The organism is Mycobacterium sp. 155, from assembly GCF_000373905.1.
GTDB lineage: Bacteria > Actinomycetota > Actinomycetes > Mycobacteriales > Mycobacteriaceae > Mycobacterium.
Map to the genome: position 1 here is coordinate 1 of NZ_KB892705.1, position 57,671 is coordinate 57,671.

The window sequence follows — 57,671 nt, forward strand, 5'->3', positions numbered from 1 at the left end:
GTTGGCGGCGGCTGTGTGCGGCATTCTTATTTCAACGCCGGAACACACCGGATGAAATTCCGAAAAGCCTTACTTGACAAAGGAGTCGACATGACCATCGCCCGCCGCATCACCGCCGGTTTCGTCCTCGCTGCCGCCCCGGCCGTCATCTTCCTCGGTGCCGCCTCGGCCCACGCCGAGACCTCGGTGGCCAACCACGGCCCGTCGGTCAGCCATCACGAGGCCTTCCCGCACCAGCACAACGTGCCCCAGCCCGGAACCTCGGTGCATCACCACCACCAGCGCAACCACGCCAAGTAACCCTTCTGGTCGGAGCCCGGACGCCACGCGCGTCCGGGCTCACTTGTGGGTGGTCGGTGCCGACGTGTCCTGACACGAGTCAGGCGTTGAGCCTGCTGCGCCTGCCGATGGTGTCGCTGAGGAGATCGAGTTCGGCCAGCACGTCACTGGCGGCCCAGATCCGGTTACGGGTACCGGATGAGAGGACCCCCAGAATGCCCGCATCGGTCAGGCGGCGTAGGTACTGGCATCGGTTGTGCCTGTGAGTAATTGGGCGGTATGGGCGTTGAATACCGGGACGCCCAGCAGGTTGTCGAGAAGCGTTTCTTCGGCGGAGCTGGCGCGTGGGTGGAACTATCGGCAGATCACGCGGATTGGCTGGGCGCCAGAGAATCCGGAATCGGTGCTCCCACTCTCACTATAGGGCCGGGGGTGGGGCTTGTGGCAAGGCCCCATGTGTGCTGCACAATCGTCCGGCCCTGAGTAACTGCTGATGGGGGATATTGTGACGAGTACGCCGAGACCGTTTGAAGTGCATCCGTCCGGTGCGTACCTGCACGGCACCAAGGCCGATCTTGCGGTGGGGGATCGGTTGATGCCCGGACGCGAGTCGAATTACGAAGCCGGACGGATCATGAACCACGTCTATGTCACCCGAACATTGGATGCCGCGGTGTGGGGTGCCGAGCTTGCGGTCGGCAAGGGCCGGGGCCGTATCTACATCGTGGAACCCGAAGGAGCGCTGGAGGACGATCCGAACGTGACTGACAAGAAGCTGCCCGGAAACCCGACCCACTCCTACCGGACACGTGAGCCCGTGAAGGTCGTCGGTGAGATCACGGATTGGGTCGGGCATTCGCCGGAGCAGCTGCAAGCCATGCGGGACGGGTTGGCCGATCTTCGGCGGCGGGGGCTTGACGTCATTTACGACTAGATGCGGGCGCGCGCCGGGTTCCCCCGATCGGGGGATAGGCAATTCGTCTGGTGCGTGGTCCGGTTGGTCGATGGTTGGCGGCGGCTGTGTGCGGCATTCTTATTTCAACGCCGGAACACACCGGATGAAATTCCGAAAAGCCTTACTTGACAAAGGAGTCGACATGACCATCGCCCGCCGCATCGCCGCCGGTTTCGTTCTCGCTGCCGCCCCGGCCGTCATCTTCCTCGGTGCCGCCTCGGCCCACGCCGAGACCTCGGTGGCCAACCACGGCCCGTCGGTCAGCCACCACGAGGCCTTCCCGCATCAGCACAACACCCCGCAGCCCGGAACCTCGGTGCATCACCACCACCAGCGCAACCACGCCAAGTAACCCTTCTGGTCGGAGCCCGGACGCCACGCGCGTCCGGGCTCTTGCCGGTCGCTGGAGTCACATGCGCCCAGGAGCCCCGGCGCGGGTGTGGGTGTCGTGGTGCCCGGCTGTTAGCGACAATCACCTCATCAGTAACCGCGGAAGTGAGCGGTCCCGCGATGTCCGACGCGCAGCGAGGTGCGTCGTTGTGGGATGCAACTATCGACAACTGGCATCTGCGGAAGCCGCGACTAGCGTTCTCGAAGGATGTCGTGCTGAGCCGCGGATTCTGGGCATGGAAACGCAGCTTTCCTTGTCCCTGAGCGGAGTTCGGTGATGCGGACGATGACTTGCTCATAGCTGAGTCCGGTCTCTGCGAGCAGGCATCCGATCACCGTGCTGGTGCGGCCTTTACCGCCCCGGCAGTGCACGTACACCGTTCGGCCCGCGTCCAGCTCGGTGTGGATGCGTTCGAGGATGGCGTCGTAGCCGGCGCGGTCGAGTACGCCGTAGTCGGGGATGGGGTGCGTGAACCGGCGTACTGTGCGGCCCGCATGTTGGGCCGCTGCCTGCAATTGGTCGTCGTACGGGGTCAGGCCGTCGTGTTCGGCGGTCAGGTCAATGATGGTGCTGACGCCGGCCTCGGTCAGGAGGCGCAGCTTGGTTGCGACCTTCTCACGTGTTGTGGCGCCTGGGTATTCGCCGGCCAAGAGATTGGGTGCGACCCAGAATGCGTGGAGGACGTCGTCATGTGGCCATAGCGGTGGTCTGTCGTACGGCGGAGCGCTGTCTTTCATCGGGTGCGCCTTCCATGTCCGGTTCATCGAGCAATATCACGGCCTCACCTCCTTCACCTCGTCACGCCCCGAGATCTTCTGCGTCCGTTTGTATATCCACAAGACGACGGCCATGAATGCCACGATGCCGATGATCTCGGCGAGGTTGCCGGTGTTGCCGGAGAAAATCGAGAACGGGTCGTCGCTGCCGGTGCCGGCGACGAACCCGGCGAAGACGACGCCGTAAAGGCTTTCGCCGACAATCATGCCGGTGGCCAGCAGTACCCCGAGGCGCTTCTTGCGTTCGATATTTCCGCCGGTGCGGTCGGCCCAGCGGTTGTAGAACAATCCCAGCACGGCACCGAGCGGGATGATCAGCGTCAGGCTCATCGGCAGATACATGCCCATCCCGACGGCAAGCGGTGGCAGGGCGAATCGTGTTGTGCGGTTGAGGATTTCGTCGACGATGATCACGCCGACCCCGATGGCCGCGCCGAGTCCGATCAACGACCAGTTCAGGTTCCCGCCGAACACCCCTTTGGTGAGCGATGAGATCAGCGCTGCTTGTGGCGCGGCCAGGGCGTTGTCGCCGGCGCCGGGCGCACCGAGAAAGCCGAACGCGCGCTGCATCAGGTCGAGCACCGGCGGGATGATCGCGGAACCGAACAGCACCCCGATCACCAGTGCCACCTGCTGTTTCCACGGGGTGGCGCCGACCAGTTGGCCGGTCTTGAGGTCCTGCAGATTGTCGTTGGAGATGGTGGCCACACCAAAGGTGACTGCCGTGACGAACAGCGTGAAGGCCACCAGCGCGGTGGACTGGCTGTCGCTGGTATGACCGAAGACCAGCTTGATCACCAGCGCGGCGATGAGCACCGTCAGGATGCCCACCCCGGAGATGGGGCTGTTCGAAGAGCCGATCAGGCCGGCCATGTAGCCGCACACCGCGGCGATCACCAGACCGATGAGGAAGACGAACACCAGGCTCGCCACGATGATCCCGGCGGCACTGCCTTCCAGCGCGGTGCCGCGGGTGAATTCCCACAGCAGTAGGGCGATTGGGACCAGCATCACCACCACGGTGCCCACCACGATGGGGAACGGAATGTCGCGTTCGGTGATGTCGACGAGCTGGCCCTGACGCCGGTTGCGTGAGGAGGCCAGCGCGTCGGTGATGCCCCTGATGATGGGGCGCAGGATCTTCAGCAGCGTCCACACCGCGGCCACCGCGATCGCTCCGGCCCCGATGAATCGCACGTCGTGCACGAACGCCCCATCGATGACGTCGGCCAGCGGTTCACCCGTCCCGAACCCTCCGCTGGTGCGGATCGGCAGCATGATTCCGAACGAGATGACCAGCCCGACGAGCATCGCCACCCCGACGGTCATCCCGACCAGATGTCCCACACCGATCAGCGCCAGCGACAGGCTGGCGCCGAACATCGAGCCGCCCGAGCCGACGCGGAAGTAGACGGCCACCGAATTGGACAGCACCTTGAGGTTGGCCAGCAGCCCGAACACGGCCGAGGCCACTGCGCCGAGCATGATGACCCGGATACCCATACGGTTGTCTTCGGCGCCGCCGCTGCTGTCACCGACCTTGAGCACTTCGGCGGCGGCAAGCCCTTCGGGATAGGGCAGATCCGAGCCGGTCACCAGGGCGCGGCGCAGTGGGATGGAATACATCACGCCGAGGATGCCGCCGACCGCGCACACGGCCACGGTGATCCAGTAGGGGAATCCGGTCCACCAGCCGATCATGATGAGCCCGGGCAGCACGAAGATGATCGCCGAGAGCGTGCCCGCCGCCGACGCGACGGTCTGCACGATGTTGTTCTCCACGATGGAGTGATTGGCGAAATTGCGCAGGATCGCCATCGAGATCACCGCGGCCGGGATGGCGGTGGCGAATGTCAGGCCGACCTTGAGGCCGAGGTAGACGTTGGCGGCCGTGAATACGAGGGTGATCGCTCCGCCGAGCAGAATCCCGCGGACAGTCAGTTCACGCAATGTCGGTGTGGTGGGGGTGACCGGGCTTGCGGTGGACAACTCGGCATCCTTTCGGTTGCAGCGCACAGGACGACACGGCTCGCACGGCGACCCGCTGATACACGTTAGGCGCTATGTAGCGGTGGCGCGGCGTGATCGGGACACGGGCATGACACGATCAGGCATCGTCCGTCCTCGGCCACGCACCGTGAGGAAGTGGGGGTGCGGTCTGCCAGGTTGCGAATGTCTGGATCTCGGAGAGGGCCTAAGCGTCTGCGCCTGGCCCGGTTCATCGCTAACTCTCTGCCCGAGAGGGTGTTTCGATAATCGACGTTTCTTCGATGCCCATGCGGGGGCAGCGCGCAGAACTTGGTCAAGGACTTCGTCACCGGCGTGTTCATGCTGCTGGAGGATCAGTACGGCGTAGGCGACACCGTCGACCTCGGCGACGCGACCGGGGAGGTGCAGAGCGTCGGACTCCGGATCACCACTGTGCGCGATATTGACGGCACCCTCTGGTACGTCCGCAACGGCGGAATCTCGCGGGTGGGAAACATGAGTCAGTATTTTGCCGTGGCGCGGGTCGAGGTGCCGGTGGCGTTGACCGCTGATGTGGATCGCGTCGAGCAGGTGGCGCTCGATGCCGCGCATGAAGTGATCGCTGATCCGACGATCGGCCACATGGTCAAGACGAAGCCGAACGCGCAATGGTCGGTGCAACGCAGGCTGCGGCGGGCGGTTCTGCGGGCTTACGACGAACACGGGGTTGACCGCAGGGACGCATCCACGCCGTGGTCGGTGGGAAAGAAGCCGAGTAACGCCGGTTGTCGGAGGTGCCTTGATGGTATCCGGTGCGCTGACAGGTGAGAGTGCAGCGTCTTGGGCAATGCGTGGTGAGAAGCAACGTCAAAACTTTTGGCTCTTGTGACGTATCTGTGGGTCATTGACGGCCGGGTAGGGCTGTCGGTGTCCTCCGAGGGTGAGCATGGCTAGGGCGATCAGGGGTTCGGGGGTGGCGAAGCCGAAGGCTATGCGGGTGAGGAGTCGGATCTTGGTGTTGGCCGATTCGATGAGCCCGTTGGATAGTCCGTGTTCGATGGAGGCCAGGATCTGCCTGCGGTGGCGGGTGATGCGTTGTTGCAGCAAGACGAATGCTTCGATGCGGCAGCGCCGCGCCCAGGAGACCCATTTGTCGAGTGCTTCGGCGGCCTCGTCCACGGACAGTTTGAAGATCGTGCGTAGGGCTTCTTTGAGCAGGTAGGCACGGTAGAGCCGAGGGTCGGTCTTGGCGATCCATTCCAGTTTCGCCTGTTGCCGCTCGCTCAGGTTCTCCGGGTTCTTCCACAGCGCAAACCTGGTGCGCTTCAAGGCTTTCGCTTCTCCGGTGGCCACGGTGACACGCCGGCCAGCGACCCACCCGTGGCGCTGGGTGTGACCTGCTCGTCGGGCAGCGTTCCACGCCTGGCGACGCACCTCATCGAGTGCCTCGTTGGCCCAGCCGACAACATGAAACGGGTCAGCGCAGCGGATCGCGCCGGGGCAGCGATCGGCGACCACGTCGGCGATCCATTCGGCCCCGTCGGCGCTGACATGGGTGATCCGAGCGCACCGACCTGCACCGGAGGCTTCCAGGGAATCGAAGAAGGCGCGCACGGTCGCCCGATCGCGGCCGGTGTTGGCCCACACCAGCCGGCCGCTGTCATGGTCGACCACGATGGTCAGGTACTTGTGGTGGCGTTTGTAGGAGATCTCATCGATCCCGATCCGGGTCAGGTCGGCGAATGCGTCGATCCCGGCGGCGGTATCGGCCCACACCCGCGCGATGATCGATCCGACGGTGCGCCAAGCGATCCGCATCAGCTCGGTGATCGCTCGTTTGGAGCAGTGGGTAGCCAACCAGGCCACCTGCTGATCGAATGCGCGGGTGTGCCCGGCGCCGTGCCGAGCCCACGGGACCTGACACACCGTCGGCCCGTGGGTAGCACAGTCGACTCGCGGAATATCGGCTTCCAGGAACACCTCGATGGTGCCCATGTCCAGGGCGCGCCAGCGCCGCCGGCCCTGACCGCGGTCGTACCAGCGGGCCCGCGCACCGCAGGTTCCGCACCGCCCCCGGGCTGCTCGACGGGGCCGCACATGGGCCACAACCACCTGCGCTGCCTCATCGAACTCGACGTCGTCGATCACCGTGTTCTGGACGCACAACACCGCACGCCATAAGCTGGCATTCCGCACGCCGTTCTCCGTTCTATGAGTTTTTGACCTTCGACAAGCCAAAAACCTAGACCGAGAACGGCGTCCGGCCATTCAGGCGCAATCAACCACCCACAGATACGTCACAAGAGCCAAACTTTTGACGGCTTCAAGGCGGTTGTGTGGCAGGTGGGAGAATCCCACGTGATGCACGCTCAAGTTCTGTAAGCCGACGACTGGCCGCTCTGGCGTCACCTCCGCCTGCAGGCGCTGGCGGAGTCACCCGATATGTACGGGTCGACGTTGGCCGAGTGGACGGGCGTAGGAGACACGGAAGAGCGCTGGCGCCAACGATTTTCCACAGTTCCGCTCAATGTCGTCGTTCATTGTGATGGAGAACCCGCCGGGATCGTCGGTGCCTACGAGCAGGCTGGCGGGGCGGTGGAATTGATCTCCATGTGGGTCGCACCGGCTGTTCGCGGACGCGGTGTCGGCGACGCCGCTGTGCAGGCTGTGCGCAACGGATTCGTCGATGCCGGGCCGTCGCCCGATGATGCCGATGAGCGGTTGATGCGTCGCGAAGGTACGGCGTTGGTGTGAGGCTTGGCGGCTTGCTACCCCTCAGCCGCCACCAATGACCCGAGCTTGATGGTGGGATTGTCCCGCTGAAAGCCCTCAAGCCGCCACGGCGTCGAGAAGAGCACGAGCATCACTCCGTCGGTGCGCGTCAGAACCTCTGCTGACACTTGACGATTCACGAAGTCAGCATCTTCCGGGGAGACGACGCGGGCCACCTGATAGGGCAGGGATTCCAGGGAAATCGGTGCGCTGAGTTCGGTGGCCATCCGATGCGCGGCCACCTCGAACTGCATGGGACCGACCGCGGCGAACACGGGGGCCTGCTCGCCGCGCTTGTCGGAGCGCAGCACCTGGACGACGCCTTCCTGCTCCAATTGTTCGATGCCGCGGCGGAACTGCTTGTGCTTGCTGGGGTCGGTGCCGCGGGCCACCGCGAAATGCTCGGGGGAGAAGCTGGGGATCGGCGGATACTGCACGGGTACATCGCGATACAGCGTGTCACCGGGGCGCAGGGCTGCGGCGTTGGCGAGCCCGATGACGTCACCGGGCCAGGCGTCGTCGAGCGTCGAGCGCTGCTGGCCGAACACCGATTGCGCGTACTTGGTGACGAACGGCTTGCCGGTCGCGGCGTGGGTCAGCACGTCGCCGCGTTCGAACGTTCCCGAAACCACGCGCGCGTAGGCGATGCGGTCGCGGTGCGCCGAGTCCATGCCGGCCTGCACCTTGAACACGAAGGCACTGAACGGACTGTTCGGAACCCTCCGCACGCCATCGACATCGAGGGCGCCGGAGGGTGCGGGTGCGAGTTCGACGAGAACATCGAGCAACTGGTTCACGCCGAAGTTCAGCGCGGCCGAGGTGAACAGGACCGGGGAAGCTTCGCCGCTGAGGAACGCCTCGCGGTCGTAATCAGATCCGTCTGCCGACAGCAGCTCGGACTCCTCGACCGCGGTGTCCCAGTCGATGCCTGCGGCGTCGTGGGCATCATCGGCGGAGATGTGCTCCTCGGGAGCGATGGTGGCCCCGCCCGCGGTGCGGGTGAAGCGGATGAAGTGGCCCTTGCGGCGGTCCATCACACCCTGGAAATCCCCGGCGATGCCGACCGGCCACGTCAGGGGAGTCGTGCGCAGGCCGATCCGTTCGTGGATCTCGTCCATCAGTTCCAGGGCGTGCCGCCCCGGCCGGTCCCACTTGTTGATCACGGTGATGATCGGAATGCCCCGGTGCTTACACACCTGGAAGAGTTTGAGGGTCTGCGGTTCGAGGCCCTTCGCCGCGTCGATGAGCATCACCGCACAGTCCACGGCCGTCAGCACCCGGTAGGTGTCCTCGGAGAAGTCGGCGTGGCCGGGAGTGTCCAACAGGTTGATGACGCAGTCGCGGTAGGGGAACTGCAGCGCGGTCGACGTGATCGAGATGCCGCGTGCTTTCTCCATCTCCATCCAGTCCGACACTGTGGAGCGTCGGCCCGCCTTGCCGTGGATCGCGCCGGCCTCGGTGATGGCCCGGGCATGCAGCGCCAGCGCCTCGGTCAGCGTGGACTTGCCGGCGTCAGGGTGGCTGATGACGGCGAAGGTTCTGCGGCGCGCCGCTTCCGCGGAGACACGGTCGCCTTTCGGCGTATCGGTGACGGTCGGGGTGTCGAGGGCGTTGTCGGTCATCTCGCCAGCGATGGTATGGCCGACCTGCGGTAAATCAGTAATCGAGTCGGGCCGGTCACTGAGCCCACCACTTCCGCAGACACCACCACGGCGCACCGAAGCTCGGCCACACAACGACGGCGTCACGACTCGCCTACAGGCCGCGCCTGTCGCGCCACACAGGACTCTCCCCGGTTAGGATTAGCGCACCCGATCGGCGCTCGATCGATACGGCTCTCGCCGGAAACACATTGGAGTGACGTTGACGTCTGTTCGCCGTGCCAGCCTCGCGGTCATGTTTGCCGTGCTCGCCGTGCTCGGCGGCGTGGTCGTCACCGCCCTGCCGGACTGCGGTGAGAACTGCCAGACGCTGGCCGCCGCGCCCCCTGGCGTCCCGCAGGCGTCGCCGACCGAGCCGGCCAAACTCACGATCACCCCGAAGCCCAAAGCCGAGGACGTCGACCCGCTGGCGCGCGTCCTGGTGACCGCCCAGACCGGCACGCTAGACACCGTCACGATGGTCAACGACGGCGGCAAGCAGATCCCGGGCATCCTCACCCCCGATGCCAAGACCTGGAAGCCGACGACGACGCTCGGATTCGGCCGCACCTACACCATGACGATCGCAGCCACGGGTCCCGGCGGCATGCCGACCCGACAGGTCACCACCTTCAGCACGTTGACCCCGAGCAACCAGGCGCAGGTGTATCTCGACGGCACGTCGGGTGCAATGCTGCAGGACGGCGGGAAGTACGGCGTCGGCATGGTGATCGTCGCGCGCTTCGACGAACCCATCACCGACAAGGCCAACGCCGAACGGCGCCTCAAGGTGACCACCAACCCGCCGGTCATCGGCGCCTGGAACTGGATCGACGATCAGACCGCGCATTGGCGGCCGGAAAAGTACTACGCGCCGGGCACGCAGGTGACCGTCAACGCCGACATCTACGGCGCGAAACTCGGCGACGGCCTCTACGGCGCCGAAGACGAGAAGGTGTCGTTCACCATCGGTGACTCGCACGTCTCGATCGCCGATGACAAGACCAAACAGGTCAGCGTCTTCGAGAACGGCAAGCTGGTCCGCACCATGCCCACCTCCATGGGCATGGGGGGCACCGAGACCATCGGCGGCACCACACTCAGCTTCTGGACCCCGCGCGGCATCTACACCGTGATGGACAAGGCCAACCCGGTGATCATGGATTCCTCTACGTTCGGCCTGCCCGTCAACAGCCGCCTGGGCTACAAGGAAACCATCCCGTACGCCACCCGGATCAGCACCGACGGCATCTACCTGCACCAGCTCAACGCGACGGTGTGGGCCCAGGGCAACACCAACACCAGCCACGGCTGTCTGAACCTCAACAGCGACAACGCCAAGTGGTTCTTCGACTTCTCCGTGCCCGGTGACATCGTCGACGTGCGCAACACCGGCGGCGAACCGCTGACCCTGCAACACAACGGCGACTGGAGCGTGCCGTGGGGCCAGTGGATCCAGGGCAGCGCGCTGCGCTGATCTCACTTAGCCGGTCGTCAAGCACCCGAGTCCGTCGAACGACGACGCAATGACGGTCGCCAGGCTATCCGCAGGCGAGTCGGCAGCTGGCCCGCCGTGCCGGTAGCCTCAGGTGCGATTGACGAACGATCGGAGGTCATCAATGGACCTCGTACTGGGTCTCTCGATGACATCGAGCGTCGTCCGGTGGGTGCTGGTCGACGGGAACACGGGCGAGGGTGCACCTGTCGACCGCGGGGCACTGGACATATCCGACGTCGGGACGTTCGACGCCGAGGCGCTGCTGGAGAACGTACTCGTCGGCGGTGAACTGCATGTTGTTGGCCTGACCTGGTCGCCCGGCGCCGACGCGGTGGCCGCCAAGGTGCGCGCGGCTCTCGACGCGCTGGGCGGCGGGGCCCGCGTGGTCGAGGTTTCTGACGTCGAGGCCGCCGAGGCACTGGCCGGCGGCATCGCCGAGATCTCCGGCTACAACTTCCTCGTCATGTGCATTGCCGAACCTGGGACTGCGCTCGTCGCGACGGTCAACGACCAGCGGGTGCACGCCGAACGCATCGACTCCGCGCTGCTGGAGCGTGCCAGCGCCGCGGTTCGCGGCGCGCGCCCGAGCCCCGACGCGGTCTTTGTCCTCGGATCCGACGTCGAGGCCGCCGACACTCTCGTGGCCGTGTTGCGCGACGAGACGGCGCGTCCCGTCTTCACCGCCGACGAGGCCGACCTCGCCCTCACCCGGGGTGTCGCACTGGCTGCCGCCCGCGGCGCGAACACCGCACCGGTGACCGCGGCGAAACCGCTGTTCTCCCGTGTCGCCGTGCTGTCTTCGATGCTGGCCGCCGCAGTCGTGGTGTTCGTTGTCTCGTTGTCGCTCGCACTCGGGCTGCGACTGACCCCGGAGTCGGCGGAGATGCACAACATCAGTGCCGTCGAGCCCTCCGTGCGGCCGGCTGCCCCGCCGTTGATCGCGAAAGTCACCGCTGTTCCTGCGCCTCACCCGGTTGCCCCGCCGCCGGTCCAGGAGACGGTTGGAGCGCACGTACCGGCGGCTCCAGCTCCCGTCGAACCAGCCGCGGTGCCCGAGCCGGCCTACGTCCCACCCGCACCGGAACCCGCGTATGTGCCGCCGGCCCCGCCGGTCTACGCACCGCCGCCCGCCCCGCCGCCCCCGCCACGGCTGCGCGACCGGATCATCGAAAAGATCCCGCTGATCAACCGTTTTCACTGACGCCGCCGAGCTGAAGTGGCGGGTGTGACGAGCGAGCTACTCCCTATGCTCCCTCCACGCCCGTTCGAACGGCAGGCGCCAGGCGTTCGGCGCGATGAGCTGATGGATGGCGTTGGGACCCCAGGTGCCCTGCGGGTACATCTTGACTACCGGTGGGTCTTGCAGCAGCGGTTCGGAGCGCTCCCACAGCGACTCGATGCCTTCGGCGGTGGTGAACAGCGTGTGATCGCCCCGCATGGCATCGAGGATCAGCCGCTCGTAGGCCTCCAGGACGTCGGCGATCTCCGCGGTCTCCTGCGTGGAGAACTGCATCGAGAGCTTCTCCAGCCGCATGCCCGGCCCGGGGCGCTTGCCGTAGAAGGACAACGACACCTTCGATGCGTCGGCCAGATCGAAGGTCAGATGATCCGGTCCTTGCGCGCCCACCCCGGAGCCTGCCGGAAACATGGTGCGCGGTGCTTCTTTGAACGCGATCGAGATGATCCGCTGACCCTCGGCCAGCCGCTTGCCGGTGCGTAGGTAGATCGGCACCCCGGCCCAGCGCCAGTTGTCGATCCCGACCTTGAGTGCGATGAACGTCTCTGTTTCCGAATCCGGCGCCACACCCTTCTCTTCGCGGTAGCCCTGGTACTGCCCGCGCACCACATCGGCGGTATCGATCGGCAGCATCGACCGGAACACCTTGTTCTTCTCTTCGCTGATGGCCCGAGGTTCCAGCGCCGTCGGTGGCTCCATCACCACGAACGCCATCACCTGGAGCAGGTGGGTGACCACCATGTCCTTGAAGGCGCCGGTGCTCTCATAGAAGTTGGCCCGTTGATCCAGGCCGAGCGTCTCAGGGATGTCGATCTGGATGTGGTCGATGAAGTTGCGGTTCCAGATCGGCTCGAACAGGCCGTTGGCGAACCGGAACGCCAGGATGTTCTGCGCGGCCTCTTTGCCCAGAAAGTGGTCGATGCGGAAGATCTGGGTTTCCTTGAACGTCCTGTGCACGAACGCATTCAGCGCAACCGCGCTCGCCAGGTCGGTGCCGAACGGCTTTTCCATGACCACCTTGGACCGCTTCACCAGGTCGGCGTCCTTGAGCATCGTGATGACGGACTCGGCGGCCTTGGGCGGCACCGACAGATAGTGCAGCCGACGGGCCTCGGGGCCCAGGTCGGCCTCGGCGGCGTCGACGGCGGCGGCCAGTGCTTCAGGGCCGGCGCTCTGCGGCACGTAATGCACCTTGCTCGCGAAGTTCTTCCACTGCTCGTCGGTGGGGTGGCGACTGCCGAACTCATCGATGGCCTTCTTGGCGTGGTCGAGGAATTCTTCGTCGGTGTAGTCCTCCAAAGAGGTCGCGACGACCCGGATATCGGGGCTGAACGATGACTGTTCCAGATAGGCCAGACCCGGAAGCAGCTTCCGTTTCGCCAGATCGCCGGTCGCGCCGAACAGCACGATCACGTGCGGCGGCAACACTTCGCTGTTGGGACGCGTCGGGCGGGAACCTAGTCCGGGGTAGGCGACAGTCTGCGCATTTTCAGGAGCCACGTTTTGCATACTGACAGGTCGGCGTGCACTGATGGCGTCGGTTGGGTTAACTCGCGTGTGTCGGATTCGATCCAGACGCCGTGGATCGCCGTCGATTCTGAATGGATTCACCAAGCTCTGCTATACGAATCCCCGCAAAACTGTTAACCAAATCGACGCGCCACCGCGATGTGGTCTACCTCACTACGGAGATACAGTGTGATTATTATCACAGAAGGGGCGGTCATGGTCGGAGCATTCATTGGCGGTCTGCTGCTGGTGCTGGGCCTCGTCGCAATCGCAGCCGTTGTCGTAGCGGTCGTGATGGGTTTGCCCACATTGGCCATCACCATCGGTCTCATTTCCGGCGCATTTTTCGCCGGGCGGGCCGTTTAGGTTCTGAGTCGCTTCCGCAGGCCGGTCGCGCGCACCGCTTGCCGGGTGATAGCTGCGCGTACTTCCGCTTCGGAGCCGACGACGCGGACACGCGTCTTGGCTCGGGTGACCGCGGTGTAGAAGAGCTCCCGCGTCAGCAGCCGTGACTCGATGTCCGGCAACAGGACGGTCACCTCGTCGGCTTGACTGCCTTGGGCTTTGTGGATCGTCATGGCGTGCATGGTCTCCACCTCGGTGAGCCGACCGGTCGCGAACGATCCGTTGCCGCCCACCGCGACCCGCAAGCCGTCGGGCGTGGCGACCGTGACGCCGGTGTCGCCGTTGTACAGCTTGAGGCCATAATCGTTGGCCGTCACCAAGATTGGCCGCCCGACGTACCACGAGGTCCACAATGGCTCGCCAGTCGAGTCGGTCAACCACCGCTGCACCTGGCGGTTCCAATGCATGACGCCGGCCGGCCCCCGCCGATGCGCGCACAGCAGGCGATGCTCATCGAGAGTTTTCAGAGCTGCCTTGGCATCACCCAGGATCGCCGCCTGCCGCAGCTGAAGTGCATGCGGCACAACCACATCCCGCAACCGCTCGGTGATGTCGGTGGTCACCCATTCGATGTTTTCGCCTCCGGCGGCCAGCACCTGCAGCGCCGCGTCGGCGTCACCGACCCGGATGGCGGTGGCCAGCGCACCGATCGACTTGCCGAACCGGTGCGACGTCCGCAATGCCGCCACTCCCCGTGACCCCAACCCGTCGACCAGATCGGCGAGCACTGCACCGGCCTCGACCGAGGCCAGCTGGTCGGGATCGCCGACCAACAGCAGCCGGGTCTGCGGTCGCACCGCCTCCAGCAGCCGGGCCATCATGGTCAGCGACACCATCGACGTCTCGTCGACCACGATCACGTCGTGCGGCAACCGGTTTCCCCGATGGTGGCGGAACCGCGACGAGGTGTCCGGCCGCGCGCCGAGCAGCCGGTGCAGGGTGGTGGCCTGCAACCCGGTCAGTCGCCTCTGGTCGACCACGTCGAGCTGGTCAACCTCCAATTGCACTGCTTCCTGCAACCGCGCCGCAGCCTTGCCCGTCGGCGCGGCCAGCGCGATGCGCAATGACCGACCGCCCGTCAAAGCCGCCTGTTCGGCCAACAGAGCCAGCAGCCGTGCCACCGTGGTGGTCTTGCCGGTGCCCGGGCCGCCGGTCAACACCGTCAGCCCGTGCGACAGCGCGACTTCCGCCGCGGCCTGCTGCTCGGCGAACCCGGTGGGGAACAACCGCGATACGTCAGGGGCTGCCCCCAATGGCCGGGTGCCGACGAGCGTCAGCACGTCGTCGCGCACCTGTTGCTCTTCGCGCCAGTACCTGTCGAGATACAGCTGGTCGTCGAACAACCGCAGCACCGGCCCGGCACCGAGCAGGGGACTGGCGCCCACCGCAGCCAGCCAGGCATCCGGTTCTGGCCACGGCAGATCCGGCCGATCGACCTGAGTGGCGACCGACCGCAGATCCACGCACACCGACCCGGCGCGCAGCGCCCGCACCGCCAGTGCCACGGCAAGCGTCACCGATCCGTCGGTTTCACCTCCCAGCGCGGTGAGTCGTCGAGCCACCTGCACATCCGCAGGTTCGAGAATCTCGGCGAAATGATCAAGCATCGAGCAGCTCCGACACGGCGACCACCAGCTCGGCGGGCGGCTCCCAGCTGAACACACCGGCGGGATGACCGTCGACGACGGGCGTAGCTGCCCCGCACATGCCGCGGACGAATAGGTACAGCACCCCGCCTAGGTGTGTCGCCGGATCGTAGCCGGGTAGTCGCCAGCTCAGGAACCTGTGCAGCACAACGCTGTACAGCAGGGCCTGCAGTGGATAGTCGGAATGCAGCATGGCCTCGGCCATCCGGTCGCGGGTGTAGTCGGCGGCGGTCAGCTCGGCATCGCCGGTGCCCAGCCAGTTGGTCTTGTAATCGACCACCACGAAACGGGATCCGATGCGCAGCACCGCATCGATCGAGCCGGACAGGTATCCGCGCAGTGGCTGGTTACCAAGTGCTCCGCTCGACAACCGCTCGGAGTAGCGCGCCATAGGATCGTCGGCCGGCAGATGCGTGCTCAGCAGCGCGCCGACGTCGGCGAGCCGGGCGAACTCGCCGGACCGCAGATCGCCACCGGCCATAGGAAATTCGAAATCCAACTCCCGCAACCGGTCTCGCAGTCCGATCTGGCGTAGCGTCACCCCGGGGGCGAGTGGGCCAAGGGGAGTGTCGTGCATAGGTACCAGTGCGGTTGCCAAGTCGTCGACCGTGACCTCGACGGGCCAGCGCGCCGCATGTGCGCGGATCTGGGCGGCCAATTCGGCACCGAGATCGGCGGCGAATGGATCGGCGGTCTCCAGCACTGCGTGCACCAGTGACCCGAACGCCGCACCGGTGGGCAGCTGCGCCATGGGTGACGGGACATCGCTGCCCGTGGTGGCGGGAACCACCGGGACTTCGTCGACGACGTCGACCTCGTCGTCGAGTTCGGTGACCTCGGGCTCGCTCGTGACGCCCGAATCATCGGCTGCGCGAAGCAAACCCGAATACGACGTGCGGCGCCACGAGGTGTCGATGGCGCGGTGGAAGTGCCGGGTGGCCAGATGGTCGGGCGGCGCAAGCGCAAGAACGGGTGTGAACCCCTCGATGACGGACTCCTCGATCACCGGGCCACCAGCGTCTGCCCAGGCTCGCAGTCGGTCCATCGCTTCGGCGTCGCCGATCTTGGCGGGCACGCACTTGTCCGGCACCGTGGACTCACCCGGCCTGCGGCCCCGCAGCAGTCGTGACAATCCGCCGTTGGGTTCGTCGCGCGACGGCGCCCACCAGGCCACCACCTGGGACTGGGCCCGCGTCATCGCCACGTAGGTCAGCCGGCTGTCGTCGGCGGCGGCCTCGGCGCGGCCGGCCCGAGCCACGGCCGGATCGCCCGCACGCGAGGAGGACAAATCATCCCCCCCGATGTGCAGGCACCGCACGCCGTCGTCATGGAAGAGAATCAGATCCGGTTCGGGTACATAGCGATTGAACGTGAACGGCAGATACACGATCGGATACTGCAGGCCCTTGCTGACCCACACCGTCATGATCTGCACGGCCGCGGCGTCGCTGTCCAGGCGGCGGTTGCGTTCGGTCTCTCCGCCGGCCTCGGAGCGTTGAGTGCGCAGCCAGTCCCGCAGCGCGGACAGCCCGAACCCTTCCCGGTGAGCGGTGTCGGCCAGCAGCTGGGTCATGTGGGCCAGATCGGTCATCAACCGCTCGCCGCCTTCCCAGGACAGCACGCGCCGGCCCATCCCCGCGAGCTGGGCGGCCTCGAAGATCGCCGCGACACCGCGCTCACGCGCGTGCCCGGTCCAGGTGCGCAGGGTGTCGGCGACCCGGTCGGTCAGCGCATCCCCGCCCGCGGCAAGGGATTCCGCGGTCTCACCGAAGAACACGGTGGCAGCCGCAGCGCGCACCAAACCGGTGCGGTGCGGCTGGTCGAACGCCTCCAGCAGGTACAGCCAGTCCTCGGCGGCCTCCGAGCTGAACACGTCGGAATCCCCGGTGTAGACCGCGGGGATGCCTGCCGCAAGCAGCGCACTGTGGCAGGCCCTGGCATCCTTGTGGGTCTCGGTGATCACCGCGATGTCGCGGGCCTGGACCGGCCGGCCGTTGAAGCTCGCACCGCCGGCCAGCAGGGAGCCGATGTCAGCGGCCAGATCCCGGCCGATGTGGGTGCGCAGCCGATCGATCGGAATAGTCTTGGAGTCATTGCCTTTTCGGGTCACCACCCGAAGCCGGAACGGATCGTTGTGCGGCGCGCCGGTCAGCCGGTGGCCCTGGTGGTGAGCCTGCACATCGTGCACGACGATGTCGGACCCGCCGAGCTGAGCGCCGCGCAGCACCACCTGCAGCCGGTCCACCAGGGCGCTGTCGCTGCGCCAGTTCGTGCCCAGCGTCTGCTTGTCCCCGGCGGTCGCGGCGGCCCGCAGATACGTGTCGATGTCTCCGCCGCGGAACGCGTAGATGGCCTGCTTCGGGTCGCCGATCAGGATCAGCGTGGAGTGCCCGGAGAAGGCTCGCTCGATCACCTGCCACTGGACCGGGTCGGTGTCCTGGAATTCGTCGACCATCACGACCGGCCAGCGCTGATGCATGCGCATGCGGGCGGGTGAGTCGTCTGGTTCGCCCCGCACGCGAGGAGGACGAGGAGTCAGCGCGTCCGCCAGCCGGGTCAGCAGATCGTCGTAGCCCAGCACACCACGGCGCCGCTTACGGATCTCCAACTCGGCCAGCACATCCCGGGCGAAGCTCAGCCGCACCGCGGCGGGCGAATCGGGGTCGGGATCGGCAGGCCGCAGCTCGGTGGCGGGATTGGCCACCACGGTGCGGGCGAGCCGCAGTGCTGCGGCGTAGTCGAGCACCGGATGGTCGCGTTGCGTGCCGAACCGGGACAGGTACAAGTCGTCGACGATCTCGGTGACCAGGTTGTCAAGACTCTCGACCAGAGTCACTCCGGAATCGCTGTCTCCGGCCACACCAAGGGATTTCAACACGATCTGGCAGAACTGGTGGGTGGTGGCGATGGTCGCGCCGTCGAATCCGGCGAGTGCGTCGCGCAACCGCTGTCGGCGGGCGTCTTGATCCTCGGCGATCAGGTAGGTCTCCAGATCGTTGCGGGCCAGAGCCGGGTCGTCGAATGCGGCCAGGGCGCACACCATCTGATCGCGGACCCGCTCCCGAAGCTCCTGGCTGGCGGCCCGACCGAATGTGATGAGCAGCATCTGGTCCAGCGTCGCGGCGCCCTCGGCGACGAACCGGGTGACCAGACCGGCCAGCGCGAACGTCTTACCGGTCCCGGCACTGGCCTCCAGCACCGTGGTGGTGTTGCGGCTCGGCAGCGGCCCGAGCAGGTCGAAAACCTTCACCGTGTTGACCTTTCGGCCCGCAGCATGGGTAACCACAGTCGGGCGGCGTAGGCGCCGAGCCGGTGGCTTTCGCCTGCGACCTCCTCGCCGGGACGCAGCGGTTGCATCAGATCCCGCAACCAGGCGTCGCGACCCCAGGCCTGTACGTGCGCGGGCTGCTGGTCCTCGCCGGGATAATTGCCGCTGCGCCAACGGTATCCGGCGGCCCGTTCCGGATCGTCGCCGGTGTGCCGCGCCACGGCCCAGGCATAGGACGTCTTCACCGGCAGCGGCAGCGGTTCCCGGCGGCCCGCGTCGTAGATCCGCACCAGGTCGACCAGCAGCTCGACCGGGTTGACGGGAGTGCCAAGCCCCTCGGCGCGGGGTGTGGTGCCGCGTTTCGGACGGCCGATGCACACCGCCGAGAAATCCCGGGCGGGGTACTGAGCGGCCAACGCCAGCAACGGAATCCACGACTGCAGCAGGTGCTTGCCGTCGAGCTTCGAGTAGGTCACCGAGACCAAACGGTCGCCGAACACCGGAGACACGGTGCCGGTGAGCCGCCGCCCGCCGCCCAGATCGATGTCCACGTCGTAGGCCTGGGATTCCACGCCGCGGTGATGCTGCGCTTCGGCGGCCAGCGCGGTGCACTGCTCGCGGATCGCACCGGCCGTGCGCCAGCCGAGCTGCCCGGGCGGCAGGGTGCCGCGCCGCCACTCGGCCTGTTGGGCATCGGCCGGTTCCATGCCGCGCAGCATGTCGTGCAACATGCGGTCGCCGACTGTCCACTCCTCCAACGCGCCGATGTCGACGGGCATGACGTCCGACACACCGTCGACCTCCCACGGCAGGGTGTAGTCCAGGGCCCGGAAGAATCCCTTGACCGGATCGTTGAAGAAGCCGACCAGATCGGCCAGCACCACATCGTCGGGCGGTGGCGGCGGCAACGGTTCGGCGAAGAACGGCGGACGCTCGGCGTGCTGACCGCTGTTGGCCTGCGCGGCTGTGAGCGCCGTCGGGTCGAACGTGAACGGTTCGCCGGGCACCAAAGCCCCCGGGATGACGTTGCGAATATCGAACGGCTGCAACGGATGATGGGTCACAACCCGCACTGGCTGCTCGGCGGTGATGTCGAGGGTGTCGAGCAACTCGGCCAGTGGCACCGCCGGTGGGCGGGGTTGCCCGGAGTACTCGTTGGCGCCGGTGTAGGTGACGACGAGCGTTTCGGTGGCCGCGCCGATCGCGTCGAGCAGCAACTGGCGGTCCTCCGAACGGATGTCGCGCTCGCCGGTCACCGGGTCGCGGGCCAGCGCATCGTCGCCATCGATCGCGCCCAGCCGCGGGAACACCCCGTCGTCCAAACCGACCAGGCACACCACCCGATGCGGCACCGAGCGCATCGGCACCATGGTGCACACCGTCAGCGTGCCGGTACGGAAGTTGGCGCGCGTGGGCCGCCCGGCCAGATGCCGTTGCAGCAGCGCGCGAATATCCGGCAGGCGCAACATCGTTGCGGTCTCGGCGGTCGCGAGGATGTCGTCGAACTCGCGCTGCACCTGCGCACGGGGCCAGTCCTCGTCGTCCAATGCGAGCGCGTCGATATCGGCGCCCAGTTCGGCCAGCCACTCTGCCAGCGTCTTGGTGCCGCTGAGCCCGCGCACCGCATTGTGCAGCTTCTCGACGAAGTCGGCGAAGCGGCCCGCGAGCTCCACCCGGTTGCTGCTGACGTCGTCGAGCGGCAGCGTCGTGCCCAGCCACGCATGGGAATCGTCGGACATCGCCACGCCGGCCAACACCCGGTCGATACCGAACCGCCAGGTGTTGTGCAGGAAGTCGACGCCATAGGGCCGACGGTGCTCCTGATCGAAGCCCCAGCGGATGTTGGCTTCCCGCACCCACGCCGTGATCGCGTCCAGATCGTCGTCGGTGAAACAGAACCGGGCCCGCACCGGAGCCGACTCGGCCAGGTTGAGCACCTCGCTCGCACCGGCCCGGCCACCGGCCAGCGTCAGCAGTCGCGCCGCCACCGACAACAGCGGATTCGTCTGCACCAAAGCACGGTCGGCGAGCCGGACCCGCAGCCGGTGCGCGGGGTGGGCGCCGTGCACCACGTCGCCGAGCCCGAACCCCGCGCTGATCAACGGCGCGTACGTCTCGATGTCGGGGCACATCACGAGGATGTCGCGCGGCTCGAGCGTCGGATCGTCGGCCAGCAGACCCAGTAGCACCTCACGCAGCACGTCGATCTGCCGGGCTGGACCGTGGCAGCTGTGCACCTGCACCGACCGGTCCTCGCGACGGTGCACCCGGCCCTGCGGGCGCACGGCATCAGCGGAGATGTCGGACTGCAGCCAGCCCAGTAGTGTGTTGGGATAGCCTGGCGCGCCGAGGTATTCATCGGTCGCGGGGGCCGGAAGTAAACGCTGCAGCTCACGCAGATCGCGGCCCAGTGTGGCCGACAACGGGTGCGCGACCGCACGGTGGCTGGTGTCCGTGCGCCGCGGCACGGCGCCCTTGTCGGCGGCCAGCGCCTGCCACAGCCGGTCACTGGGATGCGGCAGCCACAGGTGCAGGTCGTGGTGGGTGGCCAACGCGGCGAGCAACTCGATCTCGGTCACCGGCAGCCGGGTGTGGCCGAACAGGGACAGCCGATCGGGCAGCTCGCTGGGGGATTCTCGAAGCCGGGCAAGGGTTTTCGCATGCCGGATATGGGGTAGGTCGGCATCGACGCGGTTGGTGAGTGCCTCCCACAGCGGCCGCTGCCAGGAGAGGTCGTCCGGGATACCCGCCCAGTCGACCAGCAGTTGCGGGCGTTGCCGAGCGTACGACGCGAAGATCCCGGCGAGCCGTCGGGCCACCGCATAGCGACGGCCCTGCCGCAGCTCGCGTTCCTCGCCGTCCTCGAACCGGCCCAGGTGGGTAGCCAGCGTCGTGCACCACGGAGCTTCCAGGTTGTCATCGATGACGGCCAGCAATGGCCACACCATCGCCTCAGGCGACCACGGATCGTCATCCTGTGTCCCGGTGACCTCGGCGATCAGCGACCGTGGATTACGGAACTGCACGGCGGCGCAGACACCGAGCCGGTTGGACAACCGCTGGCTGAGCCACCGCTCCACGCCCTTGGCCGGGACCAGCACCAGTTCTTCGGCGAACGGATCGGGCAGAGGATCAGCCAACAGGGCACCCAGCCCGTCGGCGAGCAGATCCGTGCGCTCAGCCCGGTGCAGGTGCAGTGCCATCGCCCCCTACCTTATGGCGCGCCACCGACAGTCCTGCGCAGGGATGATGAGCCGAGCATCTACCCCGCGAATTCCGTTGGCAACCCGTCGATTCCCGAGCGGATCGCGAGAATCGCGGCGGCGCGGGCCTTGAGCTTGCTGCCCACGTGTGCGCCGGCGTTCAGGGTGACTGCCGCTTCGGCGGCCACCTGCTGGGCACGGGCCAGCACCGCATCGGATTCAACGATCTCATCGAGCCAGCCGGCCGCGATTGCGGTGTCGCCGGCGAACGTCGCAGCCATCGAGATGGCGCGCTGGAACGCCGCATGCGTCAAACGCATCCGCATGATCTCGATCGCAGCGATCGGCAGCGTCATACCGATCGCCACCTCGTTGGCCTGACAGCGCGATCTCGGCGAGCCCACCCGGTGATCGGCGGACAGCAAAAGGAAAGAACCCATCGCGATGGCTGGTCCGGTCGCGGCCATGATGACCGGGACCGGGAAGGTCAGGCAGCGCAGGGCCAGCTCGAAACCGCCGGCCAGCATGGCCAGAGTCGCCTGAGCGTCGCCCGATGCGAACACACTTAGGTCGAAGCCGCCGCTGAACACCTTCGCGTTGCCGGCCAGCACGACGGCCTTGGCACCGTCCTCCACGGTGCGGTCGAGTGCCGCGTTGATCTCGTCCTGCATGGCCGGCGAGAGCGCATTGACCTTGCCGTCGTCCAGCGTCACGGTCGCGATGGACTCATCGAGCTGGTAGCTCACCAGGCTGCTCATCGCACCGATCGTACGGGCGGCCTTGATGAGGCTTTGTGCCGCCCGAGCGGGCCAAATGTCAGGATGCGGCCGCGGCGAGTACTTCGGGCACCACCGGCTCGGCCTGGGCGGGTGCGGACATCAGCCGTTCGCCACGGGCCAGCCAATCGGAATCGGCCCATTCGATGCGGGCAGGCAGGCGCCGCCAGTAATGCGGGTGGGCGCGCAGATAAAGCTCGACACTGGCGTGCACTGGTGCGTCCAACTGCGGGTGCACGATGCCGAATGCCGGAGCGGTACCGGCGAGCGCGTCCAGTTCGTTGGGGCTGGAGAGCCGTTCGGATACTCGTAGCCCGGCTTCGGCAGCGCCGGAGAGTATCCAGTCCATCGCAATCTCGGCCAGCGCCCAGCACGCGCCGGTGCCGCCGGCGATGTCGCAGTGCCCGCCCCGAAACCACACCTCGTCCATCGCGCCGTGGTCACCGGCGGCCGCCGGTCGTAGTGCGTCGATAGCCATGGCGTGCCTACCGGTTTTGACGTTGGTCAGCGGCCCGGTCCGGTGCCTCGCCCCAGGTGTGCGGACGGCATCCCACAGTCCCAAAAACCGTACGGGGACCGTGCTTTCGGAGTCCCCGATCAGTTCGGCGGCCAGCCGGTTGACGTGCTCCCAATCCTGCCGGGTGCGCGCCGTGCGAGGCAGCGCGTAAGTGGCCAGCGCATAGGTGACCAGATCGTCGGAACGCTCGGGCAGCAAGCCGACGGACCCCAGTAAGGCCGCCAATTCACGCGCCCGGTCGCCGCCGTCGGCTCCGCCGAACAGATAGATGGCGTCGCCGGGTTCCCAGCAGTCGCCGAGGAATCGGTAGGCCTCCAGAAGCGCGTCACGGGCGTCGGCCACCGCCGCGCCGCGGCGGCGCCGGGGGAACCTCGTTGCGCGCACCGACGTCGCACCCGAGTGGTACCAGCCGAGCTGGTCGTGGTCGATGTCCAGCAACCTGAACAACGCCTCGGTATTGGTCGCGTCGCGTGGACCGGGACGCTGATCTGTGTGGTCGAAGCACAGCACTATGTTCTTCACGACGACCCCCGACTGGACGGACGAGGAAAACTCCTCACCCAGTTTGCCGGGATTGCAAAACCCTGTCCTGAGTATCGCGCTACTCTAATTGCCCGTTCATACGGTTTCTTGACTGTGCAACTGGATGGTCAAGGAAGTCCGTCGCGGATACCCTGACATGCAGGGGGATTCGTTCGTCTCCAGTCGTGCGGCCGGTCAGATCGGTGTCGTGGAGGATATCGGCGCGGCTGTCAGCCACCCATCGACATCCGCCACTGCTGCAGGTCGGAAGCCCGGTATACGTAGTTGCTGCGCTTGACATCGGCGAGCGGCGCGCTGGGTTCGGCCGAGTACCAGTGGCCGGGGAACACCGTCGGGTCGCCGGGCAGCTGCGCGAGCGCCTGCAGGCTACGAAACATGTCGTCGACGTTGCCGCCAGGAAAGTCGGTACGGCCACAGCCCTCCAGGAACAGCGTGTCGCCGGCCACCAGCCGATCGTCGAGCAGGAAGCACTGGCTACCGGGTGTGTGACCGGGCGTGTGGAGCAACTCGATGTCGATGGCGCCGACGTTGACCTTGTCGCCATGCCGGTGCCGGGTCAGGCTGCTGAGCGGGATCCCGGTGACGCGCGAAACCCATTCGGCCTCATGGGTGTTGACGTGTACGGGGACCTCGGTCTGGTCCAGCAGCTCGGCCAACCCCTTGAGTTCGAAGCCCATCATCGAACCGCCGACGTGATCGGGATGATGGTGGGTAACCAGCACGCCTGACAATCGCATGCCGTCCGCCTCCAACGCGTCGACCAGGTCACCCGCGGCATACGCCGGATCGACCACCACGGCCTCGCCGGTCTCGCGGTCACCGATCAGATAGGCGAAGTTGCGCATCTGCTGAGCGATCATGTCGTCCGCGGCGAAGTCGCGGCCGGACAGCAGTTGCTTGAAATAAAGGCGGTCCTGGGGCGTCGAGTTGGCCATCAGCCCATCATTGCAGGTCAAAAAACCGCACTTCACGCCGTGTTTAACGGCACAGCGCCAAAATTCGCATCCCGAATGCCGAATTTATAGCGTGCAGGCATGCACCTGACCCGGTTCACCGACCTAGGCCTGCGTGCGTTGATGCTGCTGGCGTCGGCTGAGTCGACCGGCCACCGGGTCACCACGCGCACCATCGCGGTGAGTGTCAACGCCTCCGAACACCACGTCGCCAAAGCCGTATCGCGGCTGGCCGAGCTCGGCATGGTCCACGCCCGACGTGGACGAGTCGGGGGACTGGTCCTCACTGACGCCGGGCGAACCGCGTCGATCGGCGCTCTGGTGCGCGAACTCGAAGACGACCGCGAGGTCATCGAATGCCGAGGCGACAACCCGTGCCCATTGATCGCGGCATGCCGGCTGCGCCGCGCGTTGGCCGACGCCAAAGAGGCGTTCTACCGCGAACTTGACCGCCATACGGTCACCGATCTGTCGGGAGGCATCGACCTTCCGATTGTTCTGCAACTCACCGGAGAAAGGACCCAATGATGACCGTCACCACGCCCGAGCCCTCGGCCGTACGCGTCGAGCTCGAGCCGCACCACGCCGACATCGTCAAGGCAACGCTGCCCTTGATCGGTGCAAACATCGACGAGATCACCAAGGAGTTCTACCGTCGGCTCTTCGGCAACCACCCGGCGTTGTTGCGCAACCTGTTCAACCGCGGCAATCAGGCGCAGGGATCCCAGCAGCGCGCGCTGGCGGCATCGATCGCGACCTTCGCCGCCCATCTGGTCGACCCGGCGCTGCCGCATCCGGCGGACCTGCTGTCGCGAATCGGGCACAAGCACGCCTCGCTGGGCGTCACCCCCGAGCAGTATCCGATCGTTCACGAGAACCTGTTCGCGGCCATCGTGGAGGTGCTGGGCGCCGATACTGTGACACCCGAGGTGGCGGCGGCCTGGGACCGCGTCTATTGGATCATGGCCGACACCCTGATCGAGTTGGAGCGCGGGCTGTACGCCGACGCCGGTGTCGAGGTCGGTGAGGTGTTCCGCCGGATGCCGGTGATCTCCCGCATCGACGACCCGTCAGGTGCCGTGCTCGTCACCGTCCGCTCCGCCGAATCGATGAACTTCATGCCCGGACAATATGTTTCGGTGGGTGTCACCCTGCCCGACGGGGCACGCCAGTTGCGTCAGTACAGCCTCGTCAACGACGCCGGGACGACCGATCTGACATTTGCCGTCAAGCCTGTGGACGCGATCTCCACCCAGCCCGCAGGCGAGGTGTCGAACTGGATCCGCGCCAACCTGTGCGTCGGCGACCTGCTCGATGTCACCGTGCCGTTCGGCGACCTACATGCGTCCGGAAGCGAGGGCAAGGCGCTGGTCCTGGTGTCGGCGGGCATCGGCATCACGCCGATGATCGGCATCCTGGAGCACCTCGTCGCCTCGCGGCCGGACAAGCACGTGCGGGTGCTGCATGCCGACCGCAGTGACACCAGCCATCCCCTGCGGGAACGCCAGCACGAACTCGTCGCCGCACTGCCGAACTCCACCCTCGACGTCTGGTACGAGGACGGCGTCACGGCGGGCACGCCGGGCGTGCATCCCGGCCTGCTGAGCCTGGCGGGCATCGAGCTGCCGGTCGACGCGGAGATCTACCTGTGTGGTGGCACGGGCTTCGTCGCGGCCGTACGTGCCCAACTGGGTGACCGCGGAATCCCGCTGGAACGGGTGCACTGCGAGCTGTTCGCGCCCAACGATTGGCTGCTGGACTGAACCGGAATGGCAAAATGCCTCCCGGCAGCCGCTCTGACCTGCGGTTTGGTGCGGTTGCCGGGTAGGCTGTACCCTCTTTAAGGCCCACGGCTTACCGCCGCGGGCCGCAGCAGATAGGCCCCCTTAGCTCAGTCGGTAGAGCGTTTCCATGGTAAGGAAAAGGTCAACGGTTCGATTCCGTTAGGGGGCTCGGTGGTCGCGGAGCGATGCCCGTGCCTATCGGGGCGGTGTAGCTCAGCTGGTTAGAGCGCACGACTCATAATCGTGAGGTCGGGGGATCGAGCCCCCCCACCGCTACAGGGACAAGTTAGACGTGAAAGAGGGCAGCTGACGTGGCGTCGAGTACGGACGTTCGGCCGAAGATCACTTTGGCCTGCGAGGTGTGCAAGCACCGCAACTACATCACCAAGAAGAACCGCCGCAACGATCCCGATCGTCTCGAGGTCAAGAAGTTCTGCCCGAACTGCGGACACCACCAGCCGCACAAAGAGTCGCGGTAAACCAAGGCAAGGCCCGTGGCTCTGTCGTCGAAGCTCGTTGGGAAGCACTTTCGCTATCCCGAGCACTACGAGGTCGGGCGCGAGAAGATTCGTGAGCACGCTCTCGCCGTCAAGAACGACGATGCCTTTTACCGCGACGAGAACGTCGCGGCCGAACTTGGTCACAGCGCGCTACCTGCGGCCCTGACCTTCATCTGCATTTTCGGCTACCAGGCGCAGTTGGCGTTCTTGCACGACGCCAACATCGGTGTCGAGGACGCTCAGATCGTCCAGGTCGACCAGGCCCTGAAGTTCGTCAAGCCGATTTTCGCGGGCGACAAGCTGTACGCGGACGTGTACGTGGATTCTGTTCGCCAGGCACACGGCACCGATCTCATCGTGTTCAAGACCATCATCACCGACGATGCCGGTGACGTTGTGCAGGAGACTTACACGGCCCTTGCGGGTCGTACGGGCGAAGATGGAGAGGGCTTTTCTGATGGCGCTGCGTGAGTTCAGTTCGGTCAAGGTGGGGGACACGCTTCCGGAGAAGATCATTCCCTTGACCCGTGGCGACCTGGTCAACTACGCGGGTGTTTCCGGTGACCTGAATCCGATCCACTGGGACGACGAGATCGCCAAGCAGGTCGGCCTCGACACCGCGATCGCACACGGCATGCTCACCATGGGCCTCGGCGGCGGCTACGTCACCTCCTGGGTCGGCGATCCGGCCGCGGTGAAGGAGTACAACGTGCGGTTCACCGCGGTGGTGCCGGTGCCCAATGACGGCGTGGGTGCGGAGATTGTCTTCAACGGCCGGATCAAGTCCGTCGATCCCGAGGAAAAGCTCGTCACCATCGCCATCTCGGCCACCGCGGGCGGAAAGAAGATCTTCGGCCGGGCTGTCGCAACGGCACAACTGGCTTAGGGGATTCCGAGGCATGGCTCTCAAGACAGATATCCGCGGCATGGTCTGGAAGTACCCGGACCCATTCCTGATCGGCCGTGAGCAGATCCGCCAGTACGCCAAGGCGGTCAAGGCGTTCGACCCGGCGAGTCATGACGAGGCGGCGGCCACCGAGCTCGGCCACGATGCTCTGATTGCCCCGCTGACCTTCGCCTCCACCCTGGCCTTGTTGGTCCAGCAGCATTTCTTCAAGCATGTCGATGTCGGTATGCAGACCATGCAGATCGTCCAGGTGGACCAGAAGTTCGTCTACCGCAGGCCGCTCAAAGCCGGCGACCAACTGCACGCCGTCATGGAGATCACTTCGGTCGAGGAGCGGTTCGGCGCCGACATCGTCGTCACCCACAACGTCTGCACCGACGACGATGGGGAGGTCGTGCTGGAGGCCTACACCACGATGATGGGCCACGAGGGCGACCACTCCATCCAGGTCAAGTGGGATCCGGAATCCGGCCAGGTCATCCGCAAGGCGGCCGGGGAGTAGGTGGGCCGCCGGCGCGATTAGTCGTTGATACCCACACCGGGGTACACTCGGCTCTCGGGGTTTTTCCCATTTCAGCGCGCTGTCCGTCGGCTTTATCGAGCGAACGGGGAGCGCGCGAATTGTGTAAGCCCCGGACAGAGGACGTGATGGCGGGGTCAAATCTTGTCATCGCCGAAGGGGCGTAGCTCAACTGGCAGAGCAGCGGTCTCCAAAACCGCAGGTTGCAGGTTCAAGTCCTGTCGCCCCTGCTCAATTGAATATTCGACAAGGTGTGGACACTGGAAGGTGACCACACAACCTGGATGAAAGGCATGCGGTGAGCGACGAGCGCGAAGGTGTCGGCTCCGCAGACGACACTGAGACCGACGCCGATGGCTCCGGCAACCACAGTCGGACCGCGGTCGTGACCCGGCCGCTGCGCCCGACCGGTAAGCGGTCCCGCCGTGGAGTGCCCAGCGAGGCCGAGGACGACGAGACCGACAGCGGTGAAGACACCGCCGAGTCGAAGGATGCCGCCAAGAACGGCTCCGGCAAGACCAAGAAGGCCAAGAAGGCTGCCGGCGGGCCGTCACGCAATCCGATCATGTTCGTCGTCAACTACCTCAAGCAGGTTGTTGCCGAACTTCGGAAGGTGATCTGGCCCAACCGCAAGCAGATGGTCAGCTACACGTCCGTGGTGCTGGTCTTCCTGGTGTTCATGGTCGCGCTGATTTCAGGTGTGGACCTGGGCCTGGCGCGGCTGGTGTCGCTGGTTTTCGGCACCTGACCTGAGTTTTGAGAGAGGACTGACAACGTGACCACGTTCGACGGCGATGAGCAGACACTCGCCGACGAGACCGTCAGTGTCGAAGACGGCGGAGAAGCTGTCGTGGCGGAGACCGTCGACGAAGCGGTCGAAGTCGACGAAGCGGTCGAAGAGGAAGAGACCGCCGGTGAGGACACTGCCGGCGACGAGGACGACACTGAGGCGCCTGTTGACGACACTGAGGCGCCTGTTGACGACGCTGAGGCGCCTGTTGACGACGCTGAGGCGCCCGCTGCCGAGGCCGCGGAAGCTCCTGCCGACGGAGAAGACGTTGACCCGGCCGTCGCGCTCAAGAAGGAGCTGCGGCTGAAGCCCGGCGACTGGTATGTGATCCACTCTTACGCCGGTTACGAGAACAAGGTGAAGGCCAACCTCGAAACCCGCGTGCAGAACCTCGATGTCGGCGACTACATCTTCCAGGTCGAGGTGCCCATCGAAGAGGTCACCGAGATCAAGAACGGCCAGCGTAAGCAGGTCAACCGCAAGGTGCTGCCCGGTTACATCCTGGTGCGCATGGAGCTCAACGACGAGTCGTGGGGCGCAGTGCGCAACACCCCGGGTGTGACGGGCTTCGTCGGCGCCACCTCTCGGCCGTCGCCGCTGGCGCTCGATGACGTGGTGAAGTTCCTGCTGCCGCAGGGCGCAGCCAAGAAGGCCGCCGCGGGCAAGGCGCCCGCCGCTGCTGCGGCTGCCTCGACCGAGGCCACGCTGGAGCGTCCGGAAATCCTGGTCGATTTCGAGGTCGGCGAGTCCGTCACCGTCATGGACGGTCCGTTCGCGACGTTGCCCGCCTCGATCAGCGAGGTCAACGCCGAACAGCAGAAGCTCAAGGTGTTGGTGTCCATCTTCGGCCGCGAAACACCTGTCGAACTGACCTTCACCCAGGTCGCCAAGATTTAGTCGGTAACGGCTAGAACAGCGGGCGCGGTACGCGCCCTCGGATAAGCGAGTAAGGAACACCACAGCATGGCCCCGAAGAAGAAGGTCGCCGGGCTCATCAAGCTGCAGATCCAGGCCGGGCAGGCCAACCCTGCCCCGCCGGTTGGTCCTGCGCTTGGCCAGCACGGCGTCAACATCATGGAGTTCTGCAAGGCGTACAACGCCGCGACTGAGTCGCAGCGCGGCAACGTCATCCCCGTGGAGATCACTGTCTACGAGGACCGCAGCTTCACGTTCGCCCTCAAGACCCCGCCCGCCGCCAGGCTGCTGCTCAAGGCCGCCGGTGTGCCCAAGGGTTCGGGTGAGCCGCACAAGACCAAGGTCGCCAAGGTGAGTTGGGATCAGGTGCGCGAGATCGCCGAGACCAAGAAGGCCGACCTCAACGCCAACGACATCGACGCCGCGGCGAAGATCATCGCCGGTACCGCCCGGTCGATGGGTATCACCGTCGAGTAGCACAGCGGATCGACGCGACAACAAAAGTCGAGTATCCGTATCAAAAGCAATACGTGGAAGGGCCCGCTTCGGCCCGCCAACCACGAACTCTGAACTGGAGATTCAATGAGCAAGAACAGCAAGGCATATCGCGAGGCGGCCGAGAAGGTCGACAAGGACAAGCTCTACACGCCGCTGGAGGCCGCGAAGCTGGCCAAGGAGACGTCGTCCAAGAAGCAGGACGCCACCGTAGAGGTGGCCATCCGCCTGGGCGTCGACCCCCGCAAGGCGGACCAGATGGTCCGCGGCACCGTCAACCTGCCACACGGCACGGGTAAGACCGCGCGCGTTGCGGTGTTCGCCGTGGGCGAGAAGGCCGAGCAGGCCATCGCCGCCGGTGCTGACGTGGTCGGCAGCGACGACCTGATCGAGAAGATCCAGGGCGGCTTCCTCGACTTCGACGCCGCGATTGCCACCCCGGACCAGATGGCCAAGGTCGGCCGGATCGCTCGCGTGCTGGGCCCGCGCGGGCTGATGCCGAACCCCAAGACCGGCACCGTCACTCCGGACGTCACCAAGGCCGTCCAGGACATCAAGGGCGGCAAGATCAACTTCCGTGTCGACAAGCAGGCCAACCTGCACTTCATCATCGGCAAGGCATCCTTCGACGAGGCCAAGCTGGCCGAGAACTACGGTGCCGCGCTCGACGAGGTGCTGCGGGCCAAGCCGTCGTCCTCGAAGGGTCGTTACCTCAAGAAGGTGACCGTCTCGACCACCACGGGCCCGGGCATCCCGGTTGACCCCGCGGTGACCCGGAACTTCACCGAGGCTTAGTTTTTCCTGCGCGAGCAGACACGAAAGTCCCCGCACACCCGGTGTGTCGGGGACTTTCGTGTCTGCTCGGCGGTCAGGTGAGTTCGGTGATGCGGCGACGCAGCAGATCCGCCCGGATGGAGGCGACGACGTTGGAGCGTGCCAGCCGCGGATCGTCGGCCACCTCGTCGAGCGCTGCCAGTCCGGTGTCGAATCCATCGCGAAAAGCGAGCGCCACAGCACGATTGGCGAGCACCACCGGTGAATCGCCGAAGTCCAGCAGCCGGTCGTACGCCTGGCAGATGACCGTCCAGTCAGTGAGTTGCCAGCTTGATGCGGTGGCGTGCACCGCCGCGATCACCGCCTGCGGCAGGTACGGGCCGGCCGCACCCTCGGCCAACCGCAACTGTTCCAGGCCTCGGGCGATGCGGCCACGGTCCCAACGCTTTCGGTCTTGTTCGTCCAGCGGTACCAGTGCACCGCTGTCGTCCACGCGGGTGTGCCGACGTGAATCATGCAGCAGCACAAGGGCTGCCAGTGCGTGCGCATCCAGATTGTCGGGGAGCAACGCGCACAGCTCGCCGGCCAGGCGAACGCCCTCGTCACACAACTCGTCGCGGATGGCCGACGGCCCGGCGGTGGACCAGTAGCCCTCGGTGAACACCGAATAGATGCAGCCGAGTACGTGTGGTGTGCGTTCGGGCAGGAGTTCGGTCGGCGGTACCCGTAGTGGGATGTTCGCGTTGCGAATCTTGTTCTTGGCCCGCGTGATTCGCTGGCCGATCGCGGCCTCGGACTGCAGCAGCGCCCGGGCGATCTCGGCTACGGTGAGCCCGGAGATCAGCCGCAGGGTCAGGGCCAGCTGCGAGCTGCCATCGAGGGCCGGATGCGCGCACGTGAACATCATCCGCAGCTGGTCGTCGTGGACGGGGTGCACTTCCTCGGTGACGTTCACGCGCGCCGTCACCTCCTCGTACACCGCGGCGAGTTCCTTTCCGGGACGCTCGGATTCGCGCCGGAAGCGGTCGAGGGCACGATTGCGGGCCACTGCTGTCAGCCAGGCGCCCGGATTGGCGGGAAGGCCGTCGGAGGGCCAGGTGCGCAGCGCCTGGGCGCAGGCCTCCTGGACAGCGTCCTCGGCGACGGTGAGATCACCGGACCATCGTGCGAGCGCTGCAACGGCAGGGCCCCACTCACGCCGGAAGACGCCGTCCAGCTCGGACATCCGCCTAGAGGCCGGCGATGCCGGACAACTGGCGCACCTCGATCGCTGAGGCCGGAATCATCGAGGCCAGCTTGACCGCCTCATCGCGGTCGGCCGCGCGCAGCACATAGAAGCCGTTGGCCACCTCGGCGCCCTCGGCGTACGGACCATCGGTGAGGGTCACCTTGCCGTCTCGGACCTGCACCGTGGTGGCAGTGGACGGAGGATGCAGCGGTGCGCCGGCCAGGGTTTTGTCACCGATGGTCTTGGCGAGTTCGACGTGCAGGGCCGCCTGCTTGTTCCACTCGTCGGTTCCAGGCGTGTGGACGTTCTCCGGCGGCTCCAGCAACAGGGCCAGCCAATCGTTGCCCAGCGGCTGCTCGGGTGCCTGCCAGTGGACCATCGGCCACAACTCGACCGCGCCGTGCTTCGCGACGGGTATGTCGCGGGCCAGTGCGATGGCCTCGTCGAGATTGTCCGCTTCGAACACGTAGTAGCCTCCGGCCACCTCAGCGCCTTCTGCGAACGGGCCATCGGTGATTGCCGTCGGCGGTGCCGACAATTGGACTGCAGGACCGCCCGGACCGCCGGAGATGCGGACAGCAGCTGCGGCCGGGGCCAGCGCATCGCCTGCACGAATCGACGCTGCCGCTTTGGCGTGGAAGTCCAGATACGCCGACATCTCGGCAGCACCCTGCTCAGGGGTGAGTGCCTTCTCCCGATTGATCAGTAGAGCGAAGTAGTGCATCGTCGTCTCCCGGTGTCAGCGAGTGAGAACCTGCTGTTCCACTCTCTACCTATCCGACGAACGACGACGTCGCGATCCGACAGCTTGCGCGAAATTACTTTTGCAGCGTGAACTGGTGCACGCTGATGTGGCCCGAGGCGAAGTACTTCTGGCAGCCGTTGAGGTACTTGTCGTAGCGGTCGTAGACCTCTTGGCCCTGGACCGCGATGGCCTCGTCCTTGTGGGCCTCGAGCGCGTCGGCCCAGATCTTGAGCGTCCGGACGTAGTGCGGCCCGATCTCCTGCAGCTGGGTGAGCTTGAACCCGGCCTCGGTGGCTTTCTCTTCCTCCATCGACACCGAGGGCAGCCGGCCACCGGGGAAGATCTCGGTCATGATGAACCGGGCGAACCGGGCGTCTTCGAACGTCATGTGCAGGCCGAGTTTCTGGCCTTCACGAAGATCGAATCCCGTGATGTTGTGCAGGAGCATCCGGCCGTCGTCGGGCAGCGCGTCGTAGGCCATCTTGAAGAACGCCGGATAGCGGTCGAACCCGAAGTGCTCGAATGCGCCGATCGAGACGATGCGGTCGACCTTCTCGTCGAACTCTTCCCAGCCCTGGAGGCGAACCTCGACGTTGCGCTCGGTGGGAATCTTGGAGAGCTTGTCGATGGCGTACTCGCGCTGCTCGCCGGACAGGGTCAGGCCGATGACGTTGACGTCGTACTTTTCGATGGCCCGCGCCATGCCGCCGCCCCAGCCGCAGCCGATGTCGAGCAACGTCATGCCGGGTTCCAGGCCGAGTTTGCCCAGTGACAGGTCGAACTTGGCGAGCTGGGCCTCGTCGCCGGTCATGTCCTCGCGTTCGAAGTACCCACAGGTGTAACCCATTGTCGGGCCGAGGAACAGTTCGTAGAATTCGTTCGAAATGTCGTAGATCGACTGCAGTTCTTCATATTTCGGTGTCAATTTAGACATATTCGAAAATGCTCCAAGCTTATAGTTTTCTGCTTGCGGGAAGTCAGCCTACAGCAGGTCAAGGCCGGTTAGCTTTGACTGCTGTCAACGTATCTGTCTGGCAAACGCGTGGTCGGCGCCGCTGTGCCAATTGACTCGCCAGTGCCAGCGGAAATCTAATTGCACCTGGGCTGGCAGCGAAGTTGATGCGACACGCCTGGCACTGCAAAGAGAACGGGTCTACGTCGATGTTGCCCCCGGCCGTGCGGAGTGTTCCTCGACCATCTGCACTGTTCGGCAGACGCTCGCCCGGGAAAATTTCGGCCTTCTTGCGGGCTCACGCACTAGCCGACGTAGGCGAAATTCGTCTTGAGCTCGCCGACGATCTCGTCCCACACCGGTTCAGGTAGCTCGTGGCCCATGCCGTCGATCAACACCAGCCGGGCGCCCGCGATCGCCTTGGCCACCGCACGTCCCCCGAACGGCCGCATCAACCGGTCCGCGAGACCGTGGATCACCACTGTCGGTGCGGTGATCCGCCGATCGTGGTGAACCAGGCTGCCGCTACCGAGGATCGCGGCGAAGTGTCGCGCGATACCGGCGGGGTAGTACGCGCGGTCGTAGAGTTCGGCCGCCTCGGCGCGCATCTTGTCGTCCGGTGTGGGATAGGCGGGGCTGCCGTTGATCTTGCCGAGCCGAACGGCGTTGTCGATGATGGCATCTCGTGTCGAGTTCGCCGGCGGACCGGTGATTACCGACAGCAGTTGCTTGATACCCGGTGGCGGCAAGAGCGCCTTGTTGTTGCTGGAGAAGATCACCGCGAGGGTTTTGGTCCGGTCCCGGTACCGCGACGCGAAGACCTGAGCGACCATCCCGCCCATCGATCCGCCGACGATGTGGGCGGCGTCGATGTCGAGGTAATCGAGCAGGGCCGCGGCGTCGTCGGCAATGTCCTCCAGCGTGTATACCGACGGGCTGCGCAGCCCCAGGAACGAGCGGGCCATGCGCAACGCCAGCGGGGTGCCGACCCGTTGGCCAGACAACTTGCTCGACAACCCGACGTCTCGGTTGTCGTAGCGGATGACGCGCAACCCCTGGTCGACGAGCTTCTCGCAGAAACCGGTGCGCCACAACAACAATTGCGCACCCAGGCCCATGATCAGCAAGACCACGGGGTCGTTCGGGTCGCCCATGTCCTCGTAGTAGAGGTCGATATCGCCGGCTTTGGCGTATCCGCTGCGAATTTCCATCTAGGTCTCGACCTCATCGTCGCTTTGTTCATCGACGGACTGGTGCTCGCGGCCGATATCCACCATGACGTTGGCGAAATAACCGGTGAGCTGCGGATCGTTCATCATCTGCCAATTTGGTGCCAGCAGTTTCATGTACCGCTCCACGTAGAGGAACTGTTTGCCGATCAGCACGAGCTCGCGGGGCAGCTTGACGTCATACGCATCGGCCAGCGCCGAGAGCTGCTTGCCGATTTCCGCGTAGGACATATCGCCCAGCGACTTCATGGTCAGCGGGGTCGCGAACGCCTCCAGATCCCTGGCGGCCTCGCCCTCGGGCTTGACCGTGCCCACCGCGCCCATCAACACCACGATCTTGCCCGCGGCGGCATGGTCTTTCTTGACCAGCAGGGCGTAGACGAGCTCGCGCAGCAGCCAGCGGGTGCGCGGATCGATGCGGCCCATGATGCCGAAGTCGAAGAACACGATCTTGCCGTCGTGATCCACATGCAGATTGCCGGCGTGCAGGTCGCCGTGGAACAGGCCATGTTTGAGGCCGCCCTCGAAAACACTGAACAGCAGCGCCTTCACCAGCTCCGTGCCGTCGAAACCGGCCTCGCGGATGGCGGCCACGTCGTCGATACGGATGCCGGCAACGCGCTCCATCGTCAGCACCCGCGCACTCGTCAGGTCCCAATACACCTGCGGGACCCGGATGTTCTCGCCGAGCGGCGAGGCGTGCATGTGTGACACCCACGCGTCCATCGACTGGGCCTCGAGTCGGAAGTCGAGCTCCTCGGCCAGGTTGTCGGCGAAATCGGCGACCACATCCTGCGCGGACAGTCGCCGGCCCAGCTTGGCGAGTTCGATGACCTGGGCGCTGCGCTTGAGGATCTGTAGATCCGCCGCGACACGACGACGGATACCAGGCCGCTGGATCTTGACGACCACCTCTTCACCGGAGTGCAGCGTCGCGTAATGAACCTGGGCGATCGAGGCAGAGGCGAACGGCTTCTCGTCGAACGACTTGAACAGGTTCTGTGGGTCGTCGCCGAGTTCCTCTTTGAGGAGTTTGTGTACCGCTGCGGTATCCGCTGGCGGCACCCGGTCCAGCAGGCTGCGGAACTCCCGGCTCAACGGTTCACCGAAGGCGCCGGGGCTGGAGGCGATGATCTGGCCGAACTTGACATACGTCGGACCGAGATCAGAGAACGTCTGCGGGACCTGCTTGATGACCTTCTCCTGCAGAGATCCCTTGCCGAGGAGGCTTGTAACGACGCGAGCGCCCGTGCGGGTGATCTGCCAGCCGGTCGCGCCGACGCGTGCGGCCTCGACCGGCAGGGGCACGCGGTCCAGCTTGGCTCCCTCGCGCTGTTTGGATTTCGGCGGAGTGCTCACTACCGCAGTGTCTCAAAACCGCCGGTACCGCCAAAAATGGGTGTGTCGCACATCACAGGATGGTGGCGCGCGTGCAATGCGCACAACCTCGAAATCGCTGCTTAGACCCGCTTGTGTGCACAACCGCGCCACCCGCCGGCCACTGTTCGTAGCTTCGGACGAAACGACCCGCTGAGGAGCGAACATGGCCACGATCCTGCACGAATCCCGCGCTACGCCCATGAAACGCGTCGCATTGGCCAGCTTCGTCGGGTCGGCGATCGAGTACTACGACTTCTACATCTACGGCACTGCCGCCGCGCTGGTGTTCCCGAAAGTGTTCTTCCCGCATCTGGGCACCACGATGGCGACCGTCGCTTCGATGGCGACGTTCGCTGCAGCGTTTCTGTCGCGGTCGGTGGGTGCCGCGTTCTTCGGGCATTTCGGCGACCGGCTGGGTCGCAAATCGACGCTGATCGCGACTCTGCTGACCATGGGTCTGTCCACGCTGGCCGTCGGCACGGTGCCCAGTACGACGGCGATCGGCGTGGCCGCACCGCTGATCCTGCTGACGTTGCGGCTCATTCAAGGGTTCGCGGTCGGCGGTGAATGGGCAGGTGCTGCGCTGCTGTCGGCCGAGTATTCACCGCCGGCCACCCGCGGTCGCTACGGCATGTTCACCCAGATGGGCGTGGGTAGTGGGCTTGTGATGAGCAGCCTGTTGTTCCTCGCGGTGAACAAGACGATCGGCGAGTCCAGCCACGCCTTCATCGACTGGGGGTGGCGGATCCCGTTCCTGTTCAGTGCGGTATTGATCGTCATCGCGCTGTACGTCCGGCTGAACGTTGCGGAGACACCGGTGTTCGTCGAACAGAAGACACGTGGCACATCTCGAGTGACTCCGCTGACCGCACTGTTCCGCAATCAGCGGCGAGAAGTGGTCCTCGCTGCGGGCAGCATGATCGGGTTCTTCGCGCTGGGATACCTGGCCAACGCCTATTTGATGAGTTACGCCCATACGCACGTGGGCTTTTCACCCGAGCTGATATTGCAGGTCGGTCTGCTGGGCGGAGTCGTCGTGGTGGTGTTCAACGCCCTGAGCGCCGCGTTGAGCGATACGTTCGGTCGCCGCCGCGTCATCATGGCGGCGTTGGCTTTCGGGGTCCCGTGGACGTTCGTCGTGCTCCCGTTGATAGACACGGGCAATGCCGCATTGTTCGCACTGGCAATGGTGGGGACGTATGCGGTTGCCGCCAGCTCGTACGGACCGATGGCGGCCTTCATTCCCGAGATCTTCGGCACCCGGTTCCGCTACAGCGGTGCCGGATTGTCGCTGAACCTGGCGGGATTGGTTGGCGGTGCGGTGCCGACGATCATCGCTGCGCCGCTTCTGGCCACGTGGGGCGCGCCTGCGATCGGTGCCATGATGGCCGCGGTCGTACTTGTCAGCCTGGTGTGTACGGCAGCGTTGCCGGAAACGAAAGGAACTGTTCTGCACCCTTGATAAGTGTCATTATCTCGATGTATCCCTTCCCGATCGAATCAGGAAGGGATACATCGATTTTAGACGGAATGTCAATGGTGAGAAGAATGCGCGAATCTCCAGAAATCGTATCGAACGCGAGGTGTGCGCACAACCGAGACACCGCGAGGGTGGGCCCGTAGTTTCGTTGGTGTGACAACGTCACGAACTTCCAAATATCTACTCATACAGGAGAACTCAGATGGTCGCCACCAATAACAAGTCCCGTGTCGTCGCCCGCTTCGTGGTGGCTCCGGTCGCCGCCGCGAGCATCCTGGGCGGTGCCGCACTGGGATTGGCTGCAGGTGCCAACGCGGATACCGGCTCGTCGGATCAGTCGCACGGCAGCTACTCGATGGACTACCGGCACGATTCGGACGACTATCGCGGGCACCGCGACTGGGGCTTCCGTGGCTTCTGGCCGTGGCATCATTGGGACAACTCGTTCCGCGGTGATTACCGCAGCTGACCTGTGCCGCCCCGACACCGAGCCCCTGGCGATCAGCCGGGGGCTCAGTGTATTTCGCCATGTCGGGCGAAGCTGTGCTCGACCTTGGTGGTGGGTAGGTCGGGCCGCCACCGCTTGATCCACTCGGTCTCAGGCCATTCCTCTGCGGCGGCCATCAACTCGTACATCGTTGCTCCGTCGATGGATTCGCGGATGATGTCGGCGTGTCCGGCATGCCGGGAGAGCTCCTCCAGCAGATGCATGGCCACCCAGCGCGGCGACCAGTGTTCGATGTCCTTGGGGAACCACGGTACGTCCTGAGGAATCGGGACGGGTGTGTTCAGGTCGGCCTCGGCGAAGGCTTGCAGGGTGGCGGCGTTTTCCGCCGTCAGCGCGGAGACCAGACCATCGAGGGTTTCGTCCTCGCGCATCACATGCTGGTCGGCGTATTCGGCCATGATCTCGGCGGTCGGCCGTGGGTCCGGCGCGGGGAAATCCGGTGCTGACCTGACGCGATCCGACCAACTGCGTTGCACCGCGGTGACATGCTTGATCAGGCCGCCCACCGACAGCGCGCTCACCGATGGAGTGCAGCGGGCCTGCTCGTCGGTGAGTCCGTGGCACACCGCCACGAATGCGTTCTGGTTGTGCCGCAGGAACTCGATCAGGCTCTGACGCTCGTCGGCGGCGACTGCGGGCAATCCGGGCATGGTCAGTTCTCCTGGCTGCGGTGTGAATGTACGTAAAGGTCTCGGATGCAGGCGATTTCAGCGCCGTGATGGATGGCCTCCCGGTTGATGTGCAGAATCAGCTCGGTCATCGAATAGTCGGCCCATTGCCCTTCGGCCGGTCCGACCGGCTTATTCAGGTCGTCCTGGCTCAGCGATCGCACGCCGTCGATCCAGACTCGATATGCAGCGTCGAGTTGGGTCAGCGCGGTGGCCGCGTCGGTGGCGTACGGCCAGGACTGGTAGTCGGCGGCCGGGCCGCCGAAGTGCGAGTAGTTACGCATGGCGAACACGCCGACGATGACGTGCGCCAGCCGCCACGCAATGGTTGTGAACGGTTCGGGCCGAGGCGGGGGATAGCTGAAGTCGATGGCGCCGTCGGGATGGACCGTCCAGCAGTCGGGGACCGGCTGCCAGAAGTACTCGTCATCGGTTAGACCGTCCAACCGGGGGCGTAGTTGGTGGATCCAGTGGTAGTCCAACTGATCGGCCAGCGGGTTTCTCTGCATAAAGCAACCTTCGCACCTATCGACGACAGTTTCTGTCCCAAGAGCGCGGCAGGCTCTCTCCATGCCGTCTGCTTGCGCCTGGCCGCCGGCGGCAGCGTCGCCGGCGCGGCCGCGTTCACAGCTGGCGGTCGTGCGGGCAATGGCCGAACGCCTGTCCCGGAGCACTGTACGAACGTAAGGTCGCTGCATGCGCGTCATCGCCGCGGAGTCCACGGAATTGTTCGTCAGTTCTTCGGATCTACCGGTGCAGCTGGCCCGAGTGACCTACACGGGATGCACCGCTCCGACGACCATCCGAGTGGTCGGAGACGGCCTGTCTGGGCACGCCGTCGCGGGCCCGGGTGACGGTGTGGTCGAGGTGCCGGTGACCGTGCGCGACCCGATCCCCGGGGAGACTCGAGCCGCCGTGGTCGACGGACTGGTGTTCGAGTTCACCGTTGCCGAACCGGGCTGGACGATGTACATGATCAGCCACTTTCACTACGACCCGGTGTGGTGGAACACCCAGGCCGCCTACACCAGCGTGTGGACCGAAGAACCACCCGGCCAGTGTCGCCAGACCAACGGCTTCGGCCTGGTTCACGCGCATCTGGAAATGGCCCGCCGCGAACCGGAATACAAGTTCGTGCTGGCCGAGGTGGACTATCTCAAGCCCTACTGGGATGCCCACCCCGAAGACCGGGCCGATCTGCGCCGGTTCATCGCCGAGGGGCGCGTCGAAATCATGGGCGGCACCTACAACGAACCGAACACCAACCTCACCAGTCCGGAGACCGCCATCCGGAACTTCGTGGCGGGTATGGGCTTTCAGCGTGACGTGCTCGGCGCCAACCCCGCGACGGCATGGCAGCTCGACGTGTTCGGACACGATCCGCAGTTTCCCGGCATGGCAGCCGACGCGGGCCTGACATCCAGTTCGTGGGCCCGTGGACCGCATCACCAGTGGGGTCCGATGCAAAACGACGGCGACCCAGAACGCATGCAGTTCGCCAGCGAATTCGAGTGGATCGCCCCGTCGGGTCGCGGGCTGCTGACCCACTACATGCCGGCGCACTATTCGGCTGGCTGGTGGATGGATTCCGCGGCCACGCTGGCCGCCGCCGAAGAGTCCACCTACCGGCTGTTCACCAAACTCAAGCGCGTCGCCCTGACCCGCAACGTGCTGCTGCCGGTCGGCACCGACTACACCCCGCCCAACAAATGGGTCACCCAGATCCACCGCGACTGGAACGCCCGCTACGTCTGGCCGAAGTTCGTGTGCGCACTGCCCAGCGAGTTCTTCGCCGCGGTACGAGCCGAACTCGACTCCCGAGGCGTCGAACCCTCCCCGCAGACCCGGGACATGAACCCGATCTACACCGGCAAGGACGTCTCCTACATCGACACCAAACAGGCCAACCGGGCCGCCGAGGACGCCGTGCTCGATGCCGAACGTTTCGCGGTGTTCGCGAGCCTGCTCGGGGGCGCGGACTACCCGCAGGCGGCGCTTGCCAAAGCGTGGGTGCAACTGGCTTACGGCGCGCACCACGACGCCATCACCGGATCGGAGTCCGATCAGGTCTACCTCGATCTGCTGACCGGATGGCGTGACGCGTGGGAGCTGGGGCGCGTCGCCCGAGACAATGCGCTGGCGCTGCTCTCCGAGGCAGTGTACGGATCCCTGGTGGTGTGGAACCCGTTGGCGCACAAGCGTACAGATCTGGTCACCGTGCATCTCGACGTGCCGTTGGGTGGTGTGCTGCTCGACACCGACGGCTCCGAGGTACCCGTTCTGGTCGAACACGGCGGCAGGACCGTGAGCTTTTTGGCCCGCGATGTGCCTTCGCTGGGCTGGCGCGCCTACCGGTTCGCCGACGGCTCGGTGCAGGGGTGGGAACCGGTGGTGGGGAACATCATCGAGAACGATCGCTATCGACTGACGGTCGACCCGACTCGAGGCGGCGGGGTGGTTTCACTGATCCGGGCCGGCCGCGAACTGCTCGCCGAAGGAGCGGTGGGCAACGAACTGGCGGTGTATGACGAATACCCGGCCCACCCGCAAGCCGGCGAGGGGCCGTGGCACCTGCTGCCCAAGGGACCCGTTGTTTGCTCGTCCAGCGGTGCGGCCGACGAAGTCCTCTGCCACCGAAGCGCATTGGGGCAGCGGCTGACCGTGCGCGGCCGTATTGACGGGTTGCTCCGGTATACCCAGACGATCACCCTGTGGCGCGGCCTGGATCGAGTCGACTGCCGCACCACGATCGATGACTTCGCCGGAGCCGACAAACTGTTGCGACTGCGTTGGCCGTGCCCGGTGCCCGGTGCGCTGCCGGTCAGTGAAGTCGGCGACGCGGTCATCGGGCGCGGCTTCGGTCTGCTGCACTATCACGAACAGACCGCAGTCGACACAGCACAGTATCCGTGGACCCTGGACAACCCTGCCTACGGCTGGTTCGGCTTGTCCTCGGCGGTGCGTATCAAGGTCGGGGACGCGGTGCGTGCGGTGTCGGTGGCCGAAGTGGTCGCGCCAGACCTCATCGCTTCCTCGGACGCACCCGATTCGCGAGAGTTGATGGTCGCACTCGTCCGCGCCGGGGTGACCGCCACCTGCAGCAGCGCCGACAAACCTCGCTACGGCAACCTGGCCGTGGATTCCAACCTGCCCGATACCCGGCTCGCTCTTGGTGGACCCAGTGAAAACTCCTTCACCGCAGCGGTTCTCGCCGAAACCGATGTCGCCTATAGTGACGAACTCAAACGTCAGCTCGACGCCACCGGATCGGCCAGGGTGTGGGTGCCCGCGACGGCGCCACTGGTCGACCAGTGGGTTCCCGACGCCGACCTGCGCGCGCCGCGGGCCTTGCCGGTGCTGATCCTGGCTGGCGACCTCACGGCGGTGGTCGACGACCTCGCCGACGCCGAGATCGTCGTGGACCAGCATGTGCCGACCGAAGCCGAAGCGTTCGAGCAGCGCACTGTGGCAGTGCTCAACCGAGGTGTGCCAGGGTTCGCCGTCGAGCCGGATGGCACCCTGCACACCTCGCTCATGCGGTCCTGCACCGGCTGGCCCTCGGGCACGTGGATCGATCCGCCGCGCAGGACTGCACCCGACGGTTCCAATTTCCAATTACAGCACTGGACACATACTTTCGACTACGCCCTGGTCGCCGGCGACGGTGACTGGCGTGAGGCCGGCGTCGCCGCGCGCGGGGCGGAATTCAACCGGCCGTTGCGGGCGGTACCGGCTGGGCGCAGCCCGGCCGGTGGCCTGCCGTCGTGGGGTTCTCTGTTGGAGATCGAGCCGGCCGGACAGGTGCAACTCGGTGCGCTCAAGGCCGCCGGCAATCCGTTGGCCTCCGGCAGTGTGCGGCCCGCGGACCCGTCCGGCGGCATCACGGCTCGCCTGGTCGAAATCTGGGGTAAGGCAACCGATGTGTCGATCCGATCCGGGTTGCGCTCTGTAGCTCTGACGCGCCTCAATCTGCTCGAGGCATCCCGCGTGCAGCAGGATCCGCGAGACCGGCTGGAGCTGAGTGGTTTTGAGATCGCGACGGTGTCAACCCGGCTGAACCTACCCCGGGTGCTGCGTGCGGAGCATCGCGCATTGGCGCCGGAGGCCGAAGCGGTTCAACCGCTCTACGCTCGGTACTGGCTGCACAATCGAGGCCCGGCACCGCTGGGTGGCCTACCCGCCGTGGCGCATCTGCACCCGGGAAGCCTTACCGTGACATCGGATTCACCGGTGATGCTACGCCTGACGGCGGCCAGTGACTGCACCGATGCGCCGCTGCACGGCCGGGTCCGGGTGATCGTTCCGCCGGGGTGGACAGCGGATCCGGCCGAACTCCCGTTCGTGCTCCCGCCCGGCGAACATCTGGAAACGGAGGTGGCACTGGGCATGCCGGCCGGCGTCGTACCGGGGCTGTATCCGATCCGCGCGGAACTCGTGGTCACCGGAGCCGACTCGGCCGCGCTGCCGCCGTCCTGGCGCCAGGTGGTCGAGGACGTCTGCGTCGTGACTGTCGGTGAACCGGGCGGGCAGGTGCTCAAACTGTGCTCCGAACTACAGCCGATAGAGGTCAAAGCCGGTGACAGCAACCAGCTTTTGGTTGAGCTGGGTACCGATGCCCGGGCCGGCTTGAGTGCCGAGGCGCACTTGATCAGCCCGTGGGGCACCTGGGACTGGATGGGCCCGGCGGCCGTCGGGTTTGAACTCCCGGCCGGTGGGACGGCGCAGATCGGTTTCGACGTGGCGCCGCCCGAATGGATCGACCCAGGGGAATGGTGGGTGCTGATCAGGGTCGGCTGTGCCGGGCGGCTGTTGTACACCCCGGCCGTTCGGGTGGTGGTGCGATGAGCGCTTGCGCGAAGAGTCAAGCGGTGCCAATGAGTTTGGCTGCGGTGGTCGCTGGAAAGCCGGTGCTGGTCAGCGAGATCGACGAACGGGAGGCGATGGTGCGGGCAGGGAACTTCGCATCGGCGCTGCCGCGTCCCGGCACCAGCGAGGGCAGGCAGCTGCGCCGCTGGCTGACGCAGCTGGTGGTGGCGGAACGGGTGCTGGCGGTCGAGGCTGCTGCCCGCCACCCGGACCTCGCCGGGGCTGACACAGAGGACGAGCTGCTGCCGGATACGGCCGCGCGCCTGGAGATTGGCAGTGTGGCGGCCGCGGTGCTGGCCACGCCACTGGCACGGGCGATGTTCACCGAGGTCACCTGGGCCGTGGAGGTGGGCGACGAGGATATCGCCGCATACTACGCCCGCAACCCGTTGCGCTTCACGGCGAAACCTGAAGTCCAGCAACAGGGCTGGCGTGCCAAGCCGGTGCCGCCGGCGTTCGAGCAGGTGCGCGACCGGATCGCCGAGCACCTGCTGGCCGCAGCCCGCCGACGTGCTTTCCGGTTGTGGCTCGACGTGCGGTATGCCGAACTGGTCGAGCTTGCGCCCGGGTATGAGCATCCGGGGGATCCGCGGCAGCCAGACAATACCCACCAGCATTAGCGATGGGCGCCCTCACCGTTGCCCTGGACATCGGCGGAACCAAGGTCGCCGCAGGTCTCGTCGACTCCGATGGCGTCCTGGTGCACCACGCCACCGCGCCGACCCCGGACGGGAACGCCGAGACGATCTGGGGCGTCGTCGAGACTTTGCTTGTTGACACGCTGCGCCTGGCCGACGGGGCAGTGCGTGGTGTCGGCATCGGATCGGCCGGGCCGGTGGACCTGCCGAGCGGAACCGTCAGCCCCATCAATATCACGCAGTGGCATCGTTTTCCGATCGTCGAACGCGTCGAGTCGGTGTCGCGGTTGCCGGTGCGACTCGGCGGCGACGGGTTGTGCCTGGCGTTGGGGGAGCATTGGCGAGGTGCCGGCCGGGGCGCCCGGTTCATGCTCGGCATGGTGGTGTCGACCGGGGTCGGCGGCGGGCTGGTATTCGACGGCGCGCCGTATGCCGGCCGCACCGGAAATGCCGGGCACGTCGGGCATGTCATCGTCGCGCCGGACGGCGGGGCGCTGTGTGCGTGCGGTGGGCATGGGTGTGTGGAGACGATCGCCTCCGGTCCGCACCTGGTGCAGTGGGCGCGCGACCAGGGCTGGGCTGCGCCGGAGGGGGCCGACGCCGGGGCTCTGGCTGCCGCGGCGTCCGCGGGGGAGCCGCTTGCGCTCAAGGCTTTTCGGCGTGGTGCCACTGCGATTGCGGCGATGATCGCGTCGGTGGGCGCGGTGTGCGACCTCGACTTGGTCGTGATCGGCGGCGGGGTAGCCAAGTCCGGGGACCTGCTGTTCGCACCGATCCGCGACGCGCTTGCGTGCTATGCCGGGCTGGCGTTTCTGCGTACGTTGCGCGTCGTACCCGCCGAACTGGGCGGCGACGCCGGGCTGGTTGGTGCAGCCGCCCTCCTGCGGGCCTGAGGCTTCTGCATCTGAAGTTGCATGTGGGTGCGTCCCCAGTCGCACAGGACCTGCAGCACCGGCGCCAGCGTCATGCCGTACTCGGAGATCGAATAGTGCACGCACGGCGGCACGGTGCCCGCGTCGTGGCGATCGATGATCCCGGCCTCGACGAGGTCATGCAGGTGCCGGATCAGCATGCGCTCGGTGATTTCGGGGATGCTGCGCCGAAGTTCGGCGGTGCGCATCGGCCCGTCGAACAAGCGCCACAGAATGGTGCCTTTCCAGCGGCCGTCGACGATGGAGAGTGTGGTGTCGATCGGGCACTCGCCGATCTCCTTCTTCGAGACCGCCACGGCTCGTCTCCTTGTGGATTTGTACTGACTAATTTGTCAGTACCTTGTTTTTTGTCAGCTTAATGACGAGGGTAGATGTCATGGAACAGATCGTGCAAATCCTCGCTGTGCTCGGTATTGGAACTCTCGTCGGCGTCGAGTTCGGGGTCGCCGTGTTCACCAATCCCATCGTGGAGCGGTTGCCTGACGACGCGTATCGACAGGCCCGTGCCACCGGCGGTCGGATCCTCGGCACCGTCATGCCGTTCTGGTACTTCGCCGCGGCGGCCCTGCTGGTCGGTGTCGCGTGGCTCGGGCGGTCCCCGCTGGCGATTGCCGCGGTCGCGGTGATGGGTGTGACCATGGTCTTGTCGCTGACCACACTGGTGCCCATCAACAATCGCGTCGCGGCGTCGATGGGAGCCGGTCTCGAGGAGACGCCGGTTCGGGAACTGGCGCATCGGTGGGACCGGCTGCATTGGCTGCGGGTGGCCCTGTTGGCTGTTGCGTTCGTGTTGCTGGCGGTCGCGGGTACACGCTGAGCGGTGACGAACGTGCGCATAGTGGCGGCCGGGGGCGGCGTGGCGGGCAGCAGACCCGCACGCTCGCGGTGCAGGGGACGAGGAATGAGGAATTAGGACGTCAGGCGGGTGCTCGGCTACTCTGGTCGGGTTCCACCGAAGACCGTCGGTCACCGATGAGCGCTTGCACGAAGAGCAAGTGGCTCGGCAATCGGTTGAAGGCCTGGGGGAGACCCCAGCGGCCCACGCAGGAGGACGAGGCTAGTTACGACCTTCGGATTAAAAGTCCGTAGATTTTCACGCCCCGACCTGTCTGCGTCGGGGCGTTCGTCATTTCATGGCCTTTGACGCCGGCTGTCCAGGTGGATCGACCGATACCCACCACAAGGAGGCATGCATGGCCAAGGCTGATAAGGCCACGGCGGTTGCCGACATTGCCGAGCAGTTCAAGGGGGCGACGGCCACCGTCGTCACCGAGTACCGCGGGCTCACCGTGGCAAACCTGGCCGAACTCCGTCGTTCCCTCGGCGACTCGACCACGTACACCGTCGCCAAGAACACCCTGGTGAAGCGGGCCGCCTCGGAAGCCGGCATTGAAGGCCTCGATGATCTGTTCGCCGGTCCGACGGCGATCGCGTTCGTCCAGGGCGAGCCGGTCGACGCCGCCAAGGCGATCAAGAAGTTCGCCAAGGACCACAAGGCGCTCGTCATCAAGGGCGGCTACATGGACGGCCGCGCCCTCTCGATCTCCGAGGTCGAGAAGATCGCCGACCTCGAGTCGCGCGAGGTGCTGCTGGCCAAGCTGGCAGGCGCCATGAAGGGCAACCTGTCCAAGGCTGCCGGCCTGTTCAACGCGCCCGCTTCGCAGGTTGCCCGGCTGGCCGCCGCGCTGCAGGAGAAGAAGGCATCCGAAGAAGCGGCTTAGAGACCGCCGCTTTCACCTACCCCATACATCAGTAAGAAATAAGGAAGGACCATCAACATGGCAAAGCTGTCTACCGAAGAACTGCTCGACGCTTTCAAGGAAATGACGCTGCTGGAGCTCTCTGAGTTCGTCAAGCAGTTCGAGGAGACCTTCGAGGTCACCGCCGCCGCTCCGGTCGCCGTCGCGGCCGCCGGTGCCGCCCCGGCCGCCGCCGAGGCCGCTGAGGAGCAGTCGGAGTTCGACGTCATCCTCGAGGGTGCCGGCGAGAAGAAGATCGGCGTCATCAAGGTCGTCCGCGAGATCGTCTCCGGCCTGGGCCTGAAGGAAGCCAAGGATCTGGTCGACGGTGCCCCCAAGCCGTTGCTGGAGAAGGTCACCAAGGAGGCCGCCGAGGACGCCAAGGCCAAGCTCGAGGCCGCCGGCGCTTCGGTCACCGTCAAGTAGTTCCCGTCCTGCCAAAGATCCCCGGATCCCTCGGATTCGGGGATCTTTGCCGTTCTGATAAGCGCGCGGATTCTGTGGACACAACCATGCTGCGGTGGTAGTGCGTAGGTTATGGTGACTCAAACCACAGGCTGGAGTCGTGGCGCGGTCAAGGGGTAGGCGGGAGGATCTCTGATGGGCGTCCAAATCGACGTAACCGGGCTCAGCAAGTCATTTGGATCGTCGAAGATCTGGGAGGACGTGACCCTGACCATCCCTGCCGGGGAGGTCAGCGTGTTGCTGGGCCCGTCCGGTACCGGTAAGTCCGTGTTCCTGAAGTCCCTGATCGGGCTGCTGCGTCCCGAGCGCGGCTCGATCGTCATCGACGGCACCGACATCATCGAGTGCTCGGCCAAGGAACTCTACGAGATCCGCACGCTGTTCGGTGTGCTGTTCCAGGACGGCGCGCTGTTCGGCTCGATGAACATCTACGACAACACGGCCTTCCCGCTGCGCGAGCACACCAAGAAGTCCGAAAGCGAAATCCGCAACATCGTCATGGAGAAGCTCGAGCTGGTGGGCATGCCCAACGACGGGCACAAGTTCCCAGGCGAGATCTCCGGCGGTATGCGCAAACGTGCCGGCTTGGCCCGCGCTTTGGTGCTGGATCCGAAGATCATCCTGTGCGACGAGCCGGACTCCGGTCTGGACCCGGTCCGTACCGCCTACCTGAGCCAGTTGTTGATCGACATCAATGCCCAGATCGACGCCACGATCCTGATCGTGACGCACAACATCAACATCGCTCGAACCGTGCCGGACAACATGGGCATGCTGTTCCGTAAGCACTTGGTCATGTTCGGTCCCCGTGAGGTGCTGTTGACCAGCGATGAGCCCGTCGTCAAGCAGTTCCTCAACGGCCGCCGGATCGGCCCGATCGGTATGTCCGAGGAGAAGGACGAGGCGACCGCCGCGGCCGAGCAGGCCATGTTGGACCTGGGCCAGCACGACGGCGGTGTCGAGGAGATCGAGGGTGTGCCGCCTCAGCTCATGGCGACGCCCGGCATGCCCGAGCGCAAGGCGGTGGCGCGTCGTCAGGCCCGCGTGCGCGAGATGATGCACACCTTGCCGCCGGCCGCGCAGGCCGCGATCATGGACGACCTCGAGGGCACTCACAAATTCCCGGTCCACGAGTTCGACGAGCCCACCAAACGGCATGATCGTTCGGCGGACGACGACCCGACGGGCGCCATCGAGGTACCCACTCAGAGCTGAGCCGATCCGTCGATCAAATCCGGCGTGGCTCGTCAGGGCGGCGGCGAATTTGTTCCGTTCCGGAGGGCCTGTGCTTGCTCGACTGACCCACCGGAAGCGGAATATCCGGTCAAGTCCGGCCAAGTTTCCTGGCTTAATGAGCGTGTGAACTCTTGACTGACGAGCCCAGACGGGTCAATCTGTTGGTCAGCATGTGTGAACGGGTTCAGGACGCCAGCCAGCGACGAGTGACCCAGCTCATAGCATGGGTCTGTGTGGTTGAGGAATGCGCCGTTCTGCGCTATCGTTGGACGTTGCGCTGGCTGCATCCTGCCCACCTCACCTGTACCTGACATCGTGGTCCTAGTCTGAGCGTTGCTCAGTACCTAGTCGCGTGCGTTGCGTCCGGGAGTTTGGACGAGGCTCAAAGCAGGAAACGCCAGCCGAACCGACGCAGAACAGAGCGACAACAGGGCCGGTGTAGTCCGGCATCCGAATCGTCGCATGAGGTGCTGGAAGGATGCATCTTGGCAGTCTCTAGCCAGAGCACAGCGAACGCTAACACCAATAACTCCGTCCCAGGAGCACCGAACAGAGTTTCATTTGCCAAGCTCCGCGAGCCGCTTGAGGTTCCGGGGCTTCTCGACGTTCAGACTGATTCTTTCGAGTGGCTGGTCGGCTCCGACCGGTGGCGGCAGAACGCTGTCGACCGCGGTGACGACAATCCCGTCGGTGGCCTTGAAGAGGTTCTCGCCGAGCTCTCGCCGATCGAGGACTTCTCCGGCTCGATGTCGCTGAGCTTCTCCGACCCGCGTTTCGACGAGGTCAAGGCTCCGGTCGACGAGTGCAAAGACAAGGACATGACGTACGCGGCCCCGCTGTTCGTCACGGCCGAGTTCATCAACAACAACACCGGCGAGATCAAGAGCCAGACGGTCTTCATGGGTGACTTCCCGATGATGACCGAGAAGGGCACCTTCATCATCAACGGCACCGAGCGTGTCGTGGTGAGCCAGTTGGTTCGCTCACCGGGCGTGTACTTCGACGAGAGCATCGACAAGTCCACCGAGAAGACCCTGCACAGCGTCAAGGTCATCCCGGGCCGCGGCGCGTGGCTGGAGTTCGACGTCGACAAGCGCGACACCGTCGGCGTGCGTATCGACCGCAAGCGCCGTCAGCCGGTCACCGTGCTGCTCAAGGCGCTGGGCTGGACCGGCGAGCAGATTACCGAGCGCTTCGGCTTCTCCGAGATCATGATGGGCACGCTGGAGAAGGACAGCACCGCAGGCACCGACGAGGCGCTGCTGGACATCTACCGCAAGCTGCGTCCGGGCGAGCCGCCGACCAAGGAGTCCGCACAGACCCTGCTGGAGAACCTGTTCTTCAAGGAGAAGCGCTACGACCTGGCCCGCGTCGGCCGCTACAAGGTCAACAAGAAGCTGGGCCTCAACCCGAACAGCAAGGTCCAGCCCTCCACTTCGACCACGCTGACCGAAGAAGACATCGTCGCCACCATCGAGTACCTCGTGCGCCTGCACGAGGGCCAGACCACGATGACGGTCCCCGATGGTGTCGAGGTTCCCGTCGAGGTCGACGACATCGACCACTTCGGCAACCGTCGGCTGCGTACCGTCGGCGAGCTGATCCAGAACCAGATCCGGGTCGGCCTGTCGCGTATGGAGCGTGTCGTCCGCGAGCGGATGACCACCCAGGACGTCGAGGCGATCACGCCGCAGACCCTGATCAACATCCGTCCCGTCGTGGCGGCGATCAAGGAGTTCTTCGGGACCAGCCAGCTGTCGCAGTTCATGGACCAGAACAACCCGCTGTCGGGTCTGACCCACAAGCGTCGTCTGTCGGCGCTGGGCCCCGGCGGTCTGTCCCGTGAGCGCGCCGGCCTCGAGGTCCGCGACGTGCACTCGTCGCACTACGGCCGCATGTGCCCGATCGAGACCCCTGAGGGCCCGAACATCGGTCTGATCGGCTCGTTGTCGGTGTACGCCCGGGTCAACCCGTTCGGCTTCATCGAGACCCCATATCGGAAGGTCGTGGACGGGGTCGTCACCGACCAGATCGACTACCTGACCGCCGACGAGGAGGACCGCCACGTCGTGGCGCAGGCCAACTCGCCGACGACCGACACCGATGGCGGTGCCCGGTTCGTCGAAGACCGCGTCATGGTCCGCAAGAAGGGCGGCGAGGTCGAGTTCGTGGCGGCCGACCAGGTCGACTACATGGACGTCTCGCCGCGTCAGATGGTGTCGGTCGCGACCGCGATGATCCCGTTCCTCGAGCACGACGACGCCAACCGCGCCCTGATGGGTGCCAACATGCAGCGCCAGGCGGTTCCGCTGGTGCGCAGCGAGGCCCCGCTCGTCGGTACCGGCATGGAACTCCGTGCCGCGATCGACGCCGGTGACGTGGTGGTCACGGCCAAGTCCGGTGTGGTTGAGGAAGTGTCCGCCGACTACGTCACCGTGATGGCCGACGACGGCACCCGGCACACCTACCGGATGCGCAAGTTCGCCCGGTCCAACCACGGCACGTGCGCCAACCAGCGTCCGATCGTGGACGCCGGGCAGCGCGTCGAGTCCGGCCAGGTGATCGCCGACGGTCCGTGCACCGAGAACGGTGAGATGGCCCTGGGCAAGAACCTGCTCGTGGCGATCATGCCGTGGGAAGGCCACAACTACGAGGACGCGATCATCCTCTCCAACCGCCTGGTGGAAGAGGACGTGCTGACTTCGATCCACATCGAGGAGCACGAGATCGATGCCCGCGACACCAAGCTGGGCGCCGAGGAGATCACCCGGGACATCCCGAACGTCTCCGATGAGGTGCTGGCCGATCTCGACGAGCGCGGCATCGTCCGCATCGGCGCCGAGGTCCGTGACGGCGACATCCTGGTCGGCAAGGTCACCCCGAAGGGTGAGACCGAGCTGACCCCGGAGGAGCGCCTGCTGCGTGCCATCTTCGGTGAGAAGGCCCGCGAGGTCCGCGACACGTCGCTCAAGGTGCCGCACGGTGAGTCCGGCAAGGTCATCGGCATCCGCGTGTTCTCGCGCGAGGACGACGACGAGTTGCCCGCCGGTGTCAACGAGCTGGTCCGCGTGTACGTGGCCCAGAAGCGCAAGATCTCCGACGGCGACAAGCTCGCCGGACGCCACGGCAACAAGGGCGTCATCGGCAAGATCCTGCCTGTCGAGGACATGCCGTTCCTGCCCGATGGCACCCCGGTGGACATCATCCTGAACACGCACGGTGTGCCGCGTCGTATGAACATCGGCCAGATCCTGGAGACGCACCTCGGGTGGGTGGCCAAGGCCGGCTGGAACATCGATGTTGCGGCGGGGACTCCGGAGTGGGCGGGCAAGCTGCCCGAGAATCTGTACAGCGCGCCGCGCGACAGCATCGTGAGCACCCCGGTGTTCGACGGTGCGCAGGAAGGTGAGCTGCAGGGCCTGCTCGGTTCGACGCTGCCGAACCGCGACGGCGAGGTCATGGTCGACGCCGACGGCAAGGCGACGCTGTTCGACGGGCGTTCCGGCGAACCGTTCCCGTACCCGGTGACGGTCGGCTACATGTACATCCTCAAGCTGCACCACCTCGTGGACGACAAGATCCACGCACGGTCGACTGGCCCGTACTCGATGATCACCCAGCAGCCGCTGGGCGGTAAGGCGCAGTTCGGTGGCCAGCGGTTCGGTGAGATGGAGTGCTGGGCCATGCAGGCCTACGGCGCGGCCTACACCCTGCAGGAGCTGCTGACGATCAAGTCCGACGACACGGTCGGCCGCGTGAAGGTCTACGAGGCCATCGTCAAGGGCGAGAACATCCCCGAACCCGGTATCCCGGAGTCGTTCAAGGTGTTGCTCAAGGAGCTGCAGTCGCTCTGCCTGAATGTTGAGGTGCTGTCTTCCGACGGCGCGGCGATCGAGATGCGTGACGGTGACGACGAGGACCTGGAGCGTGCTGCTGCCAACCTCGGCATCAACCTTTCGCGCAACGAGTCCGCCTCTGTGGAAGACCTGGCCTAAACAGATTTCTAGTCCCGAAAGGGGAAAGGGAGTTACGTGCTAGACGTCAACTTCTTCGATGAACTCCGCATCGGCCTCGCCACCGCGGACGACATCCGCAACTGGTCCTTCGGCGAGGTCAAGAAGCCGGAGACCATCAACTACCGCACGCTGAAGCCTGAAAAGGACGGCCTGTTCTGCGAGAAGATCTTCGGACCGACTCGCGACTGGGAGTGCTACTGCGGTAAGTACAAGCGCGTCCGCTTCAAGGGCATCATCTGTGAGCGGTGCGGCGTCGAGGTCACCCGCGCCAAGGTGCGTCGTGAGCGGATGGGCCACATCGAACTGGCCGCACCCGTCACGCACATCTGGTACTTCAAGGGCGTCCCGTCGCGCTTGGGCTACCTGCTGGACCTGGCCCCGAAGGATCTGGAAAAGATCATCTACTTCGCGGCCTACGTGATCACCGCCGTCGACGACGAGATGCGTCACAACGAGCTGTCGACGCTCGAGGCCGAGATGGCCGTCGAGCGCAAGGCCGTCGAGGACCAGCGTGACTCCGACCTGGAGGCCCGGGCTCAGAAGCTCGAGGCCGACATGGCCGAGCTCGAGGCCGAGGGGGCCAAGTCCGACGTGCGCCGCAAGGTGCGCGACGGCGGCGAGCGTGAGATGCGTCAGCTCCGTGATCGGGCCCAGCGCGAGCTGGACCGGCTCGACGAGATCTGGAGCACCTTCACCAAGCTGGCTCCCAAGCAGCTGATCGTCGACGAGGTGCTCTACCGCGAGCTGCAGGACCGCTACGGCGAGTACTTCACGGGTGCCATGGGTGCCGAGTCGATCAAGAAGCTCATCGAGAACTTCGACATCGACGCCGAGGCGGAGTCGCTGCGCGACACCATCAAGAACGGCAAGGGCCAGAAGAAGCTGCGCGCGCTCAAGCGTCTGAAGGTCGTCGCGGCCTTCCAGCAGTCCGGCAACTCGCCCATGGGCATGGTGCTCGACGCCGTCCCGGTGATCCCGCCGGAACTGCGCCCGATGGTTCAGCTCGACGGTGGCCGTTTCGCCACCTCCGACCTGAACGACCTGTACCGCCGTGTGATCAACCGCAACAACCGGCTCAAGCGACTGATCGACCTCGGTGCACCCGAGATCATCGTCAACAACGAGAAGCGCATGCTTCAGGAGTCGGTGGACGCGCTGTTCGACAACGGCCGTCGTGGTCGCCCCGTCACCGGGCCGGGCAACCGTCCGCTCAAGTCGCTGTCCGATCTGCTCAAGGGCAAGCAGGGCCGGTTCCGGCAGAACCTGCTCGGTAAGCGTGTCGACTACTCGGGCCGTTCCGTTATCGTCGTGGGCCCGCAGCTCAAGCTGCACCAGTGCGGTCTGCCCAAGCTCATGGCTCTGGAACTGTTCAAGCCGTTCGTGATGAAGCGTCTGGTCGACCTGAACCACGCGCAGAACATCAAGAGTGCCAAGCGCATGGTCGAGCGGCAGCGGCCGCAGGTGTGGGATGTCCTCGAAGAGGTCATCGCCGAGCACCCCGTGCTGCTGAACCGTGCACCTACGCTGCACCGCCTGGGTATCCAGGCCTTCGAGCCGCAGCTGGTGGAAGGCAAGGCCATCCAGCTGCACCCGCTGGTGTGTGAGGCGTTCAACGCCGACTTCGACGGTGACCAGATGGCCGTGCACCTGCCGCTGTCGGCGGAGGCACAGGCCGAGGCCCGCATCCTGATGCTGTCCTCGAACAACATCCTGTCGCCTGCGTCGGGTAAGCCGCTGGCCATGCCGCGTCTGGACATGGTGACCGGGCTGTACTTCCTGACCACCGAGGTTCCCGGTGACATCGGCGAATACACCCCGGCCGGTACGGACACCCCGGAGACCGGCGTGTACAGCAGCCCGGCCGAGGCCATCATGGCCCTCGACCGTGGTGCGCTGTCGGTGCGTGCCCGGATCAAGGTTCGGCTCACCGATCTGCGGCCGCCGGCCGACGTCGAGGCCCAGCTGTTCGAGAACGGTTGGAAGTACGGCGACGCCTGGATCGCGGACACCACGCTGGGTCGGGTGCTGTTCAACGAGCTGCTGCCGCACGGGTATCCGTTCGTCAACGAGCAGATGCACAAGAAGGTCCAGGCCCGGATCATCAACGATCTGGCCGAGCGTTACCCGATGATCGTGGTGGCGCAGACCGTCGACAAGCTCAAGGACGCCGGCTTCCACTGGGCCACCCGTTCGGGTGTCACGGTCTCGATGGCCGACGTTCTGGTGCCGCCGCAGAAGCAGGAGATCCTGGAGCGCCACGAGGCCGAGGCCGAGGCGATCGAGAAGAAGTACCAGCGCGGTGCGCTCAACCACACCGAGCGCAACGAGTCGCTGGTCAAGATCTGGCAGGACGCCACCGAAGAGGTCGGTAAGGCGATGGAGGAGTACTACCCGGCGGACAACCCGATCATCACGATCGTGAAGTCCGGCGCCACGGGTAACCTCACCCAGACCCGCACCCTGGCCGGCATGAAGGGCCTGGTGACCAACCCGAAGGGTGAGTTCATCCCGCGTCCCATCAAGTCTTCGTTCCGCGAGGGCCTGACGGTGCTGGAGTACTTCATCAACACCCACGGCGCCCGTAAGGGCCTCGCGGACACCGCTCTGCGTACCGCCGACTCGGGTTACCTGACCCGTCGTCTGGTCGACGTGTCGCAGGACGTCATCGTTCGCGAGACCGACTGTGAGACCGAGCGCGGCATCATCGTCACGCTGGCCGAGCGCGGCCACGATGGTTCGCTGATCCGCGATGCGCACGTCGAGACCTCGGCCTTCGCCCGGACGCTGGCGACCGACGCGGTCGACGCCAACGGCAAGGTGATCATCGAGCGCGGCCACGATCTCGGTGATCCGGCGATCGACGCGCTGCTGGCCGCGGGCATCTCGCAGGTGAAGGTGCGTTCGGTGCTGACCTGTGCGTCGGCTGCCGGTGTGTGCGCGAAGTGCTACGGCCGCTCGATGGCCACCGGCAAGCTGGTCGACATCGGCGAGGCCGTCGGCATCGTCGCCGCCCAGTCCATCGGTGAGCCCGGCACGCAGCTGACCATGCGTACCTTCCACCAGGGTGGTGTTACCGGTGGCGCCGACATCGTCGGTGGTCTGCCCCGCGTGCAGGAGCTGTTCGAGGCTCGTATCCCACGGAATAAGGCGCCCATCGCCGACGTCGCGGGCCGGGTCCGGCTGGAGGAGAGCGACAAGTTCTTCAAGATCACCATCGTCCCCGACGATGGCGGCGAGGAAGTTGTCTACGACAAGCTCACCAAGCGTCAGCGCCTGCGGGTCATCACCCACGAGGACGGCTCGGAGGGCGTGCTCTCCGACGGCGACCACGTCGAGGTCGGCGACCAGCTGATGGAAGGCTCCGCTGATCCGCACGAGGTGCTGCGCGTCCAGGGCCCCCGCGAGGTGCAGATCCACCTCGTCAAGGAGGTCCAGGAGGTCTACCGGGCCCAGGGTGTGTCGATCCACGACAAGCACATCGAGGTCATCGTCCGGCAGATGCTGCGTCGCGTCACGATCATCGACTCGGGCTCGACGGAGTTCCTGCCCGGCTCGCTGACCGAGCGTGCCGAGTTCGAGACCGAGAACCGTCGCGTCGTGGCCGAGGGTGGCGAGCCCGCAGCCGGACGTCCGGTGCTGATGGGTATCACCAAGGCGTCGCTGGCCACCGATTCGTGGTTGTCGGCGGCGTCGTTCCAGGAGACCACTCGCGTGCTGACCGATGCGGCGATCAACTGCCGCAGCGACAAGCTGCAGGGTCTGAAGGAAAACGTGATCATCGGCAAGCTGATCCCGGCCGGTACCGGTATCAACCGTTACCGCAACATCCAGGTGCAGCCCACCGAAGAGGCCCGCGCTGCGGCGTACACGATCCCGTCCTACGAGGATCAGTACTACAGCCCGGACTTCGGCCAGGCCACCGGTGCTGCGGTGCCGCTGGACGATTACGGCTACTCGGATTACCGCTAGTCACTACGGAAAAAGCCCCCGCTTCGGCGGGGGCTTTTTCCGTCTGCGGGTGCGGTCGACTGTGTGGGCCGGTCGCGCTCTGTCTCGCTCTGTCTCCGCTGGGCTTGTCACGTTCTGTCTCCGCTGGGCTCTGTCACGCCAGAGTGGCTCTCGACGCTGAGAGCCACTCTTGCGTGACGCTCGACGAGTGGGGCCGACATGACGGCCTCGGCTCGCCACTCTGGCGTGACACTCGGGCGCGACGGTCACTCTGGCGTGACAAACCCGTTCCTTGAGGGATGACAAAGCGGGTGGGCGGGGTCGTCGCCGAGGCTCACTAGACTGGCGGCGTGCTCATCGGTTCGCATGTAGACAACACCGACCCATTGGCCGCGGCGGCCGCTGACGGCGCCGACGTCGTGCAGTTCTTCCTCGGCAACCCGCAGAGCTGGAAGAAACCGAAGCCTCGCGAAGATGCCGTCGTACTCAAGGCCGCGAACGTTCCGCTGTACGTGCATGCGCCGTACCTCATCAATGTCGCCTCCGCGAACAACCGGGTGCGCATCCCGTCTCGCAAGATCCTGCAGGACACGTGCGACGCTGCCGCCGAGATCGGCGCC

The 57,671-nt window shown here is 65.6% G+C and carries 47 protein-coding genes, 3 tRNA genes and 3 pseudogenes (1 of these 53 running past the window's edge); 33 read left to right on the forward strand and 20 right to left on the reverse strand.

What is annotated here, in order from left to right; all coding sequences use genetic code 11:
- Nucleotides 1–90 precede the first annotated feature (90 nt).
- On the forward strand, nucleotides 91–300 hold the full coding sequence (locus B133_RS0100005; protein ID WP_026255785.1) for a hypothetical protein: 210 nt from the start codon (nucleotides 91–93) through the stop codon (nucleotides 298–300).
- Nucleotides 301–379: 79 nt separating this feature from the next.
- Here B133_RS0100005 and B133_RS25225 read toward each other — a convergent pair.
- A pseudogene (locus tag B133_RS25225) lies at nucleotides 380–627 on the reverse strand (Fic family protein); the annotation flags it as partial.
- Nucleotides 628–772: 145 nt separating this feature from the next.
- On the opposite strand from B133_RS25225, the gene arr reads away from it, so the two are divergent.
- On the forward strand, nucleotides 773–1,213 hold the full coding sequence (arr, locus tag B133_RS0100010) for an NAD(+)--rifampin ADP-ribosyltransferase (RefSeq protein WP_051088013.1): 441 nt from the start codon (nucleotides 773–775) through the stop codon (nucleotides 1,211–1,213).
- 163 nt (nucleotides 1,214–1,376) lie between these two features.
- A complete protein-coding gene (locus B133_RS0100015) occupies nucleotides 1,377–1,586 on the forward strand; it encodes a hypothetical protein (RefSeq protein WP_018598657.1) in 210 nt (69 codons plus the stop codon).
- Nucleotides 1,587–1,816: 230 nt separating this feature from the next.
- Here B133_RS0100015 and B133_RS23220 read toward each other — a convergent pair whose 3' ends face one another.
- Both B133_RS23220 and B133_RS0100030 read right to left on the reverse strand, forming a co-directional pair.
- Nucleotides 1,817–2,362: a tyrosine-protein phosphatase gene (locus B133_RS23220; RefSeq protein WP_018598658.1), complete on the reverse strand. Its 546-nt coding sequence runs from the start codon at nucleotides 2,360–2,362 to the stop codon at nucleotides 1,817–1,819.
- Nucleotides 2,363–2,398: 36 nt separating this feature from the next.
- Nucleotides 2,399–4,390, reverse strand: coding sequence for an OPT family oligopeptide transporter (locus B133_RS0100030; RefSeq protein ID WP_026255787.1), 1,992 nt, complete (start codon nucleotides 4,388–4,390; stop codon nucleotides 2,399–2,401).
- A gap of 291 nt (nucleotides 4,391–4,681) precedes the next feature.
- Between B133_RS0100030 and B133_RS22145 the strand changes: the two are divergent.
- Nucleotides 4,682–5,148, forward strand: a pseudogene (locus B133_RS22145) (mechanosensitive ion channel family protein); the annotation flags it as partial.
- 122 nt (nucleotides 5,149–5,270) lie between these two features.
- Here the strand turns inward: B133_RS22145 and B133_RS0100040 are convergent.
- Nucleotides 5,271–6,565, reverse strand: a pseudogene (locus B133_RS0100040) (ISL3 family transposase).
- A gap of 246 nt (nucleotides 6,566–6,811) precedes the next feature.
- Between B133_RS0100040 and B133_RS22150 the strand changes: the two are divergent.
- On the forward strand, nucleotides 6,812–7,123 hold the full coding sequence (locus B133_RS22150; RefSeq protein ID WP_018598661.1) for a GNAT family N-acetyltransferase: 312 nt from the start codon (nucleotides 6,812–6,814) through the stop codon (nucleotides 7,121–7,123).
- Nucleotides 7,124–7,137: 14 nt separating this feature from the next.
- Here the strand turns inward: B133_RS22150 and B133_RS0100050 are convergent, their stop codons facing one another.
- Nucleotides 7,138–8,763, reverse strand: coding sequence for a peptide chain release factor 3 (locus tag B133_RS0100050; RefSeq protein WP_018598662.1), 1,626 nt, complete (start codon nucleotides 8,761–8,763; stop codon nucleotides 7,138–7,140).
- 235 nt (nucleotides 8,764–8,998) lie between these two features.
- On the opposite strand from B133_RS0100050, the gene B133_RS0100055 reads away from it, so the two are divergent.
- A complete protein-coding gene (locus B133_RS0100055) occupies nucleotides 8,999–10,258 on the forward strand; it encodes an Ig-like domain-containing protein (protein WP_018598663.1) in 1,260 nt (419 codons plus the stop codon).
- Between the two features lie 142 nt (nucleotides 10,259–10,400).
- A complete protein-coding gene (locus B133_RS0100060; protein WP_018598664.1) occupies nucleotides 10,401–11,480 on the forward strand; it encodes a hypothetical protein in 1,080 nt (359 codons plus the stop codon).
- A 36-nt stretch (nucleotides 11,481–11,516) separates the two neighbouring features.
- On the opposite strand, the gene zwf is transcribed toward B133_RS0100060, so the two are convergent.
- On the reverse strand, nucleotides 11,517–13,025 hold the full coding sequence (gene zwf / locus B133_RS0100065) for a glucose-6-phosphate dehydrogenase (protein WP_018598665.1): 1,509 nt from the start codon (nucleotides 13,023–13,025) through the stop codon (nucleotides 11,517–11,519).
- A gap of 216 nt (nucleotides 13,026–13,241) precedes the next feature.
- Between zwf and B133_RS23975 the strand changes: the two genes are divergently transcribed.
- Nucleotides 13,242–13,391, forward strand: coding sequence for a hypothetical protein (locus B133_RS23975; RefSeq protein WP_018598666.1), 150 nt, complete (start codon nucleotides 13,242–13,244; stop codon nucleotides 13,389–13,391).
- Here B133_RS23975 and recD read toward each other — a convergent pair.
- The 6 genes from recD to B133_RS0100100 form a co-directional block, all read right to left on the reverse strand.
- The gene (recD, locus tag B133_RS0100075; protein WP_018598667.1) at nucleotides 13,388–15,037 is read right to left on the reverse strand and encodes an exodeoxyribonuclease V subunit alpha; all 1,650 of its coding nucleotides are present in this window, start codon (nucleotides 15,035–15,037) and stop codon (nucleotides 13,388–13,390) included. The genes B133_RS23975 and recD overlap by 4 nt on opposite strands.
- Entirely contained in the window at nucleotides 15,030–18,326 is a 3,297-nt protein-coding gene (gene recB / locus B133_RS0100080) for an exodeoxyribonuclease V subunit beta (protein WP_018598668.1), read from the reverse strand. Before recB ends, recD begins: the two co-directional genes overlap by 8 nt.
- A complete protein-coding gene (gene recC, locus B133_RS0100085) occupies nucleotides 18,323–21,547 on the reverse strand; it encodes an exodeoxyribonuclease V subunit gamma (protein WP_018598669.1) in 3,225 nt (1,074 codons plus the stop codon). Before recC ends, recB begins: the two co-directional genes overlap by 4 nt.
- Before the next feature lie 59 nt (nucleotides 21,548–21,606).
- Nucleotides 21,607–22,305: a crotonase/enoyl-CoA hydratase family protein gene (locus tag B133_RS0100090; protein ID WP_018598670.1), complete on the reverse strand. Its 699-nt coding sequence runs from the start codon at nucleotides 22,303–22,305 to the stop codon at nucleotides 21,607–21,609.
- Between the two features lie 58 nt (nucleotides 22,306–22,363).
- Nucleotides 22,364–23,362, reverse strand: a complete 999-nt coding sequence (locus B133_RS0100095; protein ID WP_018598671.1) for a DUF2235 domain-containing protein — start codon at nucleotides 23,360–23,362, stop codon at nucleotides 22,364–22,366.
- 230 nt (nucleotides 23,363–23,592) lie between these two features.
- Entirely contained in the window at nucleotides 23,593–24,318 is a 726-nt protein-coding gene (locus tag B133_RS0100100; protein WP_018598672.1) for an MBL fold metallo-hydrolase, read from the reverse strand.
- Nucleotides 24,319–24,417: 99 nt separating this feature from the next.
- On the opposite strand from B133_RS0100100, the gene B133_RS0100105 reads away from it, so the two are divergent.
- The 13 genes from B133_RS0100105 (at nucleotide 24,418) to rplA (ending at nucleotide 31,042) form a co-directional block, all read left to right on the forward strand.
- Nucleotides 24,418–24,864 carry an Rrf2 family transcriptional regulator gene (locus B133_RS0100105; protein ID WP_018598673.1) on the forward strand — a complete coding sequence of 149 codons (447 nt, stop codon included), beginning with the start codon at nucleotides 24,418–24,420 and terminating at the stop codon, nucleotides 24,862–24,864.
- Complete coding sequence (locus tag B133_RS0100110; protein ID WP_018598674.1) at nucleotides 24,864–26,099, forward strand: globin domain-containing protein; 1,236 nt, start codon at nucleotides 24,864–24,866, stop codon at nucleotides 26,097–26,099. The genes B133_RS0100105 and B133_RS0100110 overlap by 1 nt, the downstream gene beginning before the upstream one ends.
- Before the next feature lie 117 nt (nucleotides 26,100–26,216).
- Nucleotides 26,217–26,289: transfer RNA gene (locus B133_RS0100115), tRNA-Thr, on the forward strand.
- Between the two features lie 33 nt (nucleotides 26,290–26,322).
- Nucleotides 26,323–26,396, forward strand: a tRNA-Met gene (locus B133_RS0100120).
- Between the two features lie 35 nt (nucleotides 26,397–26,431).
- Nucleotides 26,432–26,599, forward strand: a complete 168-nt coding sequence (rpmG, locus tag B133_RS0100125; RefSeq protein ID WP_018598675.1) for a 50S ribosomal protein L33 — start codon at nucleotides 26,432–26,434, stop codon at nucleotides 26,597–26,599.
- 15 nt (nucleotides 26,600–26,614) lie between these two features.
- On the forward strand, nucleotides 26,615–27,091 hold the full coding sequence (gene hadA, locus B133_RS0100130; RefSeq protein WP_018598676.1) for a (3R)-hydroxyacyl-ACP dehydratase subunit HadA: 477 nt from the start codon (nucleotides 26,615–26,617) through the stop codon (nucleotides 27,089–27,091).
- Nucleotides 27,078–27,506, forward strand: coding sequence for a (3R)-hydroxyacyl-ACP dehydratase subunit HadB (hadB, locus tag B133_RS0100135; RefSeq protein ID WP_018598677.1), 429 nt, complete (start codon nucleotides 27,078–27,080; stop codon nucleotides 27,504–27,506). Before hadA ends, hadB begins: the two co-directional genes overlap by 14 nt.
- Before the next feature lie 13 nt (nucleotides 27,507–27,519).
- The gene (gene hadC / locus B133_RS0100140) at nucleotides 27,520–28,029 is read left to right on the forward strand and encodes a (3R)-hydroxyacyl-ACP dehydratase subunit HadC (RefSeq protein ID WP_018598678.1); all 510 of its coding nucleotides are present in this window, start codon (nucleotides 27,520–27,522) and stop codon (nucleotides 28,027–28,029) included.
- A gap of 175 nt (nucleotides 28,030–28,204) precedes the next feature.
- Nucleotides 28,205–28,277 (forward strand) — tRNA-Trp (locus tag B133_RS0100145).
- 68 nt (nucleotides 28,278–28,345) lie between these two features.
- A complete protein-coding gene (secE, locus tag B133_RS0100150; RefSeq protein WP_018598679.1) occupies nucleotides 28,346–28,795 on the forward strand; it encodes a preprotein translocase subunit SecE in 450 nt (149 codons plus the stop codon).
- A gap of 27 nt (nucleotides 28,796–28,822) precedes the next feature.
- The gene (nusG, locus tag B133_RS0100155; RefSeq protein WP_018598680.1) at nucleotides 28,823–29,734 is read left to right on the forward strand and encodes a transcription termination/antitermination protein NusG; all 912 of its coding nucleotides are present in this window, start codon (nucleotides 28,823–28,825) and stop codon (nucleotides 29,732–29,734) included.
- 66 nt (nucleotides 29,735–29,800) lie between these two features.
- Complete coding sequence (gene rplK / locus B133_RS0100160; RefSeq protein ID WP_018598681.1) at nucleotides 29,801–30,229, forward strand: 50S ribosomal protein L11; 429 nt, start codon at nucleotides 29,801–29,803, stop codon at nucleotides 30,227–30,229.
- A 105-nt stretch (nucleotides 30,230–30,334) separates the two neighbouring features.
- Entirely contained in the window at nucleotides 30,335–31,042 is a 708-nt protein-coding gene (gene rplA, locus B133_RS0100165; RefSeq protein WP_018598682.1) for a 50S ribosomal protein L1, read from the forward strand.
- Between the two features lie 73 nt (nucleotides 31,043–31,115).
- On the opposite strand, the gene B133_RS0100170 is transcribed toward rplA, so the two are convergent.
- The 5 genes from B133_RS0100170 to B133_RS0100190 all read right to left on the reverse strand — a co-directional run bounded on the left by B133_RS0100170 (nucleotide 31,116) and on the right by B133_RS0100190 (nucleotide 36,534).
- Nucleotides 31,116–32,246: an RNA polymerase sigma factor gene (locus tag B133_RS0100170; protein WP_018598683.1), complete on the reverse strand. Its 1,131-nt coding sequence runs from the start codon at nucleotides 32,244–32,246 to the stop codon at nucleotides 31,116–31,118.
- Nucleotides 32,247–32,250: 4 nt separating this feature from the next.
- Nucleotides 32,251–32,973, reverse strand: a complete 723-nt coding sequence (locus B133_RS0100175; RefSeq protein ID WP_018598684.1) for a YciI family protein — start codon at nucleotides 32,971–32,973, stop codon at nucleotides 32,251–32,253.
- A gap of 94 nt (nucleotides 32,974–33,067) precedes the next feature.
- Entirely contained in the window at nucleotides 33,068–33,928 is an 861-nt protein-coding gene (locus B133_RS0100180) for a cyclopropane mycolic acid synthase family methyltransferase (protein ID WP_018598685.1), read from the reverse strand.
- Between the two features lie 323 nt (nucleotides 33,929–34,251).
- A complete protein-coding gene (locus tag B133_RS0100185) occupies nucleotides 34,252–35,157 on the reverse strand; it encodes an alpha/beta fold hydrolase (RefSeq protein ID WP_018598686.1) in 906 nt (301 codons plus the stop codon).
- Nucleotides 35,158–36,534, reverse strand: a complete 1,377-nt coding sequence (locus B133_RS0100190) for an AarF/ABC1/UbiB kinase family protein (RefSeq protein WP_018598687.1) — start codon at nucleotides 36,532–36,534, stop codon at nucleotides 35,158–35,160.
- A 220-nt stretch (nucleotides 36,535–36,754) separates the two neighbouring features.
- Here B133_RS0100190 and B133_RS0100195 point away from each other — a divergent pair, with 220 nt between their 5' ends.
- Nucleotides 36,755–38,017, forward strand: a complete 1,263-nt coding sequence (locus B133_RS0100195) for an MFS transporter (protein ID WP_026255789.1) — start codon at nucleotides 36,755–36,757, stop codon at nucleotides 38,015–38,017.
- A 220-nt stretch (nucleotides 38,018–38,237) separates the two neighbouring features.
- Nucleotides 38,238–38,504: a hypothetical protein gene (locus B133_RS0100200; RefSeq protein WP_018598689.1), complete on the forward strand. Its 267-nt coding sequence runs from the start codon at nucleotides 38,238–38,240 to the stop codon at nucleotides 38,502–38,504.
- Nucleotides 38,505–38,548: 44 nt separating this feature from the next.
- On the opposite strand, the gene B133_RS0100205 is transcribed toward B133_RS0100200, so the two are convergent.
- Together B133_RS0100205 and B133_RS0100210 are read right to left on the reverse strand one after the other, a co-directional pair.
- Nucleotides 38,549–39,193, reverse strand: coding sequence for a DinB family protein (locus B133_RS0100205; protein ID WP_018598690.1), 645 nt, complete (start codon nucleotides 39,191–39,193; stop codon nucleotides 38,549–38,551).
- A 2-nt stretch (nucleotides 39,194–39,195) separates the two neighbouring features.
- Nucleotides 39,196–39,720: a DinB family protein gene (locus B133_RS0100210; protein WP_018598691.1), complete on the reverse strand. Its 525-nt coding sequence runs from the start codon at nucleotides 39,718–39,720 to the stop codon at nucleotides 39,196–39,198.
- Between the two features lie 187 nt (nucleotides 39,721–39,907).
- On the opposite strand from B133_RS0100210, the gene B133_RS0100215 reads away from it, so the two are divergent.
- From B133_RS0100215 to B133_RS0100225, 3 genes are read left to right on the forward strand one after another with little or no spacing between them, the layout of a single operon-like run.
- Nucleotides 39,908–44,056, forward strand: a complete 4,149-nt coding sequence (locus B133_RS0100215; RefSeq protein WP_018598692.1) for an NEW3 domain-containing protein — start codon at nucleotides 39,908–39,910, stop codon at nucleotides 44,054–44,056.
- Nucleotides 44,057–44,085: 29 nt separating this feature from the next.
- Entirely contained in the window at nucleotides 44,086–44,697 is a 612-nt protein-coding gene (locus B133_RS0100220) for a hypothetical protein (RefSeq protein WP_018598693.1), read from the forward strand.
- Between the two features lie 2 nt (nucleotides 44,698–44,699).
- Nucleotides 44,700–45,608 carry an ROK family protein gene (locus B133_RS0100225; RefSeq protein ID WP_018598694.1) on the forward strand — a complete coding sequence of 303 codons (909 nt, stop codon included), beginning with the start codon at nucleotides 44,700–44,702 and terminating at the stop codon, nucleotides 45,606–45,608.
- On the opposite strand, the gene B133_RS23445 is transcribed toward B133_RS0100225, so the two are convergent.
- Nucleotides 45,509–45,943, reverse strand: coding sequence for a helix-turn-helix domain-containing protein (locus B133_RS23445; RefSeq protein WP_081618146.1), 435 nt, complete (start codon nucleotides 45,941–45,943; stop codon nucleotides 45,509–45,511). The genes B133_RS0100225 and B133_RS23445 overlap by 100 nt on opposite strands.
- Nucleotides 45,944–46,023: 80 nt before the next feature.
- Here B133_RS23445 and B133_RS0100235 point away from each other — a divergent pair, with 80 nt between their 5' ends.
- The 7 genes from B133_RS0100235 to B133_RS0100265 form a co-directional block, all read left to right on the forward strand.
- A complete protein-coding gene (locus B133_RS0100235; protein ID WP_018598696.1) occupies nucleotides 46,024–46,464 on the forward strand; it encodes a DUF1772 domain-containing protein in 441 nt (146 codons plus the stop codon).
- 376 nt (nucleotides 46,465–46,840) lie between these two features.
- Nucleotides 46,841–47,368 (forward strand): 50S ribosomal protein L10, encoded by a 528-nt coding sequence (gene rplJ, locus B133_RS0100240; RefSeq protein WP_018598697.1) that lies wholly within the window; start codon nucleotides 46,841–46,843, stop codon nucleotides 47,366–47,368.
- 57 nt (nucleotides 47,369–47,425) lie between these two features.
- On the forward strand, nucleotides 47,426–47,812 hold the full coding sequence (gene rplL, locus B133_RS0100245; protein WP_018598698.1) for a 50S ribosomal protein L7/L12: 387 nt from the start codon (nucleotides 47,426–47,428) through the stop codon (nucleotides 47,810–47,812).
- A gap of 174 nt (nucleotides 47,813–47,986) precedes the next feature.
- Nucleotides 47,987–49,066, forward strand: coding sequence for an ABC transporter ATP-binding protein (locus B133_RS0100250; protein WP_018598699.1), 1,080 nt, complete (start codon nucleotides 47,987–47,989; stop codon nucleotides 49,064–49,066).
- Between the two features lie 488 nt (nucleotides 49,067–49,554).
- Nucleotides 49,555–53,082 carry a DNA-directed RNA polymerase subunit beta gene (locus B133_RS0100255; protein WP_018598700.1) on the forward strand — a complete coding sequence of 1,176 codons (3,528 nt, stop codon included), beginning with the start codon at nucleotides 49,555–49,557 and terminating at the stop codon, nucleotides 53,080–53,082.
- 36 nt (nucleotides 53,083–53,118) lie between these two features.
- A complete protein-coding gene (locus B133_RS0100260; RefSeq protein WP_018598701.1) occupies nucleotides 53,119–57,072 on the forward strand; it encodes a DNA-directed RNA polymerase subunit beta' in 3,954 nt (1,317 codons plus the stop codon).
- 329 nt (nucleotides 57,073–57,401) lie between these two features.
- Nucleotides 57,402–57,671, forward strand: partial view of a deoxyribonuclease IV gene (locus tag B133_RS0100265; RefSeq protein ID WP_018598702.1) — the start only. Its footprint extends 486 nt past the window's final position; the window shows 270 of its 756 coding nt (coding positions 1–270); it begins with the start codon at nucleotides 57,402–57,404; its stop codon lies beyond the right edge, outside the window.

Bases quoted from the DNA above. Each gene is read 5' to 3' on its own strand.
- hadC (WP_018598678.1), top strand. From the start codon at position 27,520: ATGGCTCTCAAGACAGATATCCGCGGCATGGTCTGGAAGTACCCGGAC.
- rplA (WP_018598682.1), top strand. From the start codon at position 30,335: ATGAGCAAGAACAGCAAGGCATATCGCGAGGCGGCCGAGAAGGTCGAC.
- hadB (WP_018598677.1), top strand. From the start codon at position 27,078: ATGGCGCTGCGTGAGTTCAGTTCGGTCAAGGTGGGGGACACGCTTCCG.
- B133_RS0100210 (WP_018598691.1), bottom strand. From the start codon at position 39,720: ATGCAGAGAAACCCGCTGGCCGATCAGTTGGACTACCACTGGATCCAC.
- B133_RS23220 (WP_018598658.1), bottom strand. From the start codon at position 2,362: ATGAAAGACAGCGCTCCGCCGTACGACAGACCACCGCTATGGCCACAT.
- B133_RS0100050 (WP_018598662.1), bottom strand. From the start codon at position 8,763: ATGACCGACAACGCCCTCGACACCCCGACCGTCACCGATACGCCGAAA.
- B133_RS0100005 (WP_026255785.1), top strand. From the start codon at position 91: ATGACCATCGCCCGCCGCATCACCGCCGGTTTCGTCCTCGCTGCCGCC.
- recD (WP_018598667.1), bottom strand. From the start codon at position 15,037: ATGCTTGATCATTTCGCCGAGATTCTCGAACCTGCGGATGTGCAGGTG.
- zwf (WP_018598665.1), bottom strand. From the start codon at position 13,025: ATGCAAAACGTGGCTCCTGAAAATGCGCAGACTGTCGCCTACCCCGGA.
- B133_RS0100100 (WP_018598672.1), bottom strand. From the start codon at position 24,318: ATGGCCAACTCGACGCCCCAGGACCGCCTTTATTTCAAGCAACTGCTG.
- B133_RS0100200 (WP_018598689.1), top strand. From the start codon at position 38,238: ATGGTCGCCACCAATAACAAGTCCCGTGTCGTCGCCCGCTTCGTGGTG.
- recC (WP_018598669.1), bottom strand. From the start codon at position 21,547: ATGGCACTGCACCTGCACCGGGCTGAGCGCACGGATCTGCTCGCCGAC.
- B133_RS0100225 (WP_018598694.1), top strand. From the start codon at position 44,700: ATGGGCGCCCTCACCGTTGCCCTGGACATCGGCGGAACCAAGGTCGCC.
- B133_RS0100185 (WP_018598686.1), bottom strand. From the start codon at position 35,157: ATGGAAATTCGCAGCGGATACGCCAAAGCCGGCGATATCGACCTCTAC.
- B133_RS0100220 (WP_018598693.1), top strand. From the start codon at position 44,086: ATGAGTTTGGCTGCGGTGGTCGCTGGAAAGCCGGTGCTGGTCAGCGAG.
- B133_RS0100195 (WP_026255789.1), top strand. From the start codon at position 36,755: ATGAAACGCGTCGCATTGGCCAGCTTCGTCGGGTCGGCGATCGAGTAC.
- B133_RS22150 (WP_018598661.1), top strand. From the start codon at position 6,812: ATGTACGGGTCGACGTTGGCCGAGTGGACGGGCGTAGGAGACACGGAA.
- rplJ (WP_018598697.1), top strand. From the start codon at position 46,841: ATGGCCAAGGCTGATAAGGCCACGGCGGTTGCCGACATTGCCGAGCAG.
- B133_RS0100180 (WP_018598685.1), bottom strand. From the start codon at position 33,928: ATGTCTAAATTGACACCGAAATATGAAGAACTGCAGTCGATCTACGAC.
- B133_RS23975 (WP_018598666.1), top strand. From the start codon at position 13,242: ATGGTCGGAGCATTCATTGGCGGTCTGCTGCTGGTGCTGGGCCTCGTC.
- B133_RS0100235 (WP_018598696.1), top strand. From the start codon at position 46,024: ATGGAACAGATCGTGCAAATCCTCGCTGTGCTCGGTATTGGAACTCTC.
- B133_RS0100215 (WP_018598692.1), top strand. From the start codon at position 39,908: ATGCGCGTCATCGCCGCGGAGTCCACGGAATTGTTCGTCAGTTCTTCG.
- B133_RS0100250 (WP_018598699.1), top strand. From the start codon at position 47,987: ATGGGCGTCCAAATCGACGTAACCGGGCTCAGCAAGTCATTTGGATCG.
- rplL (WP_018598698.1), top strand. From the start codon at position 47,426: ATGGCAAAGCTGTCTACCGAAGAACTGCTCGACGCTTTCAAGGAAATG.
- B133_RS0100110 (WP_018598674.1), top strand. From the start codon at position 24,864: ATGACCGTCACCACGCCCGAGCCCTCGGCCGTACGCGTCGAGCTCGAG.
- B133_RS0100205 (WP_018598690.1), bottom strand. From the start codon at position 39,193: ATGCCCGGATTGCCCGCAGTCGCCGCCGACGAGCGTCAGAGCCTGATC.
- arr (WP_051088013.1), top strand. From the start codon at position 773: ATGGGGGATATTGTGACGAGTACGCCGAGACCGTTTGAAGTGCATCCG.
- B133_RS0100060 (WP_018598664.1), top strand. From the start codon at position 10,401: ATGGACCTCGTACTGGGTCTCTCGATGACATCGAGCGTCGTCCGGTGG.
- B133_RS0100015 (WP_018598657.1), top strand. From the start codon at position 1,377: ATGACCATCGCCCGCCGCATCGCCGCCGGTTTCGTTCTCGCTGCCGCC.
- B133_RS0100175 (WP_018598684.1), bottom strand. From the start codon at position 32,973: ATGCACTACTTCGCTCTACTGATCAATCGGGAGAAGGCACTCACCCCT.
- B133_RS0100090 (WP_018598670.1), bottom strand. From the start codon at position 22,305: ATGAGCAGCCTGGTGAGCTACCAGCTCGATGAGTCCATCGCGACCGTG.
- B133_RS0100105 (WP_018598673.1), top strand. From the start codon at position 24,418: ATGCACCTGACCCGGTTCACCGACCTAGGCCTGCGTGCGTTGATGCTG.
- B133_RS0100170 (WP_018598683.1), bottom strand. From the start codon at position 32,246: ATGTCCGAGCTGGACGGCGTCTTCCGGCGTGAGTGGGGCCCTGCCGTT.
- rplK (WP_018598681.1), top strand. From the start codon at position 29,801: ATGGCCCCGAAGAAGAAGGTCGCCGGGCTCATCAAGCTGCAGATCCAG.